This is a genomic window from Bradyrhizobium sp. B120 (assembly GCF_049075665.1).
In the GTDB taxonomy this organism is placed as follows: Bacteria; Pseudomonadota; Alphaproteobacteria; order Rhizobiales; family Xanthobacteraceae; genus Bradyrhizobium.
Window position 1 is genome coordinate 5,654,468 of the sequence record NZ_CP185242.1, and the last position, 53,609, is coordinate 5,708,076.

The 53,609-nt window shown below is 64.9% G+C and carries 61 protein-coding genes (2 of these 61 running past the window's edge); 26 read left to right on the top strand and 35 right to left on the bottom strand.

Annotated elements, in window-relative coordinates:
* Both ACOIX3_RS26270 and ACOIX3_RS26275 read right to left on the bottom strand, forming a co-directional pair.
* Positions 1–1,078, bottom strand: the 5' portion of a protein-coding gene (locus ACOIX3_RS26270; protein ID WP_420964917.1) for an MFS transporter. Its footprint begins 191 nt before the window's first position; the window shows 1,078 of its 1,269 coding nt (coding positions 1–1,078); the start codon lies at positions 1,076–1,078; the stop codon falls past the left edge of the window.
* Positions 1,079–1,286: 208 nt separating this feature from the next.
* Entirely contained in the window at positions 1,287–1,904 is a 618-nt protein-coding gene (locus ACOIX3_RS26275) for a hypothetical protein (RefSeq protein ID WP_420964918.1), read from the bottom strand.
* A 271-nt stretch (positions 1,905–2,175) separates the two neighbouring features.
* Between ACOIX3_RS26275 and ACOIX3_RS26280 the strand changes: the two genes are divergently transcribed.
* The 3 genes from ACOIX3_RS26280 to ACOIX3_RS26290 all read left to right on the top strand — a co-directional run bounded on the left by ACOIX3_RS26280 (position 2,176) and on the right by ACOIX3_RS26290 (position 5,099).
* Positions 2,176–2,817 carry a TetR/AcrR family transcriptional regulator gene (locus ACOIX3_RS26280; protein ID WP_420964919.1) on the top strand — a complete coding sequence of 214 codons (642 nt, stop codon included), beginning with the start codon at positions 2,176–2,178 and terminating at the stop codon, positions 2,815–2,817.
* A 177-nt stretch (positions 2,818–2,994) separates the two neighbouring features.
* Entirely contained in the window at positions 2,995–4,179 is a 1,185-nt protein-coding gene (locus ACOIX3_RS26285) for a GNAT family N-acetyltransferase (protein WP_420964920.1), read from the top strand.
* An 86-nt stretch (positions 4,180–4,265) separates the two neighbouring features.
* Complete coding sequence (locus tag ACOIX3_RS26290) at positions 4,266–5,099, top strand: transglutaminase domain-containing protein (protein WP_420964921.1); 834 nt, start codon at positions 4,266–4,268, stop codon at positions 5,097–5,099.
* 246 nt (positions 5,100–5,345) lie between these two features.
* On the opposite strand, the gene ACOIX3_RS26295 is transcribed toward ACOIX3_RS26290, so the two are convergent.
* Together ACOIX3_RS26295 and ACOIX3_RS26300 are read right to left on the bottom strand one after the other, a co-directional pair.
* Positions 5,346–5,984 (bottom strand): NIPSNAP family protein, encoded by a 639-nt coding sequence (locus ACOIX3_RS26295; protein WP_420964923.1) that lies wholly within the window; start codon positions 5,982–5,984, stop codon positions 5,346–5,348.
* An 84-nt stretch (positions 5,985–6,068) separates the two neighbouring features.
* The gene (locus tag ACOIX3_RS26300) at positions 6,069–6,734 is read right to left on the bottom strand and encodes a DsbA family oxidoreductase (RefSeq protein ID WP_420964924.1); all 666 of its coding nucleotides are present in this window, start codon (positions 6,732–6,734) and stop codon (positions 6,069–6,071) included.
* Positions 6,735–6,891: 157 nt separating this feature from the next.
* Here ACOIX3_RS26300 and ACOIX3_RS26305 point away from each other — a divergent pair, with 157 nt between their 5' ends.
* A complete protein-coding gene (locus tag ACOIX3_RS26305) occupies positions 6,892–7,689 on the top strand; it encodes a thioesterase family protein (protein WP_420964925.1) in 798 nt (265 codons plus the stop codon).
* Here the strand turns inward: ACOIX3_RS26305 and ACOIX3_RS26310 are convergent.
* Positions 7,677–8,420 (bottom strand): helix-turn-helix domain-containing protein, encoded by a 744-nt coding sequence (locus tag ACOIX3_RS26310; protein ID WP_420964926.1) that lies wholly within the window; start codon positions 8,418–8,420, stop codon positions 7,677–7,679. The two genes, ACOIX3_RS26305 and ACOIX3_RS26310, sit on opposite strands and share 13 nt — an antisense overlap.
* 138 nt (positions 8,421–8,558) lie before the next feature.
* Positions 8,559–9,383, bottom strand: a complete 825-nt coding sequence (locus tag ACOIX3_RS26315; protein ID WP_420964927.1) for a helix-turn-helix domain-containing protein — start codon at positions 9,381–9,383, stop codon at positions 8,559–8,561.
* A gap of 100 nt (positions 9,384–9,483) precedes the next feature.
* Here ACOIX3_RS26315 and ACOIX3_RS26320 point away from each other — a divergent pair, with 100 nt between their 5' ends.
* Entirely contained in the window at positions 9,484–9,699 is a 216-nt protein-coding gene (locus ACOIX3_RS26320) for a hypothetical protein (protein ID WP_420964928.1), read from the top strand.
* 30 nt (positions 9,700–9,729) lie between these two features.
* Positions 9,730–10,128 (top strand): hypothetical protein, encoded by a 399-nt coding sequence (locus ACOIX3_RS26325; RefSeq protein WP_420964929.1) that lies wholly within the window; start codon positions 9,730–9,732, stop codon positions 10,126–10,128.
* A gap of 9 nt (positions 10,129–10,137) precedes the next feature.
* Here ACOIX3_RS26325 and ACOIX3_RS26330 read toward each other — a convergent pair whose 3' ends face one another.
* Positions 10,138–10,680 carry a group III truncated hemoglobin gene (locus ACOIX3_RS26330; RefSeq protein ID WP_420964930.1) on the bottom strand — a complete coding sequence of 181 codons (543 nt, stop codon included), beginning with the start codon at positions 10,678–10,680 and terminating at the stop codon, positions 10,138–10,140.
* Positions 10,681–10,764: 84 nt separating this feature from the next.
* On the opposite strand from ACOIX3_RS26330, the gene ACOIX3_RS26335 reads away from it, so the two are divergent.
* A complete protein-coding gene (locus ACOIX3_RS26335) occupies positions 10,765–11,199 on the top strand; it encodes an RrF2 family transcriptional regulator (protein ID WP_420964931.1) in 435 nt (144 codons plus the stop codon).
* Complete coding sequence (locus ACOIX3_RS26340) at positions 11,196–11,501, top strand: DUF6522 family protein (protein ID WP_420964932.1); 306 nt, start codon at positions 11,196–11,198, stop codon at positions 11,499–11,501. The genes ACOIX3_RS26335 and ACOIX3_RS26340 overlap by 4 nt, the downstream gene beginning before the upstream one ends.
* A gap of 115 nt (positions 11,502–11,616) precedes the next feature.
* On the opposite strand, the gene ACOIX3_RS26345 is transcribed toward ACOIX3_RS26340, so the two are convergent.
* Positions 11,617–12,081, bottom strand: a complete 465-nt coding sequence (locus ACOIX3_RS26345; RefSeq protein ID WP_375789060.1) for a cupin domain-containing protein — start codon at positions 12,079–12,081, stop codon at positions 11,617–11,619.
* Positions 12,082–12,530: 449 nt separating this feature from the next.
* The gene (locus tag ACOIX3_RS26350; protein WP_420964933.1) at positions 12,531–13,172 is read right to left on the bottom strand and encodes an SET domain-containing protein; all 642 of its coding nucleotides are present in this window, start codon (positions 13,170–13,172) and stop codon (positions 12,531–12,533) included.
* A gap of 165 nt (positions 13,173–13,337) precedes the next feature.
* Between ACOIX3_RS26350 and ACOIX3_RS26355 the strand changes: the two genes are divergently transcribed.
* Positions 13,338–13,940 carry a hypothetical protein gene (locus ACOIX3_RS26355; RefSeq protein ID WP_420964934.1) on the top strand — a complete coding sequence of 201 codons (603 nt, stop codon included), beginning with the start codon at positions 13,338–13,340 and terminating at the stop codon, positions 13,938–13,940.
* A gap of 25 nt (positions 13,941–13,965) precedes the next feature.
* Here the strand turns inward: ACOIX3_RS26355 and ACOIX3_RS26360 are convergent, their stop codons facing one another.
* Complete coding sequence (locus tag ACOIX3_RS26360; protein WP_420964935.1) at positions 13,966–14,688, bottom strand: TetR/AcrR family transcriptional regulator; 723 nt, start codon at positions 14,686–14,688, stop codon at positions 13,966–13,968.
* A 113-nt stretch (positions 14,689–14,801) separates the two neighbouring features.
* Here ACOIX3_RS26360 and ACOIX3_RS26365 point away from each other — a divergent pair, with 113 nt between their 5' ends.
* The 4 genes from ACOIX3_RS26365 (at position 14,802) to ACOIX3_RS26380 (ending at position 18,068) form a co-directional block, all read left to right on the top strand.
* Positions 14,802–16,205, top strand: a complete 1,404-nt coding sequence (locus ACOIX3_RS26365) for a carotenoid oxygenase family protein (protein WP_420964936.1) — start codon at positions 14,802–14,804, stop codon at positions 16,203–16,205.
* Between the two features lie 298 nt (positions 16,206–16,503).
* Complete coding sequence (locus ACOIX3_RS26370) at positions 16,504–17,079, top strand: hypothetical protein (RefSeq protein WP_420964937.1); 576 nt, start codon at positions 16,504–16,506, stop codon at positions 17,077–17,079.
* Between the two features lie 58 nt (positions 17,080–17,137).
* Positions 17,138–17,692 carry an inner membrane-spanning protein YciB gene (locus ACOIX3_RS26375; RefSeq protein WP_223970279.1) on the top strand — a complete coding sequence of 185 codons (555 nt, stop codon included), beginning with the start codon at positions 17,138–17,140 and terminating at the stop codon, positions 17,690–17,692.
* 79 nt (positions 17,693–17,771) lie between these two features.
* Positions 17,772–18,068 carry a hypothetical protein gene (locus tag ACOIX3_RS26380; RefSeq protein ID WP_092115378.1) on the top strand — a complete coding sequence of 99 codons (297 nt, stop codon included), beginning with the start codon at positions 17,772–17,774 and terminating at the stop codon, positions 18,066–18,068.
* A 9-nt stretch (positions 18,069–18,077) separates the two neighbouring features.
* On the opposite strand, the gene ACOIX3_RS26385 is transcribed toward ACOIX3_RS26380, so the two are convergent.
* Both ACOIX3_RS26385 and ACOIX3_RS26390 read right to left on the bottom strand, forming a co-directional pair.
* The gene (locus ACOIX3_RS26385) at positions 18,078–18,752 is read right to left on the bottom strand and encodes a DUF429 domain-containing protein (RefSeq protein ID WP_420964938.1); all 675 of its coding nucleotides are present in this window, start codon (positions 18,750–18,752) and stop codon (positions 18,078–18,080) included.
* Entirely contained in the window at positions 18,749–20,401 is a 1,653-nt protein-coding gene (locus ACOIX3_RS26390) for a fumarate hydratase (RefSeq protein WP_298377254.1), read from the bottom strand. The genes ACOIX3_RS26385 and ACOIX3_RS26390 overlap by 4 nt, the downstream gene beginning before the upstream one ends.
* A 233-nt stretch (positions 20,402–20,634) precedes the next feature.
* On the opposite strand from ACOIX3_RS26390, the gene ACOIX3_RS26395 reads away from it, so the two are divergent.
* Positions 20,635–20,952 carry a Kazal-type serine protease inhibitor family protein gene (locus ACOIX3_RS26395; protein WP_229169836.1) on the top strand — a complete coding sequence of 106 codons (318 nt, stop codon included), beginning with the start codon at positions 20,635–20,637 and terminating at the stop codon, positions 20,950–20,952.
* Between the two features lie 123 nt (positions 20,953–21,075).
* Entirely contained in the window at positions 21,076–21,519 is a 444-nt protein-coding gene (locus tag ACOIX3_RS26400; protein WP_420971796.1) for a hypothetical protein, read from the top strand.
* Between the two features lie 4 nt (positions 21,520–21,523).
* Here the strand turns inward: ACOIX3_RS26400 and ACOIX3_RS26405 are convergent, their stop codons facing one another.
* The gene (locus ACOIX3_RS26405) at positions 21,524–21,964 is read right to left on the bottom strand and encodes an SRPBCC family protein (RefSeq protein ID WP_420964939.1); all 441 of its coding nucleotides are present in this window, start codon (positions 21,962–21,964) and stop codon (positions 21,524–21,526) included.
* Complete coding sequence (locus ACOIX3_RS26410) at positions 21,964–22,290, bottom strand: ArsR/SmtB family transcription factor (protein ID WP_050421144.1); 327 nt, start codon at positions 22,288–22,290, stop codon at positions 21,964–21,966. Before ACOIX3_RS26410 ends, ACOIX3_RS26405 begins: the two co-directional genes overlap by 1 nt.
* A 156-nt stretch (positions 22,291–22,446) precedes the next feature.
* Between ACOIX3_RS26410 and ACOIX3_RS26415 the strand changes: the two genes are divergently transcribed.
* Together ACOIX3_RS26415 and ACOIX3_RS26420 are read left to right on the top strand one after the other, a co-directional pair.
* A complete protein-coding gene (locus ACOIX3_RS26415) occupies positions 22,447–23,121 on the top strand; it encodes a methyltransferase family protein (RefSeq protein WP_420964940.1) in 675 nt (224 codons plus the stop codon).
* A gap of 9 nt (positions 23,122–23,130) precedes the next feature.
* Positions 23,131–23,490, top strand: coding sequence for a GFA family protein (locus ACOIX3_RS26420; RefSeq protein ID WP_420964941.1), 360 nt, complete (start codon positions 23,131–23,133; stop codon positions 23,488–23,490).
* A gap of 139 nt (positions 23,491–23,629) precedes the next feature.
* Here the strand turns inward: ACOIX3_RS26420 and ACOIX3_RS26425 are convergent, their stop codons facing one another.
* Complete coding sequence (locus ACOIX3_RS26425; RefSeq protein WP_420964942.1) at positions 23,630–24,325, bottom strand: glutathione S-transferase; 696 nt, start codon at positions 24,323–24,325, stop codon at positions 23,630–23,632.
* Positions 24,326–24,478: 153 nt separating this feature from the next.
* On the opposite strand from ACOIX3_RS26425, the gene ACOIX3_RS26430 reads away from it, so the two are divergent.
* Positions 24,479–24,883: a DUF3606 domain-containing protein gene (locus ACOIX3_RS26430; RefSeq protein ID WP_420971797.1), complete on the top strand. Its 405-nt coding sequence runs from the start codon at positions 24,479–24,481 to the stop codon at positions 24,881–24,883.
* 163 nt (positions 24,884–25,046) lie between these two features.
* Here ACOIX3_RS26430 and ACOIX3_RS26435 read toward each other — a convergent pair whose 3' ends face one another.
* The 9 genes from ACOIX3_RS26435 to flgB all read right to left on the bottom strand — a co-directional run bounded on the left by ACOIX3_RS26435 (position 25,047) and on the right by flgB (position 33,307).
* Positions 25,047–25,673 (bottom strand): lectin, encoded by a 627-nt coding sequence (locus tag ACOIX3_RS26435; RefSeq protein WP_420971798.1) that lies wholly within the window; start codon positions 25,671–25,673, stop codon positions 25,047–25,049.
* 201 nt (positions 25,674–25,874) lie between these two features.
* Entirely contained in the window at positions 25,875–26,834 is a 960-nt protein-coding gene (locus ACOIX3_RS26440) for a Tim44 domain-containing protein (protein ID WP_420964943.1), read from the bottom strand.
* 247 nt (positions 26,835–27,081) lie between these two features.
* Positions 27,082–29,661: a cell cycle histidine kinase CckA gene (gene cckA, locus ACOIX3_RS26445; protein ID WP_420971799.1), complete on the bottom strand. Its 2,580-nt coding sequence runs from the start codon at positions 29,659–29,661 to the stop codon at positions 27,082–27,084.
* A gap of 141 nt (positions 29,662–29,802) precedes the next feature.
* Positions 29,803–30,876: a flagellar biosynthesis protein FlhB gene (flhB, locus tag ACOIX3_RS26450; RefSeq protein WP_342728077.1), complete on the bottom strand. Its 1,074-nt coding sequence runs from the start codon at positions 30,874–30,876 to the stop codon at positions 29,803–29,805.
* A 115-nt stretch (positions 30,877–30,991) separates the two neighbouring features.
* Positions 30,992–31,762 carry a flagellar biosynthetic protein FliR gene (fliR, locus tag ACOIX3_RS26455; RefSeq protein WP_092115392.1) on the bottom strand — a complete coding sequence of 257 codons (771 nt, stop codon included), beginning with the start codon at positions 31,760–31,762 and terminating at the stop codon, positions 30,992–30,994.
* 18 nt (positions 31,763–31,780) lie between these two features.
* Positions 31,781–32,044 carry a flagellar biosynthesis protein FliQ gene (fliQ, locus tag ACOIX3_RS26460; protein ID WP_050401183.1) on the bottom strand — a complete coding sequence of 88 codons (264 nt, stop codon included), beginning with the start codon at positions 32,042–32,044 and terminating at the stop codon, positions 31,781–31,783.
* A gap of 61 nt (positions 32,045–32,105) precedes the next feature.
* On the bottom strand, positions 32,106–32,417 hold the full coding sequence (fliE, locus tag ACOIX3_RS26465; protein ID WP_092115393.1) for a flagellar hook-basal body complex protein FliE: 312 nt from the start codon (positions 32,415–32,417) through the stop codon (positions 32,106–32,108).
* A 26-nt stretch (positions 32,418–32,443) separates the two neighbouring features.
* On the bottom strand, positions 32,444–32,869 hold the full coding sequence (flgC, locus tag ACOIX3_RS26470; protein WP_420964944.1) for a flagellar basal body rod protein FlgC: 426 nt from the start codon (positions 32,867–32,869) through the stop codon (positions 32,444–32,446).
* A gap of 27 nt (positions 32,870–32,896) precedes the next feature.
* Positions 32,897–33,307, bottom strand: coding sequence for a flagellar basal body rod protein FlgB (gene flgB / locus ACOIX3_RS26475; protein ID WP_420964945.1), 411 nt, complete (start codon positions 33,305–33,307; stop codon positions 32,897–32,899).
* Between the two features lie 352 nt (positions 33,308–33,659).
* On the opposite strand from flgB, the gene ACOIX3_RS26480 reads away from it, so the two are divergent.
* The 4 genes from ACOIX3_RS26480 to ACOIX3_RS26495 all read left to right on the top strand — a co-directional run bounded on the left by ACOIX3_RS26480 (position 33,660) and on the right by ACOIX3_RS26495 (position 37,534).
* Positions 33,660–34,607, top strand: coding sequence for a flagellar biosynthetic protein FliO (locus ACOIX3_RS26480; RefSeq protein WP_420964946.1), 948 nt, complete (start codon positions 33,660–33,662; stop codon positions 34,605–34,607).
* The gene (gene fliP / locus ACOIX3_RS26485; protein WP_050631029.1) at positions 34,604–35,356 is read left to right on the top strand and encodes a flagellar type III secretion system pore protein FliP; all 753 of its coding nucleotides are present in this window, start codon (positions 34,604–34,606) and stop codon (positions 35,354–35,356) included. The genes ACOIX3_RS26480 and fliP overlap by 4 nt, the downstream gene beginning before the upstream one ends.
* An 85-nt stretch (positions 35,357–35,441) precedes the next feature.
* A complete protein-coding gene (locus ACOIX3_RS26490; protein WP_420964948.1) occupies positions 35,442–36,329 on the top strand; it encodes a hypothetical protein in 888 nt (295 codons plus the stop codon).
* A gap of 53 nt (positions 36,330–36,382) precedes the next feature.
* The gene (locus ACOIX3_RS26495; protein ID WP_420964949.1) at positions 36,383–37,534 is read left to right on the top strand and encodes an aminotransferase class V-fold PLP-dependent enzyme; all 1,152 of its coding nucleotides are present in this window, start codon (positions 36,383–36,385) and stop codon (positions 37,532–37,534) included.
* Here ACOIX3_RS26495 and ACOIX3_RS26500 read toward each other — a convergent pair.
* From ACOIX3_RS26500 to ACOIX3_RS26520, 5 genes are all read right to left on the bottom strand, one after another.
* On the bottom strand, positions 37,531–38,772 hold the full coding sequence (locus tag ACOIX3_RS26500) for a YbfB/YjiJ family MFS transporter (RefSeq protein WP_420964950.1): 1,242 nt from the start codon (positions 38,770–38,772) through the stop codon (positions 37,531–37,533). The genes ACOIX3_RS26495 and ACOIX3_RS26500 overlap by 4 nt on opposite strands.
* A gap of 191 nt (positions 38,773–38,963) precedes the next feature.
* Positions 38,964–39,146 (bottom strand): tautomerase family protein, encoded by a 183-nt coding sequence (locus ACOIX3_RS26505; RefSeq protein WP_420964951.1) that lies wholly within the window; start codon positions 39,144–39,146, stop codon positions 38,964–38,966.
* 22 nt (positions 39,147–39,168) lie between these two features.
* Positions 39,169–39,879 (bottom strand): SDR family NAD(P)-dependent oxidoreductase, encoded by a 711-nt coding sequence (locus ACOIX3_RS26510; protein WP_420964952.1) that lies wholly within the window; start codon positions 39,877–39,879, stop codon positions 39,169–39,171.
* Positions 39,880–39,967: 88 nt separating this feature from the next.
* Positions 39,968–40,927, bottom strand: a complete 960-nt coding sequence (locus ACOIX3_RS26515) for a LysR family transcriptional regulator (protein ID WP_420964953.1) — start codon at positions 40,925–40,927, stop codon at positions 39,968–39,970.
* 26 nt (positions 40,928–40,953) lie between these two features.
* Complete coding sequence (locus tag ACOIX3_RS26520) at positions 40,954–41,190, bottom strand: hypothetical protein (RefSeq protein ID WP_420964954.1); 237 nt, start codon at positions 41,188–41,190, stop codon at positions 40,954–40,956.
* A 297-nt stretch (positions 41,191–41,487) separates the two neighbouring features.
* On the opposite strand from ACOIX3_RS26520, the gene ACOIX3_RS26525 reads away from it, so the two are divergent.
* The gene (locus tag ACOIX3_RS26525; RefSeq protein ID WP_420964955.1) at positions 41,488–42,306 is read left to right on the top strand and encodes a glyoxalase superfamily protein; all 819 of its coding nucleotides are present in this window, start codon (positions 41,488–41,490) and stop codon (positions 42,304–42,306) included.
* A 12-nt stretch (positions 42,307–42,318) separates the two neighbouring features.
* Here ACOIX3_RS26525 and ACOIX3_RS26530 read toward each other — a convergent pair whose 3' ends face one another.
* Positions 42,319–46,125, bottom strand: a complete 3,807-nt coding sequence (locus tag ACOIX3_RS26530; RefSeq protein ID WP_420964956.1) for a tetratricopeptide repeat protein — start codon at positions 46,123–46,125, stop codon at positions 42,319–42,321.
* Between the two features lie 318 nt (positions 46,126–46,443).
* A complete protein-coding gene (locus ACOIX3_RS26535; RefSeq protein ID WP_420964957.1) occupies positions 46,444–47,667 on the bottom strand; it encodes a glycosyltransferase family 87 protein in 1,224 nt (407 codons plus the stop codon).
* Between the two features lie 508 nt (positions 47,668–48,175).
* Here ACOIX3_RS26535 and ACOIX3_RS26540 point away from each other — a divergent pair.
* Positions 48,176–49,378: a glycosyltransferase family 87 protein gene (locus ACOIX3_RS26540; RefSeq protein WP_420964958.1), complete on the top strand. Its 1,203-nt coding sequence runs from the start codon at positions 48,176–48,178 to the stop codon at positions 49,376–49,378.
* Positions 49,379–49,418: 40 nt separating this feature from the next.
* Here the strand turns inward: ACOIX3_RS26540 and ACOIX3_RS26545 are convergent, their stop codons facing one another.
* The 4 genes from ACOIX3_RS26545 to fliL are packed head-to-tail and all read right to left on the bottom strand — an operon-like array spanning position 49,419 to position 52,407.
* Positions 49,419–50,231: a MotE family protein gene (locus tag ACOIX3_RS26545; protein ID WP_420964959.1), complete on the bottom strand. Its 813-nt coding sequence runs from the start codon at positions 50,229–50,231 to the stop codon at positions 49,419–49,421.
* Positions 50,228–50,701 carry a DUF6468 domain-containing protein gene (locus ACOIX3_RS26550; RefSeq protein WP_420964960.1) on the bottom strand — a complete coding sequence of 158 codons (474 nt, stop codon included), beginning with the start codon at positions 50,699–50,701 and terminating at the stop codon, positions 50,228–50,230. Before ACOIX3_RS26550 ends, ACOIX3_RS26545 begins: the two co-directional genes overlap by 4 nt.
* A complete protein-coding gene (fliM, locus tag ACOIX3_RS26555; RefSeq protein WP_092115408.1) occupies positions 50,698–51,900 on the bottom strand; it encodes a flagellar motor switch protein FliM in 1,203 nt (400 codons plus the stop codon). Before fliM ends, ACOIX3_RS26550 begins: the two co-directional genes overlap by 4 nt.
* Before the next feature lie 18 nt (positions 51,901–51,918).
* Positions 51,919–52,407 (bottom strand): flagellar basal body-associated protein FliL, encoded by a 489-nt coding sequence (fliL, locus tag ACOIX3_RS26560; protein ID WP_420964961.1) that lies wholly within the window; start codon positions 52,405–52,407, stop codon positions 51,919–51,921.
* 383 nt (positions 52,408–52,790) lie between these two features.
* On the opposite strand from fliL, the gene flgF reads away from it, so the two are divergent.
* Complete coding sequence (gene flgF / locus ACOIX3_RS26565) at positions 52,791–53,555, top strand: flagellar basal-body rod protein FlgF (protein ID WP_420964962.1); 765 nt, start codon at positions 52,791–52,793, stop codon at positions 53,553–53,555.
* Positions 53,556–53,571: 16 nt separating this feature from the next.
* On the top strand, positions 53,572–53,609 hold the 5' portion of the coding sequence (gene flgG, locus ACOIX3_RS26570) for a flagellar basal-body rod protein FlgG (RefSeq protein ID WP_092115411.1). The gene runs 751 nt beyond the window's last position; 38 of the gene's 789 nt are visible here — the first part of the coding sequence; its start codon is at positions 53,572–53,574; its stop codon lies off the right edge, out of view.

Genomic DNA, 53,609 nt, shown 5'->3' on the forward strand with positions numbered 1-53,609 from the left:
ACAGGAGCCAGCTGAAGACCTTCGAGACCGATCGCGTGCCGAAATAGCGCCCGGCCAGATAGGGCATCAGGTCCGCCTCCCCGCTGATCGAGAACCCCATCAGGACGGAGGCGAGCACCATCGGAGCCACTCCGTCCGCAGTCGCATTGATCAGCGCCGACAGCGCCATCAGCAGAACGGTCAGGATGCCGACGACGCGGGCGTGCAACCGGTCGAGCAAATATCCAACGACAATTCGCCCGAACAGCGCGGCGACGGCGCCGGCCGCCTGAATCCAGGCAACATCGGCAGCGCTCACGTCGGCGCGGCGCTTGAGGATGTACATGACGTTCGGCGCGATCGCATAGAACGACATTCCGATCACGGCGAAGCAGAGCGCGAGCTTCCAGAAGGTCGGAGTGCCAATGATCTCGGCGGCGCTGATGCCGGCCTCCGGCGCCTGCGCCTCAGCCGATAGCCGCGGCCCATCGTTCTTCGATGCCGGATCGCCGGCGGGCGGAGCGTCCACTACCAGCCACGCCACCAGCGGCAGGCAGACGACAAGCTCGAAGACGGCGAATGTTAGCAGGCAGGCCGACCAGCCATATCCAGCGATGATCCCGTGCGCGGCCAGCGGCACGATGAAGCTGCCGGCGGCCTGCGCGCTCGCGGCGAGACCGAGCGCCAGCCCGCGCCTCTGATCGAACCAGCGGGAGATCGCCTTTGCATAGGACACGACATTGGTGCCCGCGCCGACAAAGCCGAACAGTGCCGCCGCGAGATAGAATTGCAGTAGCGAATTTCCAATCTGGCTCAGAATGACGAGCGACCCCGCGAACAGGGCAATGCTGATCAGTGCGAATTTTCGCGATCCCAGACGATCGAGCGGCCACGCACAGAACAGATAGGCGACCATCGTCGACGACAGCACGATGGTTGCGGCCCGCGCCACCTCGACCTGGCTCCAGCCGTAGTCTTGCGCCATCGCGCCGGTCAGATGCGCGAAGCCCGCGGTAAAGATCGGCGCGGCGCCGAACGAAATGCCGATTCCCGAGCCGATGACGACCTTCCAGCCGGGATCCATGATCTGTCGCGCCATGCTGCCCTCGTTAATCACAAGCGACGCGCGCTGACAGCGGATGGCCGGCACCACCGATGCGCCGGAGAACCACGACCGCCGGACCAATCCGCGATCTCCTGTTGCCGCTGGACGACATCGCGCTCCTCCCGAAATATTATTGCATATTTTTATGCATTTATAATTTTGCGGTTTGAGCGATGTCAAGCCGCCGGTGCTGCTTCAGGCGCTAGGTTGCCAGCCGGTGCACCGTGACCCAGGAATCGCGCAGGATCTCGCGCCGCCGCGCAAACAGTCCGCCCCAGACGTTGCGGTTCGGCTGGGCCTGGTGCGCGGGTTTCGGCTTCCAGTAGCGGCTCTCATCCCATGCTGCGAGACTGGGATAGTTCACGATCATCAGCACCACCGCCTCGTCATTGGCATTCAGCTCGCGGCAGCGCCAGAAGCCCGCGATACGCATCGCAGTGTCGGCTTCCGACGATTTCCACGCCTCGACGCTCATCTCCGTCAGCGCCGGCACCTGATCCGGCGCGACGACGAACCAGCGGTGGGTGTAGATGCCGTCCGCGGTGCACGGCGCCTGTCCGCGCGCCAGCACGTCGAACAGCCGGCTGCGGCTGCCGACGAGATTTGCGCTCTCATAGGTGGGCGGCGCCGGTTCGCCAGTCCAGCTGGTGGCGGCAGTGACGACGTTGCTCGAGATACCGATCAGCGGCACGAAGACGCCGAGCATCTGCGCATGAGACGGCGCGCCGCCGGCCTTGAGCGTCGCGGCGATCTCCTCGCCGCGGTTGGGTTGAACGATCAGCTCGTCAAACCGCAGCACGCGATAGTTGGTATCCGGCAATGGCTCCTCCCCGGTCGGCTCCCCCTCGGACGCGTTCCGTCCGAGAATGTATTTGCATATCTTTATGCAGATATATATTCCGCCCGCTCGAGCGGTGTCAAGCCGCCGTCGGCGCATCGACAGATCGCGGTCTCGCAAGACATGGGAGGCGAAGGACTTGCCGTAGCGGGAAAAATCCGCTCTCTGGCTAGCCGCGAATATTTTCTCGTGCTCGATTTTGCCAAGAGGCGATCAAGCTGAGGCAATCAAGCTTTTGAAGGACCGCGATTGCATGGTTTCCCGCTCGACGTCAGGTCTCTCTTCCGCCAAGTCGGCCGACGGCCGGCGGCAGCGCACGCAGGTCACCCGCGGCAATATCGTCTCCGCGTGCATCGCGCTTCAGAATGAGGGCTCGGCACGTCCGTCGGCGCAACAGATCGCGGAGCGGGCCGGCGTTTCGATACGCACGCTGTTTCTGCATTTTCCGGAGAAGGGACAGCTCACGCAGGCGGTGCTCGACGAGTTGACGCCCCCCGAATCGATCGAGCCGCCGCCTGCGCAATCCGTCCTGCACGGCGCGGTGGAGGTTCGCGTTGCGCAATTCATCGACATGCGGGCCCAGGCGCTGGAGCGAATGACGCCGCATCGTCGTGCTTCCAACGCGATGATCGAAACCTCGCCGCTGCTGCAGAAACATCGTCTGCGGGTGCGCAAGGCGTTTCGCGACGTGGTCGGCCAGTGGTTCGCCACTGAACTCGAGCAGGTGTCCGCCGAGGCACGGCAGAAATGGCTCGTTGCCCTTGCGACCCTGGTCGATTGGGAAATGTGGCAGTCGCTGCGCACCTATCCGAACCGAACCATTCCCGAGGCCAAGGATTGCCTCACGCTTCTGCTCAAGTCTGCCTTGCGGCAGATGGAAGCGGAAGGATCATAGGCTGGGCTCGCTTGGCGCGTGAACGCCGTGCCGTGACGGCGTTATGCTGAACGTCCCGTTAACAATACCGCTCAAATTGCCGGATGGCCTCAACGGCATTTTCCATCTCTGTCCGCTAGCGTTGCCCGCGATGAACGCAAGGCCGACCAGCCTTTGCAGACCGGGGAAACATGGGACGTGGCCGATATTGCTGACCAGGCAATGATCCACCGTGCATCGCGCAAGGATGCCACGGATGATCGCGCGTTGCCGCCGCTGTCGGCCGCGCCGGTCGGCGCATGGCGGGCGCTGGCCGAGCGCGCGATCGAGGCCAATGGCTACTACCAGCCGGACTGGGAGCTGGCGGTCGATGCCTCCGCGCGCAGGCGCACCGGCGCATCGCTGCTCAGCGCCACCGGCGATGCCGGGCAATTGATCGGGCTGTTGCCGGTCGTGCCGATGCGGCGAATCTACCGGATCCCCCTGCCCGCACTGGTCGGCGCCGAACCCTACGGCACGCTGTGCACGCCGCTGCTCGACCGCGACGCCGCCGAGCAGGCCGTCGGCAAGATGCTGCAGCAGGCACGCAACGCGGGCGCGCATGCGCTGATCCTGCGCACCATGTCGCTCGAAGGCCCGGCCATGGCGGCGATCCGCGCGGTGCTCGCGCGCGACGGCTTGCAGCCGCGCCTGCTGAGCACCTATCAGCGCGCCCAGCTCGATGCGACGCGCGATGCCGATGAACTGCTGCGCGACGCGCTCGGGCCCAAGAAGCTGAAGGAGCTGCGCCGGCAGCGCCATCGCCTGTCCGACCACGGCGCGGTGCGCTTCGACGTCGCCCGCACGCCGCGCGACGTTACGGCGGCGCTCGAGACTTTCCTTGCGCTCGAAGCCGGAGGCTGGAAGGGCCAGCGCGGCACCGCGCTCAGCCAGCATGCCGGCGACGCAACCTTTATCCGCCGCGCGACGTCGGCGCTGGCCGAGACCGGCCGCTGCGAGATCGTCATGCTGCATGCGGGCGGCACGGCGGTTGCGGGCGGCATCGTGGTGCGCCATCAGGACCGCGCCTTCTTCTTCAAGATCGGCATCGACGAACGCTTTGCGAAGCATTCGCCGGGCGCTCAATTGACGCTGGAGCTGACGCGCCATCTCTGCGCCGATCCTGCGATCAATTCGGCCGATTCCACCGCGGCGCCCGGCCATCCCATGATCGACCCGATCTGGCGTGGCCGCTTCGCGATCGGCGACGTGCTGCTGCCGCTGCGGCGGCGCGATCCGCTCGTTGCCGCCGTTCATGCCGCGCTGACCCTGAACAGTTTCGCCTACGAGGCCGCACGCAGCGCCATCCACTTCATCCGCAGCCGGCGCGGCAAGGCCGGATAGCGCGGCCCCCCTTTACGCGAGCCCGCGCGGATCGATAGGCTGCGCATGACGGCCTCGAGCCGGTAACGTCGTGATCGGGCGGGAACGTGACGATCCAGGAATGCTACGTCCGGCAGGACGCGTTGACCGACCCTGGCGAGCTGGCCGGTGCGTATGACGATTTGCCCGAGACGGTCTCCGGACTGTGCGAAGTCATCTCGGGGCTGATCATTCACGTCGCGTTGGCGGAGCGATACGGCATTCCGCCTGATTTCCCGATGATCCGGCAAACCCAGCCGGTCGCAGATCGGTTGAAGCTGATCCAGACCTCGTTTGCCGGTCCGCTCACCACGGCACGCCCGCCGCGCAGCCGTACATTCGGCACCTGTCGCGACTACGCGCTCCTGCTATGCAGCATGCTCCGCAGCCGATCGATCCCGGCGCGGGTCCGCTGCGGCTTTGCGACCTACATCGGCGACGACATCTATCATGACCATTGGATCTGCGAATATTGGTCACCAGCCGACCAGCGCTGGCTGCAGGCCGACGCGCAGCTCGATGCGCTTCAGATTGAACAACTGCAGATCAGGTTCGACGGCGCGAACCTGCCACGCGATGCGTTTCTGACGGCATCGCAGGCCTGGCGAATGGTGAGGAGCAACGCGGTGGCTGCCGGAGCGTTCGGGCATGGCGCGGCCAGAGGTCTGTGGTTTCTTCACGTCAACGTCTACCGCGACCTGCTGGCGCTCACGAACCGGCAAATGTCGGCGTGGGATAGCTGGCGCGACGCCGCGCCGGCCAGCAAGGTCTTGAAGGTCGACGCCCTTGCCGAGCTCGACCGGCTCGCCGACGTGGTCGCGGCGTTCGAGGATGGCTCGGACCGGTTCGCCGTGCTGGACGAAGCGGCATCACGCAACTTGATGCCGCCCTGGTCTCGGTAATGCGCCGGGCGGCCCGGCAGAACGGCGCACCGAGCTCGCCTCCTTCACCGCGACCAATGGTTTACCTTTTCGTAGCCATGCAGACACATCAGGAAACAATAAGTTCCCGCCGTCAGGTTGGTGTCAGGTGGCCCTTCTAGCGTTGCGGCGCGTTGTTTCTCAGGCAGCGCATGCCCTTGCCTGGAAAGCCTCATCTGATGGAAGCATCGGGTGAGGCTTTCTGCCGCCGGTGCCCCCAAGCCCGAGTTACTGCAATGGTGAATGCGGGGCCGGCAGCATGATGGTCGAGTGCATCTCCTCGAGCAGCTGCGTGCCCTTGCCGAGGAATTCCAGCCAGGCCGGATCCTTCATCGCACCACCGCGCGCCGCGGCGCGGGCGTTGAGATCGGGATAGGCCCAGATGTGGCAGACCTCATTGGGCTGCCCGGAATCGGTGTGCCAGAGGCCGACGATCTTGGAATATTTCTCGCGCTCCGGCATCACGCCGGTGATCAGATCGAGCCATTGCTTGACGCCGCCGAGCGGCTTGGCGCGATAGTTGCGGAATTCGTAGATGTTGCCCTTGGTGGCAGGCGCCACCGGCGGAATGATCGCATTCAGCAGCCGGACCTCCTGGCGCACCAAGAGCGGACGGATCGCCGGAATGTATTCGCCGGTCCAGCGCGGATTCTTCGCAAGCTCGGCACGCAGCCGGGCCCGCTCGTTGAGATCGGCGTAGCTCCACATGTGCATGACCTGATTGAGCGGCCCGATCTCGGTGATCCAGTAGCCTTCCAGCTTGCCGAAATTGTCGGCGCGGATGTCGCGCGAGATCGTGCTCGCCGCCTTCACCATCTCGCCGACGGCTCCCGGACGTACCGTGTAGGTGCGCAGCTCGTAGATCATGGTTGTCTCCTGGTTGTTTCCGATGGATCGTGTGGACAAACGAAAAAGCCCGGCAGGCGCCGGGCTTTCGTGAACGACTGCGGACTACTCGGCCGCCTGCGCGTTGATCTCGGCCGAGACCTCGCGGATGGCGCGGGCGAGCTGCTCGGCCGGCTGGGCGCCGGACACGGCGTATTTCTGCGCGAACACGAAGGTCGGCACGCCGGAGATGCCCTTCTCGGAGGCTTCCTGCGCTTGCGCGGAGACCAGCGCCACATCCTCGTCGGTGGCAAGGCGCTTGCGCACGTCGTCGGCATCGAGCCCGACGTCGGCTGCCGCCTGCACCAGCACATTGGTGTCGGTGAGATCGCCGCCGTCGCGGAAATACAGCTCCATCAGCCGCTGCTTCATCTCGGCCGCCTTGCCCTTGGCCTCGGCCCAGTGGATTAGGCGATGGCAGTCGATCGTGTTGGGCTGCCGCTTGACGAGCTCGGGATGGTAGGTCAGCCCCTCCTCATTGGCGGCGGCGACCACGCGGCCGGCGATGCCCTTGTAGGCGTCGACCGAGCCGAACTTGGCGGTGAGATATTCCTCGCGGCTGATGCCCTCGCGCGGCACCCAATTGTTGAGGAAGAACGGCCGCCAGTGCACCTCGACCGGCACGTCGGGCACCAGCTTGAGCGCATCCTCGATGCGATGCTTGCCGATGTAGCACCAGGGGCAAACGACGTCGGAGACGATATCGAGGCGAAGCGGCTTCAACGTGCTCATGGCGTCCTCCGGATTGAGGCCCCAAAATAAGCCCCCCGCTCTGCAGCACAAGGGCGTCGGCCGCATGTCTCGCATCACATAACCTCGGCGGTTATTGTGGGAAGAACGCCCGCCTTCTAGACAGCGGCCTGCCCCAACAGCCCGCCGAGACCCGCCGATGACCGCCATTTTCCTGCCAGAAGGCAATCTGTTTCGTGCCACCGAGCACGCCGGAGGGCCATGGTCGCCGGACATGCTGCAAGGCAGCGCCACCGCCGCGCTGATGGCGCGCGAAGTCGAACGGCTGGCGCTCCGCACAGGTTTCGCGATCCGCCGCCTGACCTTCGATCTCTGGCGCCCTGCCGGCTTGCGGGCCTTCGCGGTCGAAACAGCCATGCTGCGCGACGGCCGCAAGGCCAAGACGATCCAGGTCAGTCTCCTGGACGGCGACATCGAGATCGGCCGCTGTACGGCGCTGGTGACGGCGCCAGGCGAAGAATCGCCGCGCGATCCGTTTTCGCATCCGGCAAGCCCGGACACCGCCCCCGAGGCCGGGACGCCGCCGCCGGCCTTTGCGCAGAATTGGAGCCGCTATTTCCAGAACGTCTCGGTGCGCTTGATCGAGGGCGCGCTTGAGAAGCCCGGCCCTGCCGCCGCATGGATGCGCCTCGACGTACCGCTCGTCGCCGGTGAGCTCAACACGCCGCTCTTGCAGTCGGTGCAGGCCGCGGACTTTTCCAGCGGCGTCGCGCAGATCGTTGACATGCGCGAATGGACGTTCGTCAATCCCGAGATCAGCCTCTACTACTTCCGCCCGCCTGAGGGCGAGTGGATCCTGATCCGCTCGCGCACCCGCGTCGGGACCGGCGGAGCCGGGCTCACGACCGCGACCCTCAGCGATCGCGGCGGCCCGTTCGCCGAGGTGATGCAGGCGATGAGCTTCGAACGCCGCGCCGGATCGGCTCAAGCGTCCTGAGCCGCAAGCGCCGTCAGCACAGCCTCGGAGGCTTCGTCGGCCGGCATGAACATCTCGACGCGCATCTCTTGCAACGTCACGTCCTGAGGCGTGCCGAGCGTCAGCACCGTGCCGACCAGCCCAAGCATCACTTCGCCCTTGCGTAACCGCACCTCGCACAGTGGCCCCGGCGCCGCGGTTTCGTTGAGGTGCGGCACGGGGATATCGGGGAGTTTCAGGAGTTTGCGCCAGGTCGACTGCAACGCGAGGTCGAGCGGTGCCGCCATTGCCTCGTGACGCGCCCGCGCCAGCAGCGCCGCAGCGAGATTCGACCAGTTCTCGACGTAGGGACGCAGCTCGTCCGGCGACAAAAACATCCCCATGTGATTGAGCGGCCGCTGCATGCGCACCGGACCAAGCAGCATCGTGATCAGCCGCGCTGCCGCGCGATTGGCCACGATCACGTTCCACTGCCGGTCGGTCACGATGGCCGGAAACGGCTCGTGCCGGCGCAGCAGCAGGTCGATCGCGCGCCTGGCGTCGGCGAGCTCCGGCGCCGCCAGATCATGCTCGCCATATTGCCGAGCAAAGCCACCGGCCTCCAGCAGCGCATTGCGATCGCGCAGCGAGAGGCCGAGCGCTGCGGCAAGCTGCAGCAGGATGTCCCTGCTCGCGACGGCCTTGCCAGTTTCGACGAAGCTCAGATGCTTGATCGAGATGCCGGCCTCGAAGGCGAGGTCGGCCTGGCTCATGGCGCGTCGCCCGCGCCAATCACGCAGGAGATCGCCGACGGGATGAGGTCGTGCGCCGCGGGCCGGGGTCGAATGGGTGTTCATGAGCGGATTATGCCGCCAGGCGGCTCCGGCTGCAAAGTTCGCGTATCGGTTCGTTCAGCCCAGAGCGCTGGCCATCTGCCGCATCCGCTCGGCGGTCAGCTCGTCGGCCGGGAAGAAGGTCTCCAGCGCCAGTTCCTGCAGCGTGATGTCGACCGGGGTGCCGAACACCATGGTGGTCGAGATGAAGCTCAATATCTCGCCATTGAGGCGGAGCTTGAACGGGAGCGCGACGTTGTTGTCGGGGGTGATCGGGGCCGCCCGCGCCGGGATCGGATAGGATTTCAGGTCCTGATAGAGCTTGAGCAGCTCCGGATCAGCCGTCGCCTCGCACTGCCGATGCAGCCGCTCCAACAGATGCGCGGCCCATTCCGCCAGGTTCACGGTGCGCGGCGCGAGGCCCTCCGGGTGGAAGGCCAGCCGCAGGATGTTGAAGGGCTGCCCGAGCAACCGCTGCGGCACGCCCTCGAGCAACGGCGCCACCATGCGGTTGGCGGTGACCAGATTCCAGTGCCGGTCATAGGCCAGCGCCGGATTGGGCTCATGCGCCTTCAGCACCAGGTTGATCGCCTCGCGCGCCGATTTCAGCGCGGGATCCTGCAGCGAGCGTTGCGGAAATGCGGGTGCGAAACCCGCGGCGACCAGCAGCACGTTGCGTTCGCGTAGGGGCACGTCGAGGCGCTCCGCCAGTTTGAGGACCATGTCGCGCGACGGCGCCGAGCGGCCGGTCTCGACGAAGCTTAAATGCCGCGCCGAGACCTCGGCATCGACGGCGAGGTCGAGCTGGCTGAGATGGCGGCGCTGCCGCCACTCGCGCAGGTGCTCGCCGATCAGGACGGGTTTTGCGGGCTCGGCCCGCGCCATGGATGCATGTGCGTTCATGGTGCAAAACCTACCATGCGAAATTCGCCCGTTCCATTACGCCTGAGGTAATCGAATTGGCGCGCGGGCCGGCTCATCTTCCACGGCACAGGAGATGACCATGCTGATGCTGTCCCTAATCCGCGCCCTCGCCGTCCTGATCGCTTGGCTAGTCCCTTGGCTGGTCCATTTGGTCACCTGGCTGGTCGCGCGCTCGCTCAACATGCCCCAGCCGATCGTGTACGCGACCAGCATGTTCGTGTTCGCGCAGGTCTATGCGGTCGAGATGAGGGTCGGCAGGGGCCTGCAGCGTCAGCTGCAGTCACTGATGCGCTGAAAACCCATCCCAACCCGAGGAGACACTGCCATGATCCATTCGTCCCAGCTGCTGCGCCGCGCCCTGCTTGCCGATGCCGTGTTCAGCGGCGTATCCGCCATCGCGATGGTGCTCGACACCGGCGCGCTGGCCTCGCTGCTCGGCCTGCCGGAAGCGCTGCTGCGCGAGACCGGCCTGTTCCTGATCGCCTATACGGCGCTAGTCGGCTGGCTCGGTGCGCGAACTTCGCTGCCGAAGGGACCCGTGATCCTCGTGGTCGCCGGCAATGCGGCCTGGACGCTTGCCAGCATCGCGCTGCTGCTCTCGGGCGCGGTGTCGCCGAACCTGCTCGGCATCATCGTGATCCTTGCCCAGGCGATCGCCACCGGCGTGTTCGCCGAGCTGCAATATATGGGCTTGCGGAGGAGCCAGGGCGTGGTGACGGCGTAAGGTGCGCCGTCATTGCTCAACCTCGTCATTCCGGGGCGCGCCTCTTGGCGCGAACCTGTCATCGGGCGGCGCTCCGCGCCGACCCGTTGGCGAGCCCCGGAATGACGGAGAATTTCTTCGATATCTCTCGCCAACCCCAAGCATCACGCCCTGCCCGCTGGCGACGCCCATCTCGAGGCTCGAGGCGATGCGCCGCGCGCGCTCGATGAAATGAAGCGCTGCGACCGGCGGGCACAGTTCATGTGCCGTCGCCTCGAACAGTTCGAGCCAGCGATCGAAATGCGCGGCATCGACCGGCAGCTTCATGTGCTTGACCATCGGCGTGCCGTGATAGCGCCCGGTCATCAGCGCGACCGACGACCAGAACGCGCACATCTGGGCCAGATGCGGCTCCCAATGGGTGATCCTGGCCTCGAACACCGGCCCGATCATCGGGTCCTTGCGGACCTTGGCGTAGAAGCCGTGCACCAGGCGCTCGATCATGGCCTCGGTGATCCCGGTCCGCGCGACGATCTCGGCGGTGATCTCCTCGCGGCGTTCTGCTGCCGTCATTCGCTCACATCCTAAATAGGTATTTTAAATACCTATTTAGACTGCTACGGTGGCTCCGCCAAGTGCCGATTTCAAAGGGCTTCCATGCGCCTGACATCATTTACGGATTTTGCGCTGCGCGCGCTGATGCGGCTGGCCGGTGAGCCGGACCGCTCATTCGCGACCAACGAGATCGCGGCCGAGTTCGGCATTTCGCGCAACCATCTCGCCAAGGTGGTGCGCGACCTCGCTGAGGCCGGCTTCATCGCGACCCAGCGCGGCGCAGGCGGCGGTTTTTCGCTGGCGCGCGCCCCGCAGGCGATCACGCTCGGCGAGGTGGTGCGCGCGCTCGAAGGCGGCAGCGCGCTGGTCGAATGTTTCAGGGATGATGGCGGAGAATGCGTGCTGCTGCCGCGCTGCCGCCTGAAGGCGAGGCTCGCGGCGGCCCGCGAGGCCTTCATGCGCGAACTCGACGGAACCACGCTCGCCGAATGCGCCTACCTCGCGCGTCCGGCGCGTCATCCTGCAAGGGCATCATGACGACGATCGCATTCACTGACAGCACGTTCGAGGTCGATGCCGATATCGTCGCCGACGGCCTCGGCATCACTGTGCCGCTGCTACAGGACCAAATGCGATCCGGCAAAATCACGACGCTGTCGGAACGCGGGGTCGACAACGATGCCGGTCGACATCGGTTGACCTTCTTCTCGGAACACCGCCGTTTCCGCCTTGTCATCGACGAGCGCGGCACTATCCTCCAACGCTCGACGCTCGATTTCGGCGACGCCCCGCTGCCCGCATCGGCGCGCAAGCCCGGCGGCTGGGGCGTGCACTTATAGGGGCGCAGAGGTCAGGAACCTCGTGCTTCGGGCGTGTACCCATCATAACCCGTGCCGCAGTCAGGACGCGTATGAGGTCCGCTGTGCCCCTGATGGCGGAGCGGACCTCAATGCTTCAATGCGTCTTCTTGCGCGGATCATCAGCCGGATCGATGTAGTCGATGCCTCCTGGGCCGGTGAATTGAATCTGGAGGATCGCCTCCTCGTTTTCCGTCCAAACATAATGAGCGTGCTTCGCCGGCATTATCTCCAAGGCACCCGCCTTGACCATCTCGCCTTTGGCAGGGTCAAACTTTTCGCCCATGCCCCAGCCGACGCTACCGCTGATCACCGTGACGGTCTCGGCATAGGGATGAGTGTGCGGCGGAAGTTTATAGTGGGGAGGAATCTTGACGCGCTGAACCACCACGCTGCCAGCTTTCGTTGGATCGCCTGCCAGGAGCGCGACCTGGCCACCCTTCGGAACGTTCGGATTTTCCTTCCACGTCAGAGCATCTGGTTTGACGATGGTTCCGGCATCTTGCGCCAGCGCCGAACCCGTCAGTGCGATCAAGGCTGCCAAAGTCAGAAGCTTTTTCATGAGGTCCTCCCTACGATGATTGCTCCATTTTTCAGAGTGCTACTGCTTGCAAGATGATCACTGCCCAATCCCCAAGCGAGCACCTCGGCACCTCTCGCTTCACGGCAGCTCGCGATAGCGTACGCGACGCCGCCGTGGCACCAAAGGGAGCAAAAGAGTGATGTCGGGTCAGGGTCCCGAGCGGTAATGCTCTGGCTGATCGTAAGATTTCGCTTGGCGGTCCGAAGCTGACGTCTGCGCCTTTATGGGTAGAGGTCCTGGTCACAGCATTGCTGGCTTTGCCCCCGATCGGAAGTCGATGGGCCCAATTTGGCCGTCCATCGTTGGGACGTATAGCAGCCAATCGCCGGACCGGATGCCTCGCGGGTCAGTGCATCGGCGCGAGGCGACGTAGTCGATCTCGCCGCGCAAGACGTTATGAGTACACGCCCCGATTCCGGAGCGCGGCGTCAGGCTTGGAGCACCCGCGCGGCGCCCCGCTTCGGGGCGGCAGCCTTGACGAGAGAATGACCGTTCAGTTGCGTGCCGTTCAGCTTGCCATTTGCCTTGGCGCCGTTCGTCTTCTTTGCCCTGGCTTTGGCCCGTTGCTCGGCGAGCTTCTCGGCCTCGCGCTGGGCTTTCCGCTCGGCCTTTTCCTTCAGCCGCAGCCGCTCCGCCCTCGCCTCCGCGCGCTTCTTCTTGCGCTTCTTCTCGCAGGCATCGCACTTGCAGCCGATCGGCTTCAGATAGGCTTTGAAATAGTCGGTTCCGTAATCGTAGTTGATCTCGTCGCCCGGCTCGATGTCCTTGATGGCGCGGATGAACACCTTGCGCTTGCGCGGCTTGACGTCGGATTCCGCGTTCGGCCGGCAGGCGTGGTTGATGTAGCGGGCGACGTTCTCGCGGATCGAGCCGTCGATGGTCCATCGGTTGGTGAGCTCGAACAGATATTTGTTCTCGATCGCGTCCTCATCCTTCTTCTTCGAGTCGAGCAACGGCCCGAAATAACGGATGATCTTGGTGCCTTTCTTGATCGGCTTGGTGGCGAAAAGGCCAAGGCCAGTACGGGAACGGCCGACACGATAGGGCTTTTGCGATGATGATGCGGGCATGACGATCGAGGCTAAGGCACGCAAGGTGCACGCGACAGAAGTTGCGAAGCCGCCCTTCTAGGACGATTCCGCGCGCCTGTCAGGTGTTTCCCGCGTGTCTGTTGAACCTTCCCCAGATTGCATATGTCAGACACAAAGTAACGTCCGGATCGCAGGTTTCCCCCGATGAAATACCCTGCTTTTGCAACAATCATTGTGGCGCTCGCCAGCGCAAATCCCGGTCAGGCTGGCGCCCAAACGATCAGCAGCTTCTATACGTCGACCGCGCCGAAGGCCTGCCGGATGATCGGCAAGCCCAACGAGGACGACGGCAGCGCCACGCGGGTCTGCCCGGGGAAATCCGGCCTTGTGGTGCTGATCAGCGAGGGCGATCTGCGCGAAGTGGTCTCGGTGGGCCGAAACCGCGCGGCAGCAGCCAGGGAACCGGCGGCGCAGGCCTGGTTCGGCCCGTTCAGCTCGACCGGCGATACGGTCGAATGGCGTGCCGCCGGCGGCAAGCCCTTCGCGATCATCCAGCGCTGGCAGATCGCCGACAGCAGCGAGCAGGACAAGCGCGGCGGCCCGGTGTCGCGGGCGATGCTCGCCGTGACGCGGCTACCGCCGGGCGAGGTCTGTCACGTCGCCTATGTCGACGTTGCCGCTAACCCCAACGCCAACGCGCTGGCGCGGCAGGCCGCCGACGATTTCGCCCGCGACTTCAAATGCGGCGCGGACCCGGTGAAGACGATCGGACAGAGCGGCCGCTCGACGTCGCTGACCAAACGCTAGAACGCCGCCGCAGGCGCCATATCGGTTACGGCCGCGCTGAGCGGCCCGCAGACAAACGCAGCATCGCGGTCAACAACGCTTCCACTGATGTGCCCTCGGGCGACCGATCCAGAATCGTCTTGAGGCGGCCGTCGAGCAGCAGCATGGTAAAGCCATGCACCAGCGACCAGGCCGACGCGATCGCTGCCGCCTGGTCCAACGTAAGCTGCTCCTTGGAAATCTGCTCATGTCGGCTGGCGCCGACGCCGCGGGTCAGCCCGGCGAACGACGCCTCGGACGCCTCGTGCAGCGACGGCCGCTCATGATCGAGCCGCTCGCTGCGGAACATCAGCCCATACATGCCGGGATGCGCCTGCGCATAGGCGACATAAGCCTTGGCGCTCGCCACTCCCTTTTCGGGCGGTGTCGACGCCGAAGCGTCCGCCGCTGCCATCGCCTGGCCGAATTGCCGGAAGCCGATCGCCGCGAGCTCACTGAGCAATCCGGTGAGATCGCCGAAATGATGCGTGGGCGCGGCGTGCGACACGCCGGCCTCGCGCGCCACCGCACGCAGTGTCAGTCCGGCCAGTCCGTCACGCTCGAGCACGCGCTCGGCGGCCTTCAATAGCGCTTCATGCAGATCGCCATGATGATACGGCGTGTCATTGGTCCGGCGCCGTGGTGCCGAGCGATCGGCGGCACGCGCAACCCGGCGCCCCGGAGCCCGCGCTGGACGAGTCGCCTTGTTTTCTTTGGATAATCTTGCCATGCGGCCCTTATATGTCGCAATTTTTACACTGTAAAGATTTTGCTTGACGATCGGCGGCGTCACTCCTACTGATATCTTTACGGTGTAAAGATTATAATGCAGGGAGATGCGGAATGCTCGATCAGGTCACATCCAACACGGCGCGAAGCAATCTGGCGCCGATTCCATTTGAAGCCGACGCGCCGTTTCTGAAGATCACAGGCGAATTGCCGCGCGAGCTGAACGGCACGCTGTACCGCAACGGCCCCAATCCGCAGTTCAATGTGCCGGGCGCGCACTGGTTCGTCGGTGACGGCATGCTGCACGCCTTCCATCTCGAGAACGGCCGCGCCAGCTATCGCAATCGCTGGGTACGCACCCCGAAATGGCAGGCCGAGCACGACGCCGGACGCGCGCTGTTCGGCGGCTTCGGCCGCAAGCTGCCTGATGCGCCGGAAACGACCCTCACCGACAGCGGCGTCGCCAACACCAACATCATCTTCCACGCCGGCCGCCTGCTCGCGCTCGAGGAAGGCCATCTGCCGACCGAGATCGATCCCGGCACGCTCGACCGCCTCGGCTATTGCGACTACAAGGGCGCGATATCGGGCCCCTTCACCGCGCATCCCAAGATCGATCCGGTCACCGGCGAGATGGTGTTCTTCGGCTACAACGCCGCCGGTCCTCTGACGCCGGCGCTGTCGTATGGCGCGGTCAATTCGTCCGGCGTGGTGACGCGGTTCGAACGCTTCGACGCGCCCTTTGCCAGCATGGTGCACGACTTCATCGTCACCGAGAACCACGTGCTGTTTCCGATCCTGCCCATCACCGGCAGCATGGAACGCGCGATGCGCGGCAAGCCGCCCTACGCCTGGGAGCCGGGAAAAGGCGCCTATGTCGGCGTCATGAAGCGCAACGGCTCAGCCAACGATCTGGTCTGGTTCCGCGCCGAGAACTGCTATGTCTTCCACGTCATGAACGCGTGGGAAGATGGCAACCGCATCGTCGCCGACGTGATGCAGTACGAGGAGCCGCCGCTGTTCACCCACCCCGACGGCTCGCCGACGGATGAGAAGAAATCGAGCGCCCGGCTGTGCCGCTGGAGCTTTGATCTGGCGGGGAATACCGACAGCTTCACCCAAACCTATCTCAACGATCTGACCGGCGAATTCCCGCGCATCGACGACCGCCGCGCCGGTTTCAGGAATAGCCACGGTTGGCACGCAAGCACCGACCCTGACATGCCGCTGGCCGGCGCGCTGTCCGGCATCGTGCATGTCGACGGCGCGGGCAAGCGGCTCGGCAAGTATCTCTTGCCGGCCGGCGACACGATCTCCGAGCCTGTCTTCGTCGAGCGCGGCTCGGGCGCCGCCGAGGGCGACGGCTGGCTGCTCGCCGCGGTCTGGCGCGCCCGCGAAAACCGCAGCGACCTCGCCGTGTTCAACGCACAGGATGTCGAGGCGGGTCCGACCGCGCTGGTCCATCTCGGCCACCGCGTGCCGGATGGATTCCACGGCAATTGGGTGGGGGCGGAGTAGGCGCGCGTCACTCCAGACGTAAGAATACGCAGTCCCCCCGCTCGTCATGCCCGGGCTTGTCCCGGGCATCCACGTATTTGTTGGTTCTTGAACGAAAGACGTGGATGGCCGGGACAAGCCCGGCCCTGACGGCTGGCGATATAAGGAACGACCCACGACCGCTTAAGCATCAATCTGGATTCACTCACTTTCTTGAGATCGCATCACGATTTTGACACTGTAAAGATTTCGCTTGACGCCCCCTCTGCCCGCCTCTAGGGTATCTTTACGGTGTAAAGATCAGCCTTCGAGGCTCCCAATGACGATCTTCCTGATCCTCGCTCCCTACGGCGCCTTTGCCACGCTGATGCTGGTGACCTCGGCCACGGTGAGTTTGCTCGCCGCCGCACTGATCTGCCTTGGCGTCATCGCGTTCGACATCGCGCGCGGCCGCAGCATCAAGATCCTCGGCGTCGGTTCGGTGATCGTGTTCACCGCGGTCGGCAGCTACCTCACCTTCGTCGATCCGACGCCAAGCACCATCGCGGTGAAGATCGCCGTCGATGCCGGCATCCTGCTGGTGTCATTCACCACGATCCTGATCGGCCATCCCTTCACGCGGCAATATGCGCTCGAGCAGGTCGATGCCGAGATCGCGAAGCAGCCGGGCTTCCTCTATGCCAACTACCTGATCACCGGAGCCTGGACCGCCGCGACGCTGTTGATGTTGATCGGCAACATCGCGGTGCTCTATGTGCCGGCCCTGCCGCTGTGGACCGGCCTCTTGATCGCCTTCGCCGCGCGCAATGCCGCGGTGGGCTTCACCCGCTGGTATCCGCAATATCGCGCGGCCAAGTACGGGACGCCGCCGGCCGGCGCGCTGCCATCACGCTAGACGCTGCAACAACAACATCACAGCGATCATCCTGCCTGAGGAAACGGAAACCACGACGATGAAGAGCGTATTTGCCAGGCTCGCGAGCGACTTCCTCTCCACCATCGTGTTCCTGGTGGTCTATCTCGCCACCGACAATGTCCTGATCGCCACCGCTGTTGCGATCGTGGGTGCGATTGCGCAAGTGGTCTATGCGCGCGTCAAGGGACAGGCGCTCGGCTACATGACCTGGGCGAGCCTTGGACTGGTGATCGTGCTTGGCGGCGCGACGCTGCTCACCAACGATCCGCGCTTCGTGCTGGCGAAGCCTGCGATCGGCCACATCGCGATCGGCGCGATCATGCTCAAGCGCGGCTGGATGCTGCGCTATCTGCCGCCGATCGTGACCGAGACCATTCCGGAATACGCCACCCTCGCCGGCTACGCCTGGGCCGGGCTGATGTTCATCCTCGCCGCCGGCACCATCGCGATCGCGGCGACCGGCGACATGAAGCTGTGGGCGTTCTACGTGTCGGTGGTGCTGGTCGGCGCCAAGATTGCCGCCTTCGCGATCCAGTACGTCGCTTTCCGCTTCCTGGTCGGCAACCGGCTGCGCGCCGCCGCCCGCGCCTGATCGCCGCAGCCGCGAACTAGGCGCGCGCGCCAAGATAGGCTATACCCGCGCACGCTTTTTTACCGGAGGGGAGACATCAATGGCGGTGGACGGAAACTGGAATTTGACCATGACGACGCCGATGGGCGAGCGCAAGGCGACCTTGTCGCTGGCGAGCTCGGGCGGCACGCTCACCGGCACGCAGGGCGCCGAGGGCAACTCCACCGAAATCTTCGACGGCACCGTGAACGGCGACAGCGTCGCCTGGAAGGTCTCCATCACCAATCCAATGCCGCTGACGCTCGAATTCTCCGGCACGGTCGCAGGCGACGGCATCTCCGGCGAGATGGGCATCGGCCCGATGGGCAGCTTCCCCTTCACCGGCACCCGGGCGTAACCCTTCAATTTAGAACCAGATCTGCATCGGCAGATCATGCGCATCCAGCGGCTGCGGTCCCCCGGGAACGCAGCCGCTTGGTTCATGAGCGGCCAGCGCCACCGCGCAGGCGTCAAGCACATCGTCGCGCTTCGCGCCGGTGCCGATCCGCGCTTCGGTCAGCCAGCGATCGATCTCGCTAAAGCCGGCGCGCTTCAAGAGCTTGCGGCGGAGCGCATCGCCCTCCTCCGACTTCTTGCGCGGCAACGGCTTGCCGCCGTTCAACCGCAGGAACACCAGCTCGGGATGCACCTCGCGGATGTCGCGCGCGGCGTTGGCGCGGACGAACGTGTCGACCTCCATGATCTTGTTGCCGAGATGCCAGAGCTGGCGCGAGACGCGGGTCTGGCCGCGGCGCAGCGCTTCACGGTTCGCCGCATCGGGATCGTCAAACTCCAGCCACAGCCAGCGCCGCGCGCCGGTGAAAACGCGTGAGGTGTGCGGGCGCAGCCGCTCGCGGGCAAGCAGGTCGCAATCGCGCTTGCCGTCATCGGTCATGCCGATCGGGATATCGATCCCGGCGCGATCGAACGGACGCGTCAGCGCGTCCGCAATGTCGCCGTGAAAGGAAAGCGCGCGCCGGTCGCCGTCGATGCTGACGGCGACCCAGCCTCTGGAAAATCCGTCGAGGCCGACCGCAATCAACCCAGGTTCAATTCCTTGAAGAAGTCGTTGCCCTTGTCATCGATGATGATGAAGGCCGGGAAGTCGACCACCTCGATACGCCAGATCGCTTCCATGCCGAGCTCGGGATACTCGACCACCTCGACCTTCTTGATGCAGTGCTCGGCGAGGTTCGCTGCCGCGCCGCCGATCGAGCCGAGATAGAAGCCGCCGTGCTTCTTGCAGGCCTCGCGCACCGCGACCGCGCGGTTGCCCTTGGCGACCATCACCATCGATCCGCCCGCGGCCTGGAACTGGTCGACGAACGAATCCATGCGGCCGGCGGTGGTCGGGCCGAACGCGCCGGAGGCGTAGCCATCGGGCGTCTTGGCGGGGCCGGCGTAGTACACCGGATGGTTCTTGAAATAGTCCGGCAGCGGCTCGCCCTTCTCCAGCCGCTCGCGCAGCTTGGCGTGGGCGGAGTCGCGCGCCACGATCATGGTGCCGGTCATCGAGACGCGGGTCTTGATCGGATATTGCGACAGCGTCGCGAGGATATCCTTCATCGGCTGGTTGAGATCGATCTTGACGACATCGCCGCCGAGCGACTGCTCGACCGCAGGCAGATACTGCGCCGGATTGTGCTCGAGCTCCTCGAGATAGACGCCGTCCTTGGTGATCTTGCCGAGCACCTGACGGTCCGCCGAGCAGGAGACGCCGAGGCCGATCGGCAGCGAGGCGCCGTGGCGCGGCATGCGGATCACGCGGACGTCGTGGCAGAAATACTTGCCGCCGAACTGCGCGCCTACCCCCAAGCTTTGCGTCATCTTGAGGATTTCCTGCTCCATCTCGAGATCGCGGAACGCGTTGCCGTCGGCCGAGCCATGGGTCGGCAGCGCGTCGAGATAGCGCGCGGAAGCGAGCTTCACGGTCTTCATGCAGAGCTCGGCCGAGGTGCCGCCGATCACGATGGCGAGGTGGTACGGCGGACAGGCCGCGGTGCCGAGCGTCAGCACCTTCTCCTTCAGGAACGCAAGCAGCCGGTCCCTGGTCAGCACCGAGGGCGTCGCCTGGAACAGGAAACTCTTGTTGGCCGAGCCGCCGCCCTTCGCCATGAACATGAACTTGTAGGCATCGTCACCCTCGGCGTAGATCTCGCACTGTGCCGGCATGTTGTTGGCGGTGTTCTTCTCCTCGTACATCGACAAGGGAGCTACCTGCGAGTAGCGCAGATTACGGCGCAGATAGGCGTCGCGCGCGCCTTCGGAGAGCGCGGCCTCGTCGTCGCCGTCGGTGATGACGTTGCAGCCCTTCTTGCCCATGATGATCGCGGTGCCGGTGTCCTGGCACATCGGCAGCACGCCACCGGCGGCGATGTTGGCGTTCTTCAGGAAGTCGAACGCAACGAACTTGTCGTTGTCGCTCGCTTCCTTGTCCTCGAGGATCGAGCGCAGCTGCTTCAGATGGCCCGGCCGCAGATAGTGGTTGATGTCACCGAAGGCGGCCTCGGACAGCGCCCGCAGCGCCTCGCGCGACACCACCAGCATGTCCTTGCCCAGCACCTTCTCGACCCGGACGCCCTCGCTCGTCACCTTCTTGTAGGGTGTGGTGTCGGCACCCAGCGGGAACAGCGGGGTGTGCTTGTAGGGCGGAACGGGCTTCTGGTCGGGGAAGGCTGAGGGGGCGTTCATGAGCTGCTCTTTGGGCTTGCAGGTCGGGTTCGTAAGGCCGGTCCGGCCGTGCGGCCGCCGGAATGTAGAGCCGTTCTAAGCCTTTTTCGGACAAAGGAAAGGGAAGCCGGCCGCCTTCCAGCCATGCGCGGGACCGGCAATCCGCGTGCTATGTTTCATCCCTCCGTAATCTCTGGTTGCCACAACGCCTCAGCGATCCGAGAAACCGCCAAGGAAGCCATCGGGAGACCATCATGAAGACAGCGCTTTTGATCTGGTTCGCGGCGCTGGCCTTGTTGATCGCGGTCCCGACCGGCGCCGATGCGGCCCGCCTCGGCAGACCGTGCGGCGGCCTTGCCGGCGTTCAATGCAGCCGTAGCGGCCAGTTCTGCCAGTTCAAGCCGGGACAATGCGGCCGGGCCGACCAGACCGGCACCTGCGCGTTCCGGCCGACGATCTGCAACAAGATTTTCAAGCCGGTGTGCGGCTGCGACGGCAAGACCTATGGCAATGATTGCGAGCGCCGCGCCGCCGGAGCCTCCAAGGCGCAGGACGGCAAGTGCGCATCCTGACGAACCGGCCATATTGACGCGCTGCGCGGGAGCCTGCATGTAGCGTCGCGTATTTTCATACCGCGGGGGTATTTCGTGACAGCATCGTTGCGCCGACGCTTTGCCTTGAGCATCCGCTCTTTCATGCCGGCCGCGCTGATCGCGCTGGCGACGACCCTCGCCGCAGCGCCAGCACATGCCGATCCCTGCGAGGACATCGCCAAGCAGCTCGCCGGCCAGATCGACGGGCTGAAGGTCAATTTCAGCGCCGCCAACATCACATACCTCACACATCCGGCGGCGAAGGAATTGTCGCTCGGCTGCCGCGGCAAGGACTATTCGATCGAGCTCTTTGCCAAGACCGATCGCAAGATGAAGCCCGAGTTCTTCAACCTGGTCGGCTCCGCCACCGCACTGGTCTTCACCGTGCCGAAGGATGACGCCGCCACCGGCACCTCGCGCTGCCTGAAGCGCATGGGCATCCTGCGCGGCAACACCATCACGATGCGCTATCGCCGCCTCAACCTCGAATGCACGCGCAACCGGACCGACGCCTCGATCACGGTCCGGCGCGGCAAGAACGAGTGATCCGTCAGGCTTCCGCGGCGACCCGTCCGATCGCATCGACGATCTTGCCCCAGCCTGGGCTCATCATGTCGAAGGCGTAGCGGTTGCCGGGGAAGACGAAGCCGTCATGCACCATGCGGACCTGCGTGCCGCCCGCGACCGGCGTCAGCGTCCAGGTGACGACCGAGTCGAGCTTCGAGCCGAATTCCGGATTGGTGTCGGCGCCCCCCTTCCAGGAATAGCGCAGCAGGCGCGGCGGATCGCAATCCAGCACCTCGCAATGCACGACGCCGTCCCAGTCGCCGATCGGCTTGGTGCGGAAGTTGAACTTGTGTCCGACGCTCGGCTGGAAATCGTTCGGCATCAGCCATTTCATCAGCAATTCGCTCGTGGTCAGCGTCCGCCAGATCCTGTCGGCGGCATAAGGCAGCACCTTCTCGACCGTGATCGCGTGCGTCTCACCCATCACTCACTCTCCTTCAACAGCCGTTCCAGATTTGCGAAGCGCTCGGCCCAGAACGTCTCGTAATGGCCGAGCCAGTCGATCAGCGGGCTGAGCCCCTTCGGCGCGACGCGATAATGGATGTGCCGGCCCTCGCGCCGCTCGGCGACGAGGCCGGCATCGCGCAGCGCGCGCAGATGCTGCGACACCGCCGGCTGCGACACCTTGGAGCCCTGCACCAGCCCGGTCGCGGCAATCTCCCCTTCCCGGATGATCCGCTCGAACACCGCCCGCCGCGTCGGGTCGGCGAGGGTCTTGAGCACATTGGTCAGCTGCATGGCGGCGGTCATAAAAATATATAAGCAATTGCTTATACGATTGTCAATGCAGAGACCACGAAGTCGCAGCGCAGGAACACCTCGCCTGCTCGGAAAGTTGATGACTGCGGTCGCAGGTTTGCCGGAAAAAGGGTGCGATAATCGCGGCTGGAATCACGGAGCCCGCCCATGATCGCAAAGCTCCTCCTGCAGAACACCCTCTTCGTCCTCGCCATGGCCGCGCTGCTGTTTGGCTTCGCCGGCACGCTGCACTGGCCCGGCGCGTGGGCTTACCTGATCGCCTCGGCGCTGATCGGCCCGGGCTGCGGGCTGTGGCTGGCCAAGGTCGATCCCGGCCTGCTGGCCGAGCGCATGCGGCTTACCGCGCGCGAAGGCCAGCCCGCCGAGGACAAGCGATTCATGCTGGTGTTCCTTGTCATTGCCGTGCTGTGGTTCGTCGCGATGGGCCTCGATCGCCGCTTTGGCGGCGCCAATGCCGGCGTGCTGCTGATCGTGCTTGGCCTCGTGCTGTATCTGGCCTCGACCGCGCTGATCCTGTGGGTGTTCCGCACCAATTCGTTCGCGGCGCCGGTCGTGAAGGTGCAGACCGAACGCGACCATCACGTGATCTCGACCGGTCCCTACGCGCTGGTCCGCCATCCAATGTATGCGAGCGTAATGCTATTCTTCATCGGCGTGCCGCTGACGCTCGGCTCCTGGTGGGGCCTTGCTTTCGCGCCGGTGTTCTTCGCGATGTTCGCGTTCCGCACCGGGATCGAGGAGCGCACGCTGATGGCGGGGTTGTCAGGCTATGCCGATTACGCGGCACGGGTGCGCTATCGCCTCGTGCCCGGACTGTGGTGAGGGACCATCATGGCAGAGAGCAAGACCTACACCGGCGGCTGCCATTGCGGCCAGGTCCGCTTCGAATGCACCACCGACATGGCCATGGTGACCGCCTGCAACTGCTCGATCTGCACCAAGAAGGGCCTGCACTTCGTGTTCATGCCGCCATCGAGCTTCCAGCTTCGCGCCGGCGCCGAGAACCTGAAGGAATATCTGTTCAACCGCCATGCGATCCGCCACCAGCTCTGCGTCGATTGCGGCGTCGACGTGTTCGCGCGCGGCAAGAAGCCCGATGGTACCGACATCGTGGCACTCAATATCAACTGCATCGACGGCATCGACCTGTCGAAGATCGCGATGACGCCGGTGGATGGGAAGAGCCGGTAGTTTCCTATCCACCCTTCGTCATTCCGGGATGCGCCGAAGGCGCAGGCCACAGATGCGCAATTGCGCATCGGGGAATCCATACTCACGATCGTGGTTATGGATTCCGGGCTCGCGCTTAGCGCGCCCCGGAATGACGGGCCTACAAATCCAGCGCCTTGTAGCGCCGGAAGATCCCCTCCTCGTTGAACGGAATCCGCCGCTCGCTTGCTAGATAGGTCTTGATGTTCGGCCGCTCGGCGACGCGATCGCGCAGTGCGATCAGGCGTGGGACCTTCTTCTCGAATGCGGCCGTCCGCTTCGGAAAGGCGTAGCGCAGGCCTTCAACGATCTGGAACAGCGACAGGTCGGCGTAGGTCAATCGGCGTCCGGTGACGAAGCCGCCGCCATTGGCCCGCACAAGATCCTCGAAATAGCCGAGATATTTCGGCACCCGCGATTTCCAGAACTCTTCCGTACGCTTCTTCGCCGGCGCCTTCTGGTCCTCGTAATACAGCGACGGACCGAGTGGGTGATGGGTATCGTGGATCTCCAGCACGAAGTCCGCAATCGTCAGCTGCAACTCGTGCACCCAGAGCTTTCCCGCCTCCGCCTTCGGCGCGAGGCCATGGCGCGCGCCGAGATAGAGCAGGATGTTGGCGGTCTGTCCGATCACGAGTTGGCCGGCCTTGAGGAACGGCGGCGCGAAGGGCGGCGTGCCTTTGCGCGCCTCCATCATCTTCATCATGGCGCCGGTGCGCGCGACATCGGTATATTCAGCGCCCGCATCCTCGAGCGCGAGGCGGACATATTCGCCGCGGCCCTGGATCATCGGCCAGTAGTAAAGCTGATAGTGCATGCACTTACCTCCACAAACTTCACGGCATCGCTTCGGTTCACGGTGATCGTAGCCGTGGTGTGGTCAGATCGTCCACCGCGTACCGCGCGTCTGTCCGAACTGCGCGGAGACTGCTAAGGTTCCAGCGTCGAATCTTCGATGAAGGATCAACTTATGGCGGACAACAAGAAGAAGCGGGGCGCACAAGATCGCGCTCTGATCGCGTTGAGCGAGTCCTACGAAGTTGCGTACTGGTCCAAGAAGTTCAAGGTCACACCGGCAAAGCTCAAGGCCGCCGTCAAGAAGGTCGGGCATTCCGCCAAGAAGGTGGAAGCCCATTTCAAGGAGCAGCGGCACATGGCCGCCGACCGCGCGCGGATCGCAATCAGCGAGCCCTACGAGGTCCGCTACTGGTCGAAGAAGTTCAAGGTGACCCCTGCCCGCCTCAAGGCCGCGGTGGCCGAGGTCGGACATTCCTCGAAGAAGGTCGAGGCCCATTTCGCGAAGAAGAAAACCGCGAAGAAAAAGAAGGCTGCCAAGAAGACAGTCAAGAAGACCGTCAAGCGCAAGAAGAGCTGACCTGGCGCGGGACCATGAGCGGCGGTGAGTAATATCGCGCTGCTCGATCCCCGTCATTGCGAGCGAAGCGAAGCAATCCATCGCGCCGCGTGCGCTGAAAGATGGATTGCTTCGTCGCTGTCGCTCCTCGCAATGACGCGCTTTCAGGGTCGTTCGCTATTCCTCAGTTCGCCGCGAAGCAGTACAGCAGGCCGTCGCCGCCGGTGCTCTTTAGATCGGCTTGCGAGCAGCCGCCGTCAGGACCGCGCGAAGGATGCGACGTGTTCCAGGATTTTGACGGCTCGTCATCGCGCAGTCCCTTGCGGTCGAAATGCCCGACCATGGCGGCGCCTTGCGTGCTGCTTGTCCAGTTCTTGCAGGTGCGGTCCTCGCCGGCAGCATACGCCGTGCCATCTGCCTGCGATCCCGTCAGCACGTCGTGACGGTTCGGCGTGTCACCGGCACCGTTGATGACTTCACCCTTTTCGGACAGCGCGGTCTGCTTGGTGAGATTGTTGCTCGCACTGTGCAGATCGGCGACGTCCTTGGCGACCACGACGCCCTTCACATTCTTCCACGGGCCCTTGCCGATGCGATCGCGCGCGTTCACCGCTACCTTGCCATCGGCCGCCTGGGTCGAGAGATAGGCGCGCCATGTCTTCGGCGCGCCGAAGCCCGCAGCCTGCGCCAGGGTCTGGCAATGATTGTCGGCGCCGGCGAGGCCGCCGAGATTGCCGCCATTGCCGATGCCGTTGCTGGTGACGAAGAAGCTGGTGTCGGCGGTCTGCGCCGCGGCCGGCGGCGCGGCCATGACGACGAACGCAAGACAGGCAGGAACCGCGATATGCGCAGTGAACTTCATCTCGTTCTCCCGAATGGTTGCTTTAGCCCGCTGACATCAACCCGCGGCCTGTCCGGATATTCCGCCGCCACGACACGCGAATGAAGCCCACAAAACGAAAGCGCCGCGGTTGATGCCGCGGCGCCTTGTATTGTCATGTCAGGCAATCGATCAGTTGGTCTGCTGGATCGCCGAGAGCTCCCAATTGCCGCCGCGCTGGCGCACGAAGGTCCAGACCTCGGTGACCTCCTCCGGCTGACCGCCGCTGACCTGACGGCCGGTGCCGCGCTCCAGCATGGTGTCGACCAGCGAATAGCGCATCGCGACCGTCGCATATTCGCTGTCGCCTTCGCGCCAGGCTTCCGCGAGATCGCCCTGCAAGAGCTTCACGTTGGACGTCTTGTTGGTGACGTTGCGCGCCTTGTTCTCCTCGAGATCCTTCGAGAAGTACGACACCATTTCCGGTGTCGCGAGCGTGTGCAGCTTCGCGATGTCCTCGTTCGACCACGCGGCCTGGATGTCGCCGAGCAAGCGCTCGAACGTCTCGTAGTCACCAGGTGTGATCTCGACCGGCGCGTTCGATCCGCCGCCGAGGCCAAAGCCGAAGCCCGAACGGGCATTGGCCTGCGGACCGGGGCCGACGTCGGGGCCACCCGCGTAGGCGGCCGCCGGCGCATTGCGCCGCTGCCACCACGACATTGCGAGCCGGACCACGAGCACGATCAGACCGATCTGCAGCAGCAGGCCGAGCATCGACGACAGGCCGCCGAGGCCCGAGAACAGGCCGCCGCCGAACAGCATGCCGAACAGGCCGGCGCCAAGGAAGCCCGCGGCCAGGCCGCCGAGCAGGCCGCGACCCATTCCGCCGCGGCCGAACAGGCCGCCGGAATTCGCCGCCGCCGGCGAGCCCATGCTGGGGCTACCAGGCTGGCTGAAAGTACGGTTCATCGGAGCAACCGAGCCCGGCGCGGTGCTGGTCGAGGGCGGCGCGGAGAATGTCCGCGAGCCGCGCGAGCCGCCGCCGCCAACGCGGGCGTCGGCCGCCGAAACGGTCATCATCAGGGGCAGCGCCAGCGCCATCGCGACGGCGATCGCCCGGACAATTCCACGCGTGCGTTGCGAGAAATTCATGTTGGTTTCCTCAAAGGATTCCCCGGCATGGGGAAACGCCCCTAACATGGGCAGGGCCCGATAAAAGTGAAGCGGGAAACGGGAACCGCGGCTGCGGCCCTCGGTCGCGGCGATGTGACACTATGGTCCTTCTGGATGCGACAGCGCGTCCTAGCGCGAGATGGGGCTCAGGTTCAACCGCGACCGCATTGCAACATTGCCCCTGCCCTGCGGGAGGCGAAGGAGTATCATGGCTCGTCACCCGGGCCTAGTTCGCCGTCATGGTTTCCTTCACCGCGGCAACCAGCTGCGTCAGCGTGAACGGCTTCGGCAGGAACGCGAACTGCTGGTTCTCCGGCAGGCTCTTCTCGAAGGCGTCCTCGGCATAGCCCGAGACGAAGATGATCTTCAGCTCCGCATTGCGGCTGCGCATTTCCTTCAGCAGCGTCGGCCCGTCCATCTCCGGCATCACGACGTCGGAGACGACGAGATCGACCTTGCCGTTGTTCTCCTCGAACGCCTCCAGCGCCTCGACGCCGTTGGCCGCCTCGATCACGCTGTAGCCGCGCGAACGCAGGCCGCGCGCATTGAGCGAGCGCAAGCCGTCCTCGTCCTCGACCAGCAGGATGGTGCCCTGCCCGGTGAGATCCGGCTTCGGCTTGGCGGCATCTGCGGTCGCAGTCTCCTTGGCCGCGCCGTTGCCGGCATGCGCCTCCGGTGCAACCTCCTGCTCCTGGTGATGCCGCGGCAAATAGATCCGGAACGTGGTGCCACCGCCCGGCACGGAATCGACGTAGACGAAGCCGCCGGTCTGCTTGACGATGCCGTAGACCGTGGACAGGCCGAGGCCGGTGCCCTTGCCGACTTCCTTGGTCGAGAAGAACGGCTCGAAGATCTTGTCGATGATCTCGTGCGGAATGCCGGTGCCGGTGTCCGAAATCTCGATCTTCACATAGTCCGCCGCCGGCATGCCCTTGTTGGCGAGCTGCGCGGCTTCCTCGGTCGGCACGTTGGTGGTGCGGATGATCAGCTTGCCGCCATCGGGCATCGCGTCGCGCGCGTTCACCGCGAGATTGACCACCACCTGCTCGAACTGCGAGACGTCGACCTTCACCGGCCACAGATCGCGGCCATGCACGAGGTCGAGCTTGACCTTCTCGCCGATCAGCCGGCGCAGCAGCATGGTGAGGTCGGAGAGCGCATCGCCGAGATCGAGCACCTGCGGCCGCAGCGTCTGGCGGCGCGAGAACGCAAGCAGCTGCCGCACCAGCGTCGCGGCGCGGGTGGCGTTCTGCTTGATCTGCATGATGTCCTGGAACGACGGGTCAGTTGGCTTGTGCGCGTTCAGCAGGAAGTCGTTCGCCATCATGATGGCCGACAGCACGTTGTTGAAGTCGTGCGCGATGCCGCCGGCGAGCTGGCCGACCATCTCCATCTTCTGCGACTGGTTGATCTGGTTCTCCAGCGCGCGCCGCTCGGTGGTCTCGAGCATGTAGACGATCGCGGTCTCGGCGTCGCGCTCGTCCTTCTCGACGGTGGTGACGAAGAACTGGGCGGAGCGCTCCTTGGGCCCGTCGAGCATCACCTCGACCGGCGCAATGTCGCCCTGGCCCTCGGCAGCCTGGTTGATCGCGGCGATCAACAGGCCACGGTCGCGCGGGTTGACCGCGCGGAAGATCGACTTGGCCGCGCCGCCGTCGCCGTTCAGCCCCTGCGCCAGCTTGGCATAGCGCGCATTGGCGCCGACCACATTGCCGCCGCGGTCGACGGTCGCGATCGCCATCGGCGTATGGTCGAAGAAGCGCATGAAGCGCACCTCGGCGGCGCGCTCCGGATCGGAATGCTCGTCGCGGGCCCGGCTGATCACCAGCGTGCGCGAGGCGCCCGCCGCGCCGTCGGCGCCGAAGGCGAGCTTGTGATAGAGCCGCACCGGCACGGTCTTGCCGCCGCGCATCCGCAGGTCGATGTCGAACACCTCGGTCTTGACCTCGCCGGGCACCGCCGCGATCGAGGTCAGCAGCGCCGCGCCGTCGCCCGAGACGATGTCGGTCAGCTTCAGGCCGCCCGAGCCGATCTCGGCGAGATCGTAGTCCAGCCAGTTGGCCAGCGTGGCGTTAATATAGGCGATCTCGCCGGCCGGATTGACCGAGAAGAAGCCGCACGGCGCATGATCAAGATATTCGATCGCGTGCCGCAGCTCCTGGAACACGTCTTCCTGGCGCTCGCGGTCGCGCGTGACGTCGGCGATCGACCACACCGCATATCTCGCGTCGCGCTTGCCCTCGCCGAGCGGGCGGACCCTGAGCCGCAGCCAGCGGCCTTGGCCACCACCTTGCCCGGCCTCGTGCCCGGCGACGCGGACCTCTTCCTGCTGCCGCTTGCCCTCGCGCGCCGCCTTCAGGAGGCGGAACACCGCCTCGGAGACGTCGGGGTTGCCGATGAAGACACGTTCGACGGGGCGGACGTCCTGCGGGCCGGCCGCACCGGTCAGCGTGAGATAGGCGGCGTTGGAATAGACCACGTGGCCGCGGGAATCGGTGACGACGAGCCCTTCATGGGCGTGGTCGGCGATCCGGCCCATCACCGGGTCGTCGCTCGTGCGGTCGGAGAAGCGGATGATGCCGGCGGCAAGGGCGAACAGGTTGAACAGCCCGACGGTGGCGAGCAGCGCCAGCACAAACAGGATATAGGGCTGCGCCTGGGTCCGGCCGATGGTCATGAGCCAGACGGCCACCGCGACGATGCCGGTGGCGATCAGGAGCACCAGCAGGATACTGCCGCTCCGCCGCGCTGGCCCGTGAGCCACGAACGGCTCGGTCGCGGGAGGTTCGTTGCTATCGGCGGTCATCTGGAGAGACATGGCTCGTCTGCATCACGAAGGCGACCGGCCGGCCACCTCGCCCCTGAGTGCCTGAATCGGACCCGAAAACGCAAGTCCATCAGGCGGCAATTTCGCAAGTTACGCGCATTTCAAGCGGTTTTCCGCCCCTTACTGGCGCAGGCCGGACAGGCCGCGCCTCAGCCGCATCACGTAGCCGATGATTTCGGCAACCGCATGGTAGTGCTCGACCGGGATTTCCTTGTCGATTTCGACGGTCGCATAGAGCGCCCGGGCCAGCGGCACGTTCTCCACGATCGGAATGTCGTGCTCCTTGGCGATCTCCCTGATCTTGAAGGCGAGGCTGTCGACGCCCTTGGCGACGCAGATCGGCGCCGACATGCTGCGGTCATAGGCCAGCGCCACCGAATAGTGGGTCGGGTTGGTGATGATCACCGAGGCCTTCGGAACCTGGGCCATCATGCGCTTCTTGGCGCGCTGGACCCGCAACTGCTTGATCCTGCCCTTGACGTGTGGGTCGCCTTCCGACTGCTTGAACTCCTCCTTCATCTCCTGCAGCGACATCTTGTGACGCTCGTACCAGGTCCGGTACTGGAAGAAGTAGTCGGCGATCGCAACCACGGCGAGGAGGGCGACCACCGCCGCCAGCAGGTGCACCGTCATGCCGGTGATGGCGGGCAGCAGCTCGGCCGGATCGACCCGCAGGAACGATTCCATCCGCAGCCGATCGGGCCACAGCACCATGACCATCACGACGCCGAGCGCGATCAGCTTGAACAGGCCTTTCAGGAAGTTCGCCACCGCCTGCTTGCCGAACAGCCGCTTGAAGCCGGCCGCAGGCGAGATCTTGGAGAATTTCGGCTTGAGCTGCTCGCCCGACCACACCAGCTGATGCTGGATCATGTTGCCGGCGATCGCGGCCAGCGCCAGCATCAGGAACGGCACGCCGATCGCGGCGACCACCGCGTAGCCAAGCGTCTGGGTCAGTTGCAGCAGGCCTGCACCGTCGGTGCGGATCATCCATGAATTGGCGATCAGATTGCGCAGGGGCATTAAGATGCCGCCGCCGATCGAGCCCGAGAAGGTCGACAGCACCAGCGTGGCGCCGGCGATGATGAACCAGGTGTTGACCTCCTGGCTCTTGACGACGTCGCCTTTCTCAAGAGCGTCATCGAGACGTTTTTGCGTAGGGTCTTCTGTTTTGTCTTCGGTATCGTCGGCCATCTCTTCTCCCTAGAACATGATGCGACTTGATCGCATCATGTTCTGCGGCCCCTATTTTTGACGCGTTTTCTTCACGCGAACCGGTTCCCACTTCGCTCGAAAACGCTCTAACCCATCAATTCATTGGAGCGAGTTGGCGCATGACGCCGTTGAAGTAATCGAAATAGGTATTCATCATCGCCGCCAGCACGACGCCGAAGATCAGGAAGCCGACCACGATCGAGAGCGGCACGCCGACGAAATAGACCTGCATCTGCGGCATCAGCCGCGCCAGCACGCCGAGCCCGATGTTGAAGACGAGGCCGAACACGAGGAACGGCGCCGACAGCTGCAGGCCGATCTTGAAGGCGGCGGAGAACGCAGACGTCGCAAGCGCTGCGACGTCGCCGGTCGGCATGATCTCGCCCGGCGAGAAGATGCGGTAGCTTTCGCTAAGCGCCGCGATGACGAGATAGTGGCTGTCGGTGGCGAACAGCAGCGTCAGGCCGAGGATGGTGAGGAAGTTGCCGACGATCTGGCCCTGCTGCCCCTGGGTCGGGTCGACGGCGGTGACGAAGCCGAGCCCGAGCTGCTGCGCAATCACGGAGCCCGCGACGTTGAGCGCCGACAGCGTTACCCGCGCGGTCGCGCCGAGCACGATGCCGATGATCAGCTCATGCACCATCAGGACGCCGAGCGAGGAGATCGACGTCAGGTCGACATGATAGGCGTTGCGATGCAGGGGAAGGATGATCAGCGTCAGCAGCAGCGCGATCGACAGCTTGACCCGTGCCGGGATGTTGCTCTCGCCGAAACCGGGCAGCAGCATCACCATCGCGCCCACGCGCGCGAACACCAGCACGAAGATTGCGGCCAGCGCCGGAAGCAGGGAGACATCGATGCGCATGACCGCGGCATTAGTGCATCAACCGCCGATGATTCGCGACGAAATCCGCATCATATGGCTGGAGAGCGCGTCCGCCATGAACGGCAGCGCCAGCAGCAATGTGACGAAGATCGCGAGAATCTTCGGCACGAAGACCAGCGTCTGTTCCTGGATCTGGGTCAGCGCCTGGAACAGCGACACCACGACGCCGACCACGAGGCCGACCACCATCAAAGGCGACGACACCAGCACGATGGTCCAGATCGCATCGCGCGCCACGTCGAGAGTTTCAGGGCCGGTCATTGTTGTTCTCGCTTTTGCAATCTTGCTTCACATCGCCCTGGGGAAGACGTCCTGATGGACGTCAGATCGGCATCTTCATGATGTCTTCATAGGCCTGGATCACGCGGTCGCGCACCGAGACCAGCGTCGACACCGCAACGTCGGTGTCGGCGACCGCCGTCACCACATCCATCACATTCGCCTTGCCGGAGGCCATCGCCATGGTCTGCGCGTCGGACTTCTTGCCCGCTTCCAGCACGCTGCCGACGGAGTCTTTCAGCAGTGCGCTGAAGGACGGGCCGGCGACGGCCTGCCCGGCCTTCTCGACACCGCCGCGCTCCATCAATTTCGCGAGGTTGGCGTAGGCGTTGGCGGCGACTGTCGGTGTAGCCATGATTTACGTTCCCTGTTCTTGTTGCGTCAGGACTTGAGGATGTCGAGCGTGCGCTGGATCATCCGCCGCGTCGCGCTGATGATGTTGAGGTTCGCCTCATAGGAGCGCTGGGCGTCGCGCATGTCGGTCATTTCGACCATCGAATTGACGTTCGGATATTTGACGTTGCCGGAGGGGTCCGCCGCCGGATTGCCCGGCTCGTGCTTGATGCGGAATGACGACTGGTCGGGGCGGATTCGGCCGAGCGTCACGACCTGGGCGTCGAGCGAACGATCGAGCGCGGAGGAGAAGGTCGGCACCTTGCGGCGGTAGGGATCGCCGCCCGCGGTCTGCGCCGTCGAATCGGCGTTGGCGATATTTTCCGAGATCACCCGCATCCGCCCTGCCTGCGCGCGCAGGCCCGAGGTCGCGATGCTCATCGAGCGGGCAAAATCGCTTGTTCCATCTGCCATGGGATCCTCCTTGCGCCGTCAGGCGGCCTAGCCTTTGCCGATCGCGGTCTTCAGCAGATGCAGGCTTTTGCTGTAGAGCGAGGTGGCGGCCGCGAAGTCCATCTGGTTGGCGGACACTTTCAGCATCTGCTCCTCGAGATTGACCGCGTTGCCGGCCGGGCGGGTCTGGAACCCGCTCTTGCCGCGATCATTGTCGAATGTGTCCGGCGCGCCGGACGCCGCCAGGTGGGTGGCGCTGGTCTGCATCATCGGCAGCGTCGCCATGCCGCCGCCGACCGTGGCACCGTCCCGGTCGAACTTCGGCTCGACCAGGTCGCGCGGCCGGAAGTTCGGCGTGTCGGAATTGGAGATGTTCTCGGCGAGCACCCGCTGGCGCTCCTGGTGCCACTGCATCTTGCTGCGCAACGCCGACAGGATCGGCAGATCGTTCATGGACATCGCCGCGGCTCCGTTAACCTCTTGGACGCCCCTTGGGCCTTCCGAGGTAGGCAGAATTTGCCCGGTGTATGGTTAACGGGTGGTTAAAATGTCGGACGGAGCCGTGGAGAACGCCGCAACTGCGGCCGGCGAGCGCATTTTCGCCACGAATGCTGCGTTAACCAGCACAAACCAAGACAGCGTGGGGCGCTGAGAAGTCGTTTTGGGACAAGCGATTCTTGGTTTATTAATAGAACAGTCGGCTGCAAGCCGCTGGGAATTAAGAAATAAGGCGAATCTCGGGCGCGATTCGCTGCGCAAACCGCACCTATCAATCCGCGCTCGTTGATGGCGGAAGCTGAGGAAGGCCACCATGGCCGGGGACTCCAATATGCAGGTCATTACATTCGTCTTGGCATTCGTTGTCGTGCTGGCGCTGATCGGCGTCACCGCATGGCTCGTCCGCCGCTTCGCCGGAAACCGCCTCGGCGCCAACGCCAACCGCGGACGGATGCCGCGACTGGCCGTGATCGACGCCGCTGCCGTCGACGGCCGCCGCCGGCTGGTGCTGGTCCGCCGCGACAACATCGAGCATCTCCTGATGATCGGTGGTCCCACCGACATCGTCGTCGAGCCGAATATCGTCCGGGCGATGCCGGGGCGTGATCAGATGTCGGCCCGCCCTGCCGTCGCAGCCGATGCCGCCCCGCCGCGCGTGGCGCCGCTGCCGGACGCCGCCTGGAACGAGAGCGAAGCCGCCCGTTCCGACAATTTCGAACTTCCTGAGCCGGAGCTGCCGCCGCGTCAGGCACGGCCCTCCTTCGCCGACGAACTGCGCCGGCCTCCGCCGCCGATCGCCGAGCGTCGCAACGATCCGCTGGCGGGCTTCACCGCCGAGCGCAGCGAACCGCGGCCCGATCCGATGCCGCCGCGCCTGCCGTCGCGCTCCGAACCCGTCATCCCGCGTCCGCCGCGCGCTGCCGAGCCGCCGAAGGCCCCGCCGCGGGCGCCCGAGCGCGCCGTCACGCCACCGCCTCCCCCTGCTCCGCCGCCGGTCGCAACCCAGGCGCCTCCGCCGGTGCCGCCGGCATCCAACGCAGATGCCAATTTGGCCGAGATGGCGCAGCGGCTCGAGGCGGCACTGCGCCGCCCGACCGGCGCAGGCGAGACCGTCGCGCCGCCGGTTGCGCCCGAGGCGCCGCCGGTTCGCGCACCACGTAGCGAGCCGCCTGCCCCGCCCGCCGGCGGACAGAAGAGCGGCTTCGAGAATCTCGAGGACGAGATGGCATCGCTGCTCGGCCGACCGAAGAATCCTTCGTGAGGTTCGGGGCGGTCCCGCGTAGAGTTTTTTTCATCGCTGTCCTGATCGCCGCCGGATCCTTCGCCGATCCGGCGATGGCGCAGGATATCAGCATCAATCTCGGCGGCGGCAATGGCGGCGTGACCGAGCGCGCGATCCAGCTGATCGCGCTGCTCACGGTGCTGTCGATCGCGCCGTCGATCCTCGTCATGATGACGTCGTTCACGCGCATCGTGGTCGTGCTCTCGCTGCTGCGCACCGCGCTCGGCACCGCGACCGCGCCGCCGAACTCGGTGATGATCGCGCTCGCAATGTTCCTCACCGCCTTCGTGATGGGGCCGGTGCTGCAGAAATCCTACGACGACGGCATCAAGCCGCTGGTCGCCAACCAGATCGGCGTCGAGGAAGCCTTGCAGCGCGCCTCGGTCCCCCTGCGCGGCTTCATGCAGAAGAACGTCCGCGAGAAGGATTTGAAGCTGTTCATGGACCTCTCCGGCGAGCCGCCGCCGGCGACGCCTGAGGAGATGTCGCTGCGCATTCTGGTGCCGGCCTTCATGATCTCCGAGTTGAAGCGCGCCTTCGAAATCGGATTTCTGCTGTTCCTGCCGTTCCTGATCATCGACCTCGTGGTCGCCTCGGTCCTGATGTCGATGGGCATGATGATGCTGCCACCGGTGGTGGTCTCGCTGCCGTTCAAGCTGATCTTCTTCGTGCTGGTCGACGGCTGGGCGCTGGTCGCCGGCAGCCTGGTGCAGAGTTACGGGGGGTAGCCCCGCGAAACATTCATAGGCTCTCGGCTGGATCGGCCGTGCCGTTGCACTATCATGCGCGGCACCGCATCCAGGGAGCCGCGCCGTGCAGCAGCCATTCGACCGCGCCGCAGAAGACCTCGGCAACGCCATCCATCTCGAGCATGTCAACGTGCAGGTGCCCGACCAGCGCCTCGCCACGCTGTTCTATGTCGCCGGGATTGGCTTGACCCGCGATCCCTATCTGATGGTCTCCGACAGCAACATGTGGGTCAATGCCGGCCGCAGCCAGTTTCATCTGCCGAGCGGACGGCCGCAGGTGCTGCGCGGCCACACGGGTATCGTGATCGCCGGTCGGCAGGCCCTGCTGCAGCGGCTTGCCGCGGTCGCGCCCAAGCTCGAAGGCACCGCGTTCAGCTATCGCGAGCACAGCGATCACGTCGAGGCCACCTGCCCGTGGGGCAACCGGCTACGCTGCTTTGAACCGGACGCCGCGCGGTTCGGACGCATCGCGCTCGGCATACCTTATGTCGAATTTGAGGTGCAGCACGGCACCGCTGAGGCGATCAGCCGGTTCTATCCCGAAATCATGGGCATCCCGGCCAGCGTCGTGAACGGCGACGGTGTCGTCGCACGCGCCAAGGTCGGCAAGGATCAGTATCTGCAATTCCGCGAGACCGACCAGGCGCAGGGCGAGTTCGACGGCCATCACGTCCAGATCTACATCACGGACTTCTCCGGCCCCTACAAGCGGCTGCGCGAGCGCAACCTGGTCTCGCGCGAGGACAATCAGTACCAGTACCGATTCTGCGACATCGTCGATCCCGCCAATGGCCGGCACCTGTTCACCGTCGAGCATGAGGTGCGCAGCGCCACCCATCCGATGTATCTGCGGCCGCTGGTCAACCGCAATCCGGCGCAGACCAACCGCACCTTCGCCAACGGCTACGACCAGGCGCCATGGGCGATGGGGCCGGACCAGTATGACGGCTGAGCGCGCGCTCATCCGCATCGCGACATCATCAGCACTCCCAGCCACGAGACGACATGCTTCCCTCCCAGCGCCATCTGTTCGAGATCCCACGCGACGTCTGCTACCTGAACTCGGCATCCTACAGCCCGCTGCCGTTGAAAACGCTCGACGCCGGCCGCGCCGCGGTCGGACGCAAGGGCCAGCCCTGGACGATCGACGCCGGTTTCGCCGGCCGCCAGCATGAACGCGCCCGCACCGCGGCGGCACGCCTGGTCAATGCCGATCCTGATGACGTCGCGCTGATCCCGGCGATCAGCTACGGCATAGCGACCGTGGCGAAGGCGCTGACCGTTCCACCCGGCACCCGCGTCATCGTGCTGGAGAACGATCACTCCTCGCCGGTGCTGGAATGGCACGCCCGCGCCGAGGCGCAGGGTTTTGTCGTCGACACCGTGCGCCAGCCCGCCGACGGCGACTGGACGTCGGCGGTGCTAGCAACGATCGACCGCTCGGGCGCGCCGCCGGTCGGCCTCGCCTCGATCTCGTCGGTGCATTGGTCGGATGGCGGCATGGTCGACGTCGACAAGGTGCAGGCCGCGCTGCGGCGGCAGGGTGCGATGTTCGTAATCGACGCGACGCAGGGCGCGGGTGTCGTGACGATGGATGTGACCAAGCTCGACCCCGACGCCGTGATCTTCCCAACCTACAAATGGCTGATCGGCCCCTACGGCCGCGCCTTCCTCTACGTTGCAAAGCGCCACCAGAACGGCGTGCCGCTGGAGCAGACCTCCGCTGGCCGCCGCGACGTCAATTCCGAGAAGCCGGTCTATTTCGGCGATCTCGGCTATGTCGACAATGCCCGGCGCTATGACATGGGCGAGCGCGATCATTTCATCACGCTCGAGATGGCCTCGATCGGCATGGAGATGATGGCGGAATGGGGCGCCGCTGCCGTCAGCGCGCGGCTCGCGATGCTGAACGAGCGGATCGCCGACGGCGTGCGCGATCTCGGGTTCAATCAGCTGGCGCGCGGCCTGCGTGCGCCACACATCCTGAGCCTCGGCATGGCCGGCGGCGTTCCGAAGGAGCTGATCGCGCGGCTTGCTGCGGAGAACATCCATGTCGCGCTGCGGCTCGGCCGGATGCGGATCTCGCCGCACGTCTTCAACGACGAGGCCGATGTCGACCGCCTCGTCGCTGTCTTGACGAAAGCGCTGCGCGGTTAACTTCGCTTGGGTCCCAGCGCCACGACGCTGAACAATTCGATCGCAAGCGCAACAGCCACGCCAGCCGCGCCGATCACGAACAGCAGCGCATAGTCGCCGCCGCTTTGCGCGAACAGGTAGGACAAGCCGTAGGCGCCCGCCGCCTGGAACAGCGCGAACGTCGTGGTCGCCTGTGCCCAGGCCGAGCGCTGGCTCGCAGCGGAATGCGGGATCAGCTCGTGGATGCGGCCGATCACCAGCGGCACGATGCCGGGCGTGAAGCCGCCGACGATCAGGCTCGACACGATCAGCGCGGCGGGCGAGTTCGTCACGGCGGGCAGCGCGACCGCAACCGCCTCGATCAGGAAGGCAGCGCGGAGCGCCGCAGCGAAGCCGGCGCGATCGGCGAGATGCCCTGTCAGCAGCGGGCCGATCACGGCGCCGATGCCGTACAGCACCCAGTAATATGATCCTGCCGCGATCCCCTGCCCGAGACCGCGGGCGACATAATCAACCAGGAACACCATGTGCGGCACCAGCGCCAGCGCATTGAGGCCATATTCCACGCACAGCGCGATCAGCAGCGGCGAGCGCACGCCATGCGGCGCAACAGGCTGCTCGGGCGCAGCATGCGCGGCAGGCACTTCCGCCGGCCACGCCTTCCAGCTGATCAATGTCAGCACCGCCGACAGCACGCCAAGGCCGTACCAGGCCTGCTTGATGCCCTGCTGCAGCAACAGCGGCACCAGTGTGCCTGACGCTGCGACGCCCAATCCGACGCCGGCGAAGATCACGCCGCCGATCAAACCGCGCTTGCTTGGCGCGACGTGCGGCAGGATCGCGGTTGCCGCCAGCACCATGATCACGCCGCCCGTGATGCCGGCGAGGAAGCGGAAGCCGAAGAACCAGATGAAGGAGATCGGCACCGCGCAGGCAAAGCAGGTGATCGCCGCCAGCACCATCATGCCGCGCAGCGCCCACACCGAGCCGATGCGCGCGGCGAGATCGCGGGCGATCAGCGCACCGGCGAGATAGCCGGCAAGGTTGGCGGCACCGAGATACACCGCTTCCGCCGGCGTGAACCATTTTGCTGCGATCAGCGCCGGAATCAGCGGCGTGTAGGCAAAGCGCGCCAGGCCGAGCCCGACCAGCGAGGCGCACAGTCCCGCGGCCGCGGACAGCCACAGCGGCCCGCCTGCATCGCGATGCGGCTCGGCGTGATGGCGCCTGTGATGATCGACATTGGCTGACATGGACATCGCAGTAGGCCCTCCGACCGTTCGTGAAAAATGATTAGTTGCGATCGCAGCAATCGCTCACAGCGATCACGCCTCGCCTCTCCCGATCGGGAGAGGCGCCCAGTTCGACGTGGCAAGGGCCGTCAGTGGGAAGATTTCAACGTCGCAGCGGCCGCGCGCTTCTTGCGATAGTCCAGCGCGGGCAGTCCGCCTCAGCCCCAATTGTCGGTGTCGACTTCCTCGATGATGACGAAGGTCGATTCCAGCGGCTTGCCGAGCACGTCGCGCAGCAATTCGCTCGCGCCCTTGATCAGCGCCGCCTTCTGCTCCGGCGTGGTGGACGACGCACCCGGCGTCGTCCCCTCACGCGTGACCTGGATCGTGACAACAGGCATCACACGCTCCCGATCGTGATCGTCAGTGACCGGCGCTCTGGCCGCCGTCGACATGCAGGATCTCGCCGGTGACGAAGCCCGCGCCTTCCAGGAACAGCACGGCGTCGACGATGTCCTTCATCTCGCCCATGCGGCCCACCGGATGCAGCTTGGCGAGGAAGTCGTGGGTCTCGGGGGCGTGCATCGGCGTCTTGATCACGCCGGGCGCCACTGCGTTGACGCGGATGCCCTTGGCGGCATATTCGATCGCGAGCGACTTGGTCGCCGCGCTCAGGCCGCCCTTGGTCAGCGACGCCAGCACCGAGGGCACGTTGCTGTTGGCATGGTCGACCAGGCTGGTCGTGATCTGCACGATATGCCCCGACCCCTGCTTCACCATCTCCTTCGCCACGCGGCGGGTGATGTAGAAGAAGCCGTTGAGGTTGGTTGCGAGCACCGACGCGTAGTCCTGGTCGGTGTGATCGGTGAACGGCTTGGCGACGAAGATGCCTGCGTTGTTGACCAGCGTGTCGACGCGGCCGAAGCGCGCGAGCGCCTGCTTGACGATGCGATCGGCGACCTCGGGATCGCCGATATCGCCCGGAACCGCCAGCACATCGGCATCGGTCGACGGCTTGATGCTGCGGGAATTGGCCACGACGCGGTAGTTGCGGTCGCGATAGCCCTTGACGAGCGCCTCGCCGATCCCCTGCGACGCACCGGTGATGATGGCAACCTTCTGCTCTGCACCCATGATCTCTCTCCATCTGTTGCTGAAGCGGCATCAGCACCGCCTCGATGGAGAGCAACCTAGATACATCCGCATTTCGTGCGAATGCCCGCTATTCGGCAGACACTCTTCCGCGGCGCGAACGACTGGCCTGGCTGGCCTCGCGCGACAGCCGCTCGAAATAGCGCTTCAGCCGCGGCGCCGCGAAATCGACGAAGGCGCGCACCTTCGGCACGTCGAAGCGCCCCTGCGGCGCCAACAGATGCACCGGCAAGGCCGGATGCTCGTCCTTGGCAAGCAGGATCTGCAATCGCCCGTCACGGATTTCCTCGGCAATGTGATACGAGAACAGCCGGGTGACGCCGTGCCCTTCGCTGGCCGAAGCGACCGCCGCCCGCACCGTGTTGACGACCATGCGCGGTGCGAACTGGACCGCGCGCGCCACCTTCGACTTCGCGGCCGGCGGGAAGCTCCAGGAGTCGAGCCCGAAATGCGTCATCGCGATGATCTGGTGCTTTGCGAGATCAGCCGGCTCGCTGATATCAGGGTGCCGCGTGAGATAGCCGGGCGACGCCGCGACGACGCGACGCACCTCGCCGAGCTTGATCGCGACAAAATTGGAATCGGCGAGCTGCGCGATGCGCAGCGCGACGTCGATGCCCTCGTCGATCAGATTGACGGTGCGATCGAGCATCACGAGCCGCACCGTCACCGCCGGATGCTCCGTCATGAAGGCGTCGAGCAGCGGCCGCAGCACGTCCTCGCCGACGACCACGGGTGCGGTGATGGTCAGCGTGCCGCGCGGCGCCGACCGCTCGCCGCCGGCCGAGATGTCGGCCTCCTCGAGCTCGCTGAGGATCCGCCGGCACGCCGCTGCGTAACGCTGGCCGGCGTCGCTCAGCTTCAGCGACCGCGTGGTGCGATGAAGCAGCTCGGCGCCGACATGATGCTCGAGGAATGCGATCGCCCGGCTGACCGCCGCCGGCGAGCGCCGCAGCTTCCGCCCCGCACCGGCAAGGCTGCCCTCGTCGACCGCCGCGACGAAGACCTTCATGGCGTCGATGCGGTCCATCGCTCTCCCCGGGTTCGCGGTAGTGGCTAGCTCTCTACGTCATACTGCTTGCTGAGGTGATCGCCGATCTGCACCAGCATCGCGACGCATTCGGGGTAGCCGGGCCGCGCCACCGTGGCTTCGTTGGCGCTGGCGCGGAATTCCCAGCTGTCGCCGTCACGCAGCACCGAGATCTCGATGCCGTCGGGGCAGTCGGCATGGACTTTCAACTCGGCCCGCGCCATCGCGATGAGTTCGGCTTCGGTCTTGATCGGCTTGCTCATGTGACGGCGTCCTCCCGGCTGGCGACATCAGCCATGGTTGCCGATTTGGCAGCGAAATGTCGAGAGGACGCACCCGATCACGGGCTGTTGCAATTGACAAATTGCAGGCCCCCGGCGAACATCGGGCCGGGTCGATACCACCCGCCGCTTGCACCCCGCCCGGGGACGGTGAACGTATCAAGCCAGGTTTCAGGCTTCCTTTGCCCGCACGAACGGGTCAGCAACGCAAGCCCCTGACGCTTTCCGTTCGTCGATGCAAAGGTTGATCCCATGCGCGACTTTCGTGATGCCAAGGCCATGGCGCAGACGCTGCGCGAAGCGCTCGCCGCCAAATCGATCCCCCTCACCCACAGCGACAGCCTGGAGCTGATCGCCAACGTCTTCGGTCTGCGTGACTGGAACACGCTGTCCGCCCGGATACAGGCCGCCGGACCGCCGAGCACGCCGGCCCAGGCTGCAGACTTCACTGCAGAATCACCGCCGATCGCCGCGCGGCACGAGACCGCCGTGGATTCAGCCACGCTCGATCGTTACGCCGGCTTCTATCAGCTCAACGACCGCGCCGTGTTCACGGTGACACCCGACGAACATCATCTGGTGATGCAACTGACCGGACAGCGCTCGGTGCGGTTCTTTGCGGAGAGCGTGACCGAATTCTTTGCCAAGATTGTCGACGCGCAGGTCAGCTTCGTTGTCGGACCGGACGGACGAACCACCTCGCTGATTCTGCATCAGAACGGCAGCGATATTGCGATGGCGCGCATCGATGCCGCGGCGGCACGAAAGATCGCCGACCAGACGGCCGAGCGCGTCAAGAACCAGTCGGCCAGCCCCGGAACCGAGGCTGCGCTGCACCGCCTGATCGATGGGATCGCCTCGGGGAATCCCAACTACGATGAGATGAGCCCGCCGCTGGCGGCTGCGACCCGCAAGCAGATGGCGTGGCTTCAACCCCTCGCCGACCTCGGCACGATCCAGTCGATCCGGTTTCTCGGTGTCGGCGAGCAGGGCGAAGATGTCTACAGCGTCAAACAGGCGAACGGCGCTGCGCACTGGCGCATCGCGCTCGACGACAAGGGGATCGTTTCGACCGCATGGGTGACTCCCGGCCCGTAACAGCCCGTGCTGCTACGGCGTCGCGCCGGCGCGGCGCTCGCCCTTGATGACGGGGAGCGTGCTGACCGGCGCGGCCTTTGGCCCGTCGGGCAGCGATCCGGTCGTGACTGGATCGGGCAGCGGCGCGCGGGCGGTGGCGTCGGGGAAGCGGGTCTTCATCTCGCGGATGAAGCCGTCGAGTGTGTCGACGCTGGCGGCCATCCGCGCGATCTGGGCGAATTCGGCGCTCGAGGTGGCGACCGGCTTGCTGGCCGCGTCGAACGCCAGTCTGTCGGCATCGCCGGACATCAGCGGCGCGTATTTCTCGCGGAACCGGGACAGCCCGATGGCGTCCTCGGCGAGCGCGTAGCCGACCACCGCGCGGATGATGTCGGCCTTCTCGCTCGGGTTGAGCGGGGTGAAATCGCGCCAGCGGTCGCCGTAATAGAGCTCGATCTGCTCGGACGCCTCGCGCCAGTGCCGCGACGCCCAATAGATGTCCGAACGCAGCCGGATCGCTTCGCGGCCGGCGATGTTCGAGATGATGTCGAGCGCGAGGTCGTGCCGGCCGACGTCGCTCTGCGCGCGCGCCTCGAGCAGCAGCCGCTGCTGGCGCAGTTCGCCGGAGAGGTCCGCGATCCGGGTCGAGCGCAGCGCGCCGATGGCGCGGTCGGGCTTGCGGTTCATCAGATAGACCATCGCAAGCCGCGCGGCGACCTGGGCGCGCGCTGCGCCTTCGAGCCGCTTGTCGACCTGGTACTGCAGGAGGTCGGCGGCCTGGTCGAGCAGATCGACGCCGACGAGACGGTCGGCAAGACGGCGGATCATTTCGTCGCCGCGGCGACCGATCGGCGTCAGCTCGCGATAGTCGTAGAAGGTGCCGAGCGCATCGATCGGCGCCATCTCGTCGCCCTTGGGGCCGAGATAGAGCTGCACGAACAGCGCCGAGGCGGCATCCTGCGCCTGGCGCGATTCCGGCGCGTTCGGCTGCAGCCGGGTGGCCGCACGGGTCACCGCGAAGGCATCGGCATAGCGCGCGGTCTCGGCGTAGATCTTCGACAGCACGTACAGCGTCTTCAGCTCGATATTGTCGCCGCGCCACAGCATCGACAAAAGCTCGAGCTCCTTCAGCACATCGTCGCGGCCGATCTCGCCGCGCTTCTGCCGCAGCAGCGTCTCGAGCAGCCTGCCTTCGGCGGCGGCCTGACGGTCGGGCGAATTGGCGGCGAAGCGGTAGGCGTCGAGCGCATCCTTCTCCTGGCCGAGCGCTTCGGCGAGCCGGCCGCGCAGCACAGCGACCGCGGGCTTGAGCGCGTCGGGAACGCCGACCACGTCGAGATCGCTCTTGCGGCGCGCGGCGCCGGCATAGTCCTTGACCTCGAGCGAGGCTTTCATCGAGTCGATCGTGACGATGCGCTGGAGATCGGGCGGCAGCGTCGCGACCGCGAATTCGGCGTTCTTGAACTTTTCCCGCGCCTCAGGCCATTTGCCCTCACGGGCGAAGGCCAGCCCCTTCCACAATTGGGAATCGTAACCGTTGCCGATCACGGGATTGGCGAGGTCCTTGAGGCCCTGCGCCGGGTGCCCGATCAGGATGCTGGCAACCGCGTGCACCATCACCACGGACGCCGCCTCGCTGCCGCGCTTGCTGTCGGACAGCATCAGATTGGCAACACCATGGGCTTCCTGGTACATGCCGCGCGCCATGTAGAAATCGGCGAGATCGAGCCGCGCCTGCGGCAGCTGCTCGGCATTGGCCGTCGAAGCCGCCGCAAATAGGCCGTCGAGCTGCTTGAGGAAATTCTCCGACTGGTTCTTGCGCCACTCGTCCGGATCGAACAGCGGCTTGACCGCCGCAGTCGCGCGCTCCGCTGCGACGTCGGCCGACGACAGCGTCAGGCCGCCGGGCCGGCCCAGCATCACCTTGTCGGCGCCGACCTCGGCCTTGACGTCGTCTGCGTTCGGATGAACGACGACGCCGTGGATCGATTCCAGCAGCGAGAGCTCGACGAAATCCTGCCGCTTGATGATGCCGCGGGTCGGCGGCGGCGCGGTCACGACCCAGAGCGTATCGCCCGCATCGGGATCGATCAGTCTGTGGAGCTGGCCGGGATTGGCGAGCGGCACGCTGACATTGGCGAGCGAGGGCTCGCTGATATTGCGCACCACGCTGAGCGGCAGCGGCGGCTTCTGCACCCGGTCGGCGAAGGTCAGCGTCCAACTCACGCCGCGCGAGCGATCGTCGCTCTCGAGTGACGGCATCTGCGGCCGGTTGAGGCGAAAGCGCACCGCCTGCCCCTTCTCCAGCGCGATCCGGCTGACGTCTGATATCAGCGAGCCGGCCTTGACGCGGATCGGATCGACGTCGATCGCCTCAGGCGTGTCGAACACCATCCACACCGTGTCGGCGCGACGGAATAGCGCCGCCGGCGTCGCACCTGGGAATGAGAACGTTACCCGCAACCCGTCGCTGTCGCGCTGGGCTTCGACCGCGGACCCGGCGCTGGCGCGGGCCTCTGCAGGCCGCGATGGCGCCGCCGCTGGCTTCGGTGTCTCCATCACCGGCGCGGCCGCGGCGGCAGGCTTTGGCGCGTCGCTCTGCTCGGTCGGAGTGCCGCCCTCGCGCGGCGCGGCCGCTGCAACGGCCTTCTCGACCTCGGCCGCCGGCGCCGCGGCGATCTTCGGCAGCTCCGAATTGGGCAGCTCGGATCTCGGCTGTTCCGATTTGGCGGGCGCGGGCGCCGGTTGTTCGGTCGTGGCCTGTTCGGGCTTGACCGGCTCGGACTGCACCGGTTCGGACTTTACCTGTTCCGACTTGGCCGGCTCTGCCTTGGACTGCTCTGCTTTGGGTTGCTCGGACTTGATCTCGATCTTGGCCTGCTGCGCGATGCTCTCCGATGTCACCGGCGCGATCGCAGCCGCTCCCTTCGCCTTGCCGCGCGGCGTCGGCAACAATGAGCTCAGCGAGGGCTTCGCCGCCGGCTGCTGCTCGCTCTGCTGGAAGGCGACATCGACGATGTAGTTCTTCTCGTCGCGGAACGAATGCACGTCGACATCGCCAATCAGCGTCACGTCGACCGCTGAGGTATCCGTGTCGGCGCGCGAGCTGATCGACGCGACGTTCGGGGGAGCGGCGACCTTGGCATCGGCCAGGTCGAAGCTCAGGACCGAGTTGAAGGACAGCGTCAGCTTCTGCTCGTTCAGCACCGAGGAGACGCTGACCCCGTCGGGAACCTCGAACACGAAACGGACGAAGGTGGGCTGCACCAGTGCGCGAACGCGGATCGGCGGCTTCTTCTTGGCGGCATCGGCGGCGCGCTGGACGCGCAACAGACGCTCGGCGGCACGGGCGCGCTCCGCCAGCTCGCGGATCACTTCCTGCGGCAGCGACGGCGGCGGGCCGGTCCAGCCGTCGGGCAGGAAGTCGACGAAGATACGCTCGCCGGCGGTCATGGTGTTGATGGTGACGCGCCGCGCCAGCGACAGGCGGATCGCCGAACCGTCCGGATCGCGGCGCGCGGCGCCGACATAGTCGGGCACCGCATCCGAGAGTTTCTCAACGGGGATATCGACCGGACGCTTGAAGCGGATCACGATGATCGAGCCGGCGGTCGTGACCTCCGACTCGACATCCTCCTTCAGCTTCAGCACCAGCCGGGCATAGCCGTTCGCGGCCGAGAATGTCGCCTCGCCCGGCACCGGCGGCAGGTCTTGGGCCCGCACCGTGGCTGGATATGTCAGGGTTGCAAGGGCAAGGCCGGTGGCAAGCAGGCACAGACAGGCGGTCCGCGCCCAGGCGCGGCCTAGCGACCATGTTTCAGCGGCAGCCGTTCGCGCCATCTCGAAACGTCTTCTCGGACCTCAGCCATACCAGCGCGAAGCGCCCTCGCCCACGCGTCCCGATCTTGGATCGGGCGACGTTAAGGAGCTGTTAACGTAAACCGACCCCCTTTGATTTCGTTCAGGGCGATGTCGGGTTCGGCGGTCAATAGCGCCCGGTTCCGGGTTTGATCGCCGCACTGGGCTGGTCCGTGCATCCGGTGCTACCGAGGAGTTCCGTCCGACCGTCATCGCCGGTGAAGGCGTGGGTGCCCCTACTGGATCAAGGCCCGGAACTGGACACTTCCCGCGATGTTACGGAGGTCTGAGCAAGCGCGCTCAAACTCGGACCGCCGAGACCTCTGGCTCGCCATGCGCTGCTTGCCGCGTCTGCGTGCTCTCCCGGACCAGCAACCAGCAGAACAGGATGATGACCGGAGCACCAAAAGGCAGCGGCTTCACGACCGACAATTGGTAGAGGACAGGCAGGTAGAAGACCAGCGGCGCGAGGAAGGTCACGCCAAGCACCATTTTCGACCAGGCCGGAAGGCCGACCTTCAACCACTCGCGCAGCATCCAGGCCAGCGGCAGCGCCATAATGAGCATGTCGTAGAACAGGGAGAACGGCGTAATCAGCAGGCAGGCGAGCACGATGATCGAGCGTTCAGCAGCAGCGCTGACGTTCCGACGCAACATCCAGACCATCACACACACCATGCCCAGCGCCACGAGGCCGTGAATGACAAAGGCAGTGCTGGCGCCGGCGCCGAGCAGACGCGCTGTCGCGTACACGCTCTGAAGCAATGAAAACTCGACGTCGCCGTTCTCCAGAGCCTGGCGGGCCGAGTGAGAGACGTCGAGGAAGCTAAGCCACGTATCCAGGCCGAACAGCAGCGCGGACAGCACGACGAGCGAAATCGAGGAAATGCCTGCCCAGATCAGCGTGCGCCAGCGACCTGTGACGATCAGGGCGATCGGCACGGCCAGCGCCAGGTGCGGCTTGATCACCATCAGCCCGAGGATCGCGCCCGCGAGCTTTGGCCTCCGGTTCATCATGCCAAGACCGCATCCGAGGATCGAAGCCGTCAGAAAAGCGTTCTGCCCTGCCACGGCATTAAGATACACCGGCGCATAGGCGAAGGTCGCGACCAGGCACCAAGGCGTTCGCAGGATACGCCAGATCACCGCGGCGAACGACGCCGCCGTGATACTGATGAACACGAACAGCGAGGCGAAATACGGCACGAGCGAGAGCGGCAGGCACACGAGCAGCATCGTCGGCGGATAGAAGAACGCCTCGTAGCCGTCTCGCAGGTATGGAGCCTCCGCGAGCAGATGCAATTCGGGCACATAAACCTCGGCGGGATGCCCAGCCAGAACCTGAAGCGAGGCCGCCCAGAACGTCAGGAAGTCCGAGCCGAGTAGAAAATTATTCACGCCATAGCCGCCGTCGCGGTAAAATAGCAAAAGCGACCTCGCAAGGGTCAGCACCAGCACAATTGCGACGCCACTCACGTACAATCGGGCGCGCCGCGCGGTCAGCCAGGGCATGTCTTTCAGCATTGGCAATTCCTAAAGCACCACCTTGAGACATAGCGACTTCAATTTCAAAATGACAAATCGGTTGCGACTTAACGCTACCATTTAACGCTACCATAACCTCGGTGCTCCGTGGCGATCGTGTCCATCGGGCACCGCGCAAAAGACCCCGCATCTGTCTTGGGAGATGCGGTGGCGACCGGAGACTTCTCGGTGTCGACACGAATTTGGCTTCGCTGAGGCCCCGTCGGGCCCCACACCATCGAAGGCGGGCGAACATCCGCTTCAGCCAAGCCAGCACCTGGCACTGCAGCGCCTCCGACTGCGCCTTTGTCGTACTTGGTGACGATGGCCCTGAAGCGGGTGGGCTCGGCTTCCGCCCGATCCACCGGGCACGCGCGGAACTCCTGGCGATTAACCTAAGGCTGCACGGAGACCGGCCACTTGCTTGCGCCACGGCCAATGGCGGTATAAAAATGGCTTACATTTTAATCATTTTATAGCTGCTGGCAGTTTCATGAATGGAATTGGAATGGCGCACGCCGATGCGGCGCGCATCGGATCCGACCGTGCACTAGCCGTCGCCTGCCTCATCGTATTGAGCTTCACCTTGTTCGCGGCGATACCGAAAGCCATTGACGGTAGCGGAGCGACCGGGCTCGATTTTTCATGTTTTTGGACCGCCGGGGCGATGGCCCTCGACGGCCACGCCGCTGCCGCCTACGATTGGCATCAGCTGCGGGAACTGATTCTTCGGATTCATCCGAGCTTGAACCAAGCTCCGTATCCGGTTGACGAAAATCCTACACCCTTCTTCTATCCACCGGTGTTTTTCTTTGTGGCGGCGCTGCTGGCGCAGCTGCCGTTTCCGATCGCGTTCTGGACCTGGAGCGCGGCAAAGCTGCTGTGCTGGGCGGTCGTTGTTTGCGCCATTCGGCCGGGCGCCGTCGCGCTGCTGCTGGCATTCGCCACGCCACCCGTCTTATACGATTTCCTCGTCGGCCAAAGCTCCCTGCTCGCTGCATCTTTACTCTGCGGCATCCTGCTCACGCTAGACAGACACCCGATCGTCAGCGGCGTCCTGATCGCGCTGCTGACGTTCAAGCCGCAATATGGCGTCCTGCTTCCCCTCGTGCTGATAGTCACTGGACGGTGGACCGTCGTCATCACAGCCAGCCTCGTGATACCAGTCTTCATACTGCTTACCGGACTTATCTTCGGCTGGGACACCTTTGTGGGGTTCCGTGAGGCGGCAACCTTCGCGACGCAGTTCCATCTCACTGGCGGGCTGGCTTGGTACAAACTGCAGAGCGTCTACGGCGTGCTTCGGTTTGCCGGCTTCGGCTACGGATTGGCCATGACGTTGCACATCGCCGTCGCTGGAGCAGTCACCATCTGGGTACTCATCATATGGCACCGCAATGTGAGCTTCGCCGTCAAGGCCGCGAGTCTGCTCACCGCAACGCTGCTTGTCTCTCCCTACTTCGCAATCTACGACGCGGCGATACTGGCTGGCGCGCTCGTTTTTCTCATGAACGCGTCCATGGCCGAACGCAGCCTTCTTCTCTCGAACCGCTCCGCACTCAGGATCGGGTTCGGCGTGCTTGTCCTGTTGGGGTTTGCCTACCCGATCGTACTGGTGCCCCTTGGTCCGTTCATGTGCGCGACCGTCATTGCGATGATCTGGATCAGATGCAGGCAACCCGGTGTTAAGTCGGATCTGGCTTACGGCTGAGGACGCCACTGCCAATTGACGGATTTCCCGATAGCGTCCGTCAATTCGTCTTCGGCGTGAGCATCTTGCCTTCGATCTTGGGAAGATCGTCTGTTGATACCGACTTGTCGCCGCCGGCGCGGCGCGCGAGTTCGACCGTGAGCCGTTCGGCGGCCTCGGGCTGCATCAGGCCGAGGATGTCCGACATCTTGCGCGGCTGGATCTGCGAGGCGATCTGGTAGAGCACGGTCATCTCCAGCCGGTCGAACACTTTGGCGGCGTCCTTCGGCTTCATGTTCTCGTACATGGTGATGATGCCCTTGAAGCGGGCGGCGTCGGCTTCGGCCTTGGCCGCCGCATCGGCATTCGACTTGGCGTCATTGGCCTTGGCCTCCTCGACCTTGGCCTCGATGCGCTTCTCGGCGGCCTTCAACAGGCTTTCGCGAATCTCGACCTCGCGGGCGCGCGTCTCGAGCTCCTGGCGGCGCGACTGCAGCCGTTCCAGGATCGCGCGTTCGGAGGCCGACACCGGCGGCGGCGCATCCAGATTGACCACCACGCCGTCGGGCTTGGGCGCCTCCGCGGCCGGCGCGGCCGGTTTCGGTGCCTCGTCCTTCTTCGCGTCCTTGCCCTCGACCGATCCCGTGATGTCGCCGGGATCGGCCTTGAACTTGCTGTCGGCAACCGCCTTGGGAGCGCCTGGGAAGTTGAAATTCTGCTGCGCCCAGGATGGACCGGCCGGGCCGGCCGGCGGCGCGTCGTCGGCAAACACGTAACCGCCATCGAGCACGAGGCCCGCGACCTTCAGCACCATCAGGCCGAAGATCGCAACCAGCACCACGGGCATCACTCTGATGTCACGAAGCAACTTCATGCAGCGAGGCCGCCGGCCCTCCTGCGCTCGGTGAAGGCTTCAGCCGCCGCGGCAACCGCGCGCGCGGCCGAAACCCTGGGCGCCGGCGCCACCGGTGCGGCGGGCGCCGCTGCCGGTGCCGGAGCGTGCGCGGGCTCCGGCGGCCGCGCGGCCAGCGCGATCTTGGACAGGCGGCGCACCACATGGTCGCCTTCCGCCAGCTGGTTCTTCAGCTGCGCCGACATCTGCACTGCCGCATCGAGCTGGTTGCCGAGGTTCTCGTTGACGTCGCGCACCGCGTGCTTCAATCCGCCGATTGCCCGCTCGGCGATCTCGGTCGCGGTGATCAATTCCGCGATCGTCGCCTTCAGCGAATGCTCGTCCGCCTTCAGCCGCTGCAGCCGCTTGTTGAGCAGCCAGCAATAGCCGATCGTCAGCATCAACAGCACGGCTACCAGACTCTCGATTGCTAGTCCAAGCACATGACTCATGGTGCCTCCATCATCTTGGTCCGCTCGTCCGCCTTCTCGAACATCGCGAAGGTGGTTTGGGGTTTACGCAAATTCTTGGTGACGCGGATTGCGACGCGGTCGCCGACGCGGCCCATGCGGCCCTCCGTCAGGGTGACATTGCCGCAACGGACCGAGACCAGCGCGTCGGAGCGGATGTCCAGCGGCAGCGTGTCGCCGACCTTGAGCTTCATCAGCTCCTTGAGCGGGATATCGGCCTCGTACAGCACCGCATCGACCGCAATCTCGGCCTGCGCCACTTCGGTGGCGAAATGGCCTTCCCAGATCGGGTCGCGGCCGAACTTTTCGCCCATGAACATCTGCAACAAGACGTTGCGGATCGGTTCGATGGTGGCGTAGGGCAGCAGCAATTCGACATTGCCGCCGCGGTCTTCCATGTCGATGCGTAGGCGCACCAGGATCGCGGCGTTGGCCGGACGGCTGATCGCGGCAAAGCGCGGATTGGTCTCGAGCCGGTCGATCGTGAAGGTCACCGGCGACAACGGCCGGAACGCCTGCTCGGCATCAGACAGCACCACCTCGACCAGCCGCTTGACCAGATTGGTCTCGATCGTGGTGTAGGGCCGGCCCTCGATCTTGAGCTGGGTCTGGCCGCGGCGGCCGCCGAGCAGCACGTCGATCATCGAATAGATCAGATTGGAGTCGACCATGGCGAGGCCGAAATTCTCCCACTCCTCCGCCTTGAACACCGAGAGCACCGCCGGCAGCGGGATCGAGTTCATGTAGTCGCCGAAGCGCACCGAGGTGATGCGGTCGAGCGAGACTTCGACGTTGTCGGAGGTGAAATTGCGCAAGCTGGTCGTCATCAACCGCACCAGGCGGTCGAACACGATTTCGAGCATCGGCAGACGCTCGTAGGACACCATCGCCGAATCGATGATGGCGCGGATGCCGGAATGATCGTCGAGGCTGACGTCGCCGACCGTGAAGCCGAGGAGATTGTCGATCTCCTCCTGCGACAGCACGCGCTCGCCATTGGTGTTCTTGCCACCGAAGTCGCGGCTGCCGTCCTCGACCATGGCGGCCCATTGCAGCGCCATATTCTCGGTGAGCTCGTTCTTGGCAGCTTCCGCCGCGGCCGCCGCGGGATCCTCGGAATCGAGCGAGGCTTCCCACTGGGCCGCAATGGCGTCCTGGTCCATCTGGTCGTTGCCGGCCATGGCTTTACATCCGCCCCGTCACTGGATCACGACTTCCTTGAACAACACCGCGTTGACCTGGTTGGGCGCCAGCGCGAGGTTGACGCGCTTGGTCAGCTCTTCCTTGAGACGGAACAGGCCGGCCGAGCCGTTGAGATCGCTCGGGCGCAGCTCGCGCATGTAGGTCTGGAACAAGTCGGTGACGCGCGGCAGCGCCGGCTTGATCGCCTCGACCTGCTTCTCTTCCTTGATCTCGAGCACGAGCTTCAGCTTGAGATATTGCACCCGCTCGCCGGGCGCGCCGACCAGATTGACCAGCATGTCGGGCACGTCGACAAAGCTCGGCGGCTTCGGCGGCGGCGCTTCGGCGTGCTGCTCCTCGCCGTGACCGCGCATGAAGAAGAACCATCCGCCTGCTCCGGCGCCGAGCACGACGAGGAAGCCGACGACGGCAATGATCAGCTTGAGCTTGCCCTTCTTCGGAGCGGCTGCGCCCTCGCCGCTATCCGTCTTTTCGTCGTCCGCCATCGTCCGCTCGCTTCAACCTGAAGGATGCGAACGCGATTTGCCCCAGCTTTGGCTTGAAGACGCGATACAAAGGCCGCCGGCGCACACGCGCCCCAATGCCGGCAACACTGGGGTCATAATGGTTAACGGATGATTAGGATTTACCTTCAACTAGGAAAAAACTGCCGGGCAAACATGGTCAACAAGACCTTTCTGCCGCCCGGCACGGCGCCCTGCAAAACACCTAAACCATTCAAATATCTGATTATTTCAAATTGGCACGGGTTTCGCTGAGAGGACGATGTGACTGGCGGGTTTGGGAGAACCCAATGGTTACCGACGGTCCGGCGTGAGGGTTTGGGAGAACCTTTCGCATCGGATCACCTCACAGGGGAGAACCACCGATGCAGAATACGCTTCTGGTCGGACTATCGAAGCAGATGGTGCTGGAACGGCAGATGGATGTCGTTTCCAACAACATCGCGAACATGAACACCAACGGCTACAAGGCCGACCGGTCGCTGTTCCAGGAATATCTGTCCTCGAACGCGCATGAGGACAATTTCGCGTCCTCCGACCGCCGCGTCTCCTTCGTGCAGGACCGCGCGACCTTCCACGACTTCTCGCAGGGCCCGACCGAAGAGACCAAGAACCCGCTCGACGTCGCGATCGACGGCAACGCCTTCCTGGTGGTGCAGACGCCGGGCGGCGAGCGCTACACCCGCGACGGCAATTTGGCGATCAACAATCGCGGCCAGCTCGTCACCGCCTCGGGCTACCAGGTGCTCGGCACCGCCGGCCCGATCACGTTCCAGCAGACCGATCACGACGTCAACATCGCCCCCGACGGCAACGTCAGCGTGCTCGAGGGCACGTCCCGCCTCGACTCGATCCGCGGCAAGCTGCGCCTGGTCTCGTTCGCGCAGGCCCAGCGCCTGCTGAAGGAAGGCTCCAACCTCTATGTGCCGGGCGAAGGCGCGGTGCCGCAGCCGGACACCAAGGCGCAGATCCGCCAGGGCTTCATCGAGAAGTCGAACGTCAATTCCGTCGTCGAGATGAGCCGCATGATCGAGATCACGCGGACCTACACCCAAATCGCCTCGCTGCTCCAGCAGCAGAGCGACCTGCACAAATCGGCGATCGAGAAGCTCGCCGACGTGCCGAACTGATCCGGGGGATTGAACGATGCGCGCACTTTATACCGCGGCGACCGGAATGGCGGC

Excerpts from the sequence above, each read along its gene's own strand:
- ACOIX3_RS26280 (WP_420964919.1), top strand. The coding sequence starts at position 2,176 with ATGGTTTCCCGCTCGACGTCAGGTCTCTCTTCCGCCAAGTCGGCCGAC.
- ACOIX3_RS26295 (WP_420964923.1), bottom strand. The coding sequence starts at position 5,984 with ATGATCTACGAGCTGCGCACCTACACGGTACGTCCGGGAGCCGTCGGC.
- ACOIX3_RS26300 (WP_420964924.1), bottom strand. The coding sequence starts at position 6,734 with ATGAGCACGTTGAAGCCGCTTCGCCTCGATATCGTCTCCGACGTCGTT.
- ACOIX3_RS26305 (WP_420964925.1), top strand. The coding sequence starts at position 6,892 with ATGACCGCCATTTTCCTGCCAGAAGGCAATCTGTTTCGTGCCACCGAG.
- ACOIX3_RS26310 (WP_420964926.1), bottom strand. The coding sequence starts at position 8,420 with ATGAGCCAGGCCGACCTCGCCTTCGAGGCCGGCATCTCGATCAAGCAT.
- ACOIX3_RS26315 (WP_420964927.1), bottom strand. The coding sequence starts at position 9,383 with ATGAACGCACATGCATCCATGGCGCGGGCCGAGCCCGCAAAACCCGTC.
- ACOIX3_RS26320 (WP_420964928.1), top strand. The coding sequence starts at position 9,484 with ATGCTGATGCTGTCCCTAATCCGCGCCCTCGCCGTCCTGATCGCTTGG.
- ACOIX3_RS26325 (WP_420964929.1), top strand. The coding sequence starts at position 9,730 with ATGATCCATTCGTCCCAGCTGCTGCGCCGCGCCCTGCTTGCCGATGCC.
- ACOIX3_RS26330 (WP_420964930.1), bottom strand. The coding sequence starts at position 10,680 with ATGACGGCAGCAGAACGCCGCGAGGAGATCACCGCCGAGATCGTCGCG.
- ACOIX3_RS26335 (WP_420964931.1), top strand. The coding sequence starts at position 10,765 with ATGCGCCTGACATCATTTACGGATTTTGCGCTGCGCGCGCTGATGCGG.
- ACOIX3_RS26340 (WP_420964932.1), top strand. The coding sequence starts at position 11,196 with ATGACGACGATCGCATTCACTGACAGCACGTTCGAGGTCGATGCCGAT.
- ACOIX3_RS26345 (WP_375789060.1), bottom strand. The coding sequence starts at position 12,081 with ATGAAAAAGCTTCTGACTTTGGCAGCCTTGATCGCACTGACGGGTTCG.
- ACOIX3_RS26350 (WP_420964933.1), bottom strand. The coding sequence starts at position 13,172 with ATGCCCGCATCATCATCGCAAAAGCCCTATCGTGTCGGCCGTTCCCGT.
- ACOIX3_RS26355 (WP_420964934.1), top strand. The coding sequence starts at position 13,338 with ATGAAATACCCTGCTTTTGCAACAATCATTGTGGCGCTCGCCAGCGCA.
- ACOIX3_RS26360 (WP_420964935.1), bottom strand. The coding sequence starts at position 14,688 with ATGGCAAGATTATCCAAAGAAAACAAGGCGACTCGTCCAGCGCGGGCT.
- ACOIX3_RS26365 (WP_420964936.1), top strand. The coding sequence starts at position 14,802 with ATGCTCGATCAGGTCACATCCAACACGGCGCGAAGCAATCTGGCGCCG.
- ACOIX3_RS26370 (WP_420964937.1), top strand. The coding sequence starts at position 16,504 with ATGACGATCTTCCTGATCCTCGCTCCCTACGGCGCCTTTGCCACGCTG.
- ACOIX3_RS26375 (WP_223970279.1), top strand. The coding sequence starts at position 17,138 with ATGAAGAGCGTATTTGCCAGGCTCGCGAGCGACTTCCTCTCCACCATC.
- ACOIX3_RS26380 (WP_092115378.1), top strand. The coding sequence starts at position 17,772 with ATGGCGGTGGACGGAAACTGGAATTTGACCATGACGACGCCGATGGGC.
- ACOIX3_RS26390 (WP_298377254.1), bottom strand. The coding sequence starts at position 20,401 with ATGAACGCCCCCTCAGCCTTCCCCGACCAGAAGCCCGTTCCGCCCTAC.
- ACOIX3_RS26395 (WP_229169836.1), top strand. The coding sequence starts at position 20,635 with ATGAAGACAGCGCTTTTGATCTGGTTCGCGGCGCTGGCCTTGTTGATC.
- ACOIX3_RS26400 (WP_420971796.1), top strand. The coding sequence starts at position 21,076 with ATGCCGGCCGCGCTGATCGCGCTGGCGACGACCCTCGCCGCAGCGCCA.
- ACOIX3_RS26405 (WP_420964939.1), bottom strand. The coding sequence starts at position 21,964 with ATGGGTGAGACGCACGCGATCACGGTCGAGAAGGTGCTGCCTTATGCC.
- ACOIX3_RS26410 (WP_050421144.1), bottom strand. The coding sequence starts at position 22,290 with ATGACCGCCGCCATGCAGCTGACCAATGTGCTCAAGACCCTCGCCGAC.
- ACOIX3_RS26415 (WP_420964940.1), top strand. The coding sequence starts at position 22,447 with ATGATCGCAAAGCTCCTCCTGCAGAACACCCTCTTCGTCCTCGCCATG.
- ACOIX3_RS26420 (WP_420964941.1), top strand. The coding sequence starts at position 23,131 with ATGGCAGAGAGCAAGACCTACACCGGCGGCTGCCATTGCGGCCAGGTC.
- ACOIX3_RS26425 (WP_420964942.1), bottom strand. The coding sequence starts at position 24,325 with ATGCACTATCAGCTTTACTACTGGCCGATGATCCAGGGCCGCGGCGAA.
- ACOIX3_RS26430 (WP_420971797.1), top strand. The coding sequence starts at position 24,479 with ATGGCGGACAACAAGAAGAAGCGGGGCGCACAAGATCGCGCTCTGATC.
- ACOIX3_RS26435 (WP_420971798.1), bottom strand. The coding sequence starts at position 25,673 with ATGGCCGCGCCGCCGGCCGCGGCGCAGACCGCCGACACCAGCTTCTTC.
- ACOIX3_RS26440 (WP_420964943.1), bottom strand. The coding sequence starts at position 26,834 with ATGAATTTCTCGCAACGCACGCGTGGAATTGTCCGGGCGATCGCCGTC.
- cckA (WP_420971799.1), bottom strand. The coding sequence starts at position 29,661 with ATGACCGCCGATAGCAACGAACCTCCCGCGACCGAGCCGTTCGTGGCT.
- flhB (WP_342728077.1), bottom strand. The coding sequence starts at position 30,876 with ATGGCCGACGATACCGAAGACAAAACAGAAGACCCTACGCAAAAACGT.
- fliR (WP_092115392.1), bottom strand. The coding sequence starts at position 31,762 with ATGCGCATCGATGTCTCCCTGCTTCCGGCGCTGGCCGCAATCTTCGTG.
- fliQ (WP_050401183.1), bottom strand. The coding sequence starts at position 32,044 with ATGACCGGCCCTGAAACTCTCGACGTGGCGCGCGATGCGATCTGGACC.
- fliE (WP_092115393.1), bottom strand. The coding sequence starts at position 32,417 with ATGGCTACACCGACAGTCGCCGCCAACGCCTACGCCAACCTCGCGAAA.
- flgC (WP_420964944.1), bottom strand. The coding sequence starts at position 32,869 with ATGGCAGATGGAACAAGCGATTTTGCCCGCTCGATGAGCATCGCGACC.
- flgB (WP_420964945.1), bottom strand. The coding sequence starts at position 33,307 with ATGTCCATGAACGATCTGCCGATCCTGTCGGCGTTGCGCAGCAAGATG.
- ACOIX3_RS26480 (WP_420964946.1), top strand. The coding sequence starts at position 33,660 with ATGGCCGGGGACTCCAATATGCAGGTCATTACATTCGTCTTGGCATTC.
- ACOIX3_RS26495 (WP_420964949.1), top strand. The coding sequence starts at position 36,383 with ATGCTTCCCTCCCAGCGCCATCTGTTCGAGATCCCACGCGACGTCTGC.
- ACOIX3_RS26500 (WP_420964950.1), bottom strand. The coding sequence starts at position 38,772 with ATGTCCATGTCAGCCAATGTCGATCATCACAGGCGCCATCACGCCGAG.
- ACOIX3_RS26505 (WP_420964951.1), bottom strand. The coding sequence starts at position 39,146 with ATGCCTGTTGTCACGATCCAGGTCACGCGTGAGGGGACGACGCCGGGT.
- ACOIX3_RS26510 (WP_420964952.1), bottom strand. The coding sequence starts at position 39,879 with ATGGGTGCAGAGCAGAAGGTTGCCATCATCACCGGTGCGTCGCAGGGG.
- ACOIX3_RS26515 (WP_420964953.1), bottom strand. The coding sequence starts at position 40,927 with ATGGACCGCATCGACGCCATGAAGGTCTTCGTCGCGGCGGTCGACGAG.
- ACOIX3_RS26520 (WP_420964954.1), bottom strand. The coding sequence starts at position 41,190 with ATGAGCAAGCCGATCAAGACCGAAGCCGAACTCATCGCGATGGCGCGG.
- ACOIX3_RS26525 (WP_420964955.1), top strand. The coding sequence starts at position 41,488 with ATGGCGCAGACGCTGCGCGAAGCGCTCGCCGCCAAATCGATCCCCCTC.
- ACOIX3_RS26530 (WP_420964956.1), bottom strand. The coding sequence starts at position 46,125 with ATGGCGCGAACGGCTGCCGCTGAAACATGGTCGCTAGGCCGCGCCTGG.
- ACOIX3_RS26535 (WP_420964957.1), bottom strand. The coding sequence starts at position 47,667 with ATGCTGAAAGACATGCCCTGGCTGACCGCGCGGCGCGCCCGATTGTAC.
- ACOIX3_RS26540 (WP_420964958.1), top strand. The coding sequence starts at position 48,176 with ATGGCGCACGCCGATGCGGCGCGCATCGGATCCGACCGTGCACTAGCC.
- ACOIX3_RS26545 (WP_420964959.1), bottom strand. The coding sequence starts at position 50,231 with ATGAAGTTGCTTCGTGACATCAGAGTGATGCCCGTGGTGCTGGTTGCG.
- ACOIX3_RS26550 (WP_420964960.1), bottom strand. The coding sequence starts at position 50,701 with ATGAGTCATGTGCTTGGACTAGCAATCGAGAGTCTGGTAGCCGTGCTG.
- fliM (WP_092115408.1), bottom strand. The coding sequence starts at position 51,900 with ATGGCCGGCAACGACCAGATGGACCAGGACGCCATTGCGGCCCAGTGG.
- fliL (WP_420964961.1), bottom strand. The coding sequence starts at position 52,407 with ATGGCGGACGACGAAAAGACGGATAGCGGCGAGGGCGCAGCCGCTCCG.
- flgF (WP_420964962.1), top strand. The coding sequence starts at position 52,791 with ATGCAGAATACGCTTCTGGTCGGACTATCGAAGCAGATGGTGCTGGAA.